This is a genomic window from Proteiniphilum saccharofermentans, assembly GCF_900095135.1.
Taxonomy (GTDB): Bacteria; Bacteroidota; Bacteroidia; order Bacteroidales; family Dysgonomonadaceae; genus Proteiniphilum; species Proteiniphilum saccharofermentans.
The window spans coordinates 288358-346028 of the sequence record NZ_LT605205.1 but is presented as its reverse complement, the minus strand read 5'-3'; the positions used below and the strand labels follow the sequence as shown (position 1 = coordinate 346028).

Genomic DNA, 57671 nt, shown 5'->3' with positions numbered 1-57671 from the left:
CAAGAAGAAAAAAGTTTCCCGCCAGTAGACCACCTGAAGAAACAACAGAAAAACAATCAGAAAGACCATGAACTGCATTAACGAGAGCGTGAGTGCCTTATCACGACTATATATCTTGATACTAAAAATCATATTGGATATAAAAAACAATCCGACAAACAATACTCCTCCCCACTCCAGAAGAGAAAATCGGGGAATTTCAGGTAGTGACAAGGATATAAACTGTAGAAGAGGCCTGGCAAAACGGGGAATATCATCAATTAGCCAATAGACGGAGACCACCGTTATATACACAAGGAAAAGTCCAAACCAGGACGAGACAAACGAGCGAAACTGGGGTCCCCGCATCGACCGTTCTCCAACCCACCATAAAGGCAATAAGAAAAGCGCATAGATCTGAAACAGGGAGGCTACCGCTATCAATATCGATGCCCGAAACGAACAAAGATATGGATCCGGTTTCTGATACGAGTCCAGAAGAGGGAAGAATGCCAGAAGGACAAAAATAACAGCAATATAATCGCCCGACATCACCAAAAAATAGGGATGAAGGCTTAATAAGAATACCGGTGCGGTAAAAGGCAGGTTTGACCGCGAACGAATAAGATTGAACCTACCGTTTAACAGGGATAGGATCCATGCGATCAAAAAAACAGCCAGCGTAGAAGCAATCAGTGAAACCTGCGGACGGGCAAAGAGATGTGCTATTGGTTCCCACGCATAATTGTCACCGGGAGAGGCAATCCAGGGTAAACCCTGCGTATAGAACAGGGCAGCCCGCATACCTATCATTCCGAAAGCGGCAAGCAGAGGAACAAAACGCCCCTCCACAAAAGCTGCACGGAATGACCTGACGACAGAATGCATGGGCACATTAGATTTTATATACTGAGATCAAAGCCTATATCTTTCCTGAAGTAGCCATTCTCAAAATGGATCTTCGCTATATTCTTATAAGATGCCCCTAAGGCTTCATCCATAGTTTTCCCGTATGAAGTAACGGAAAGCACACGTCCTCCCGACGTAACAATTTTATCCCCCACATTCTTTGTACCGGCATGGAAAACAATGCTATCCTCTACATCATTCAGTCCTTCAATGATTTTTCCATTTTCATAACTTCCTGGATATCCTCCGGAAACCATCATCACTGTCACAGCGTAACGGTCGTCTATTTCCAATACTTTCTCATCTAATGTTTCGGTAGCTACGGCAGTAAATAATTCCAGAAGATCCGACTTGATCAGAGGTACCACCACTTCCGTCTCCGGATCACCCATTCGAACATTGTACTCAATCACTTTTGGCTCCCCTTCAACATTGATCAGGCCCAGGAAAATAAATCCTTTGTAATCTATCTTTTCTTTTTGCAATCCTTCGATAGTAGGCTCCACGATCCGTCTCCTCACTTTTTCCATAAATAGGTCATCAGCAAAAGATACAGGTGACACAGCTCCCATACCTCCGGTATTCAGCCCGGTATCACCCTCACCGATCCGTTTGTAGTCTTTTGCTACCGGAAGAATTTTATACGATCGTCCATCAGTCAATACGAAAACTGAACACTCAATCCCCGACAGGAACTCTTCTATCACCACGCTTTTACTAGCCGCGCCGAATTTCCCATTGAGCATCTCCCAAAGCGACTGCTTCGCCTCATTCAGGTCGTTCAGAATCAGGACTCCTTTCCCTGCCGCCAGGCCATCCGCTTTCAATACATAGGGTGAAGGGAGCGAATCGAGAAAAGCATTCCCTTCCGTCACATTTTCAAGAGTAACTGTCTTGAAACGTGCAGTAGGGATATTATAAGTGGTCATAAATCTTTTGGCAAAATCCTTGCTCCCCTCTAATTGAGCACCTTCCCTGGAGGGACCAATCACTGCAATATGACAGATATCTTCGTCCTCATGGAAGTAGTCATAAACCCCTTCTACTAAAGGGACTTCCGGACCAACCACAATCATATCGATATCATTATCAAGTGAAAACTGTCTCATCGCACCGAAATCCGTCACATCAATGGCGACATTTGTCCCTAACGTTGCGGTACCCGCATTGCCGGGAGCAATATACAGATTATTCAGGTGTCTGCTCTTTCGAATTTTCCAGGCTAACGCATGCTCGCGTCCACCGGAACCAAGAAGAAGAACGTTCATAGAGTTATGAATTATGATTTATGAATTATAATTTACCAATTACCATTCCACCTCACTCACATTGACATTACTTGTCCCGACGTGTCGGGATTGGTACATTAAGTATGCAAAGCTACTAAAAAAATGATTTTGTACTGCGACAATGGGGGAAAATCGTCGGGAGGTTGCTATCTTTGTAACTTCAAGCAACAAATATCATCAACATGAGCATAAACCGGATATCGGCCCTTTTTGGTATTCGCTATCCTATCATCCAGGCAGGAATGGTATGGTGCAGCGGCTGGAAATTAGCGGCTGCAGTCAGCAATGCCGGAGGGCTGGGACTGATTGGGGCGGGATCAATGCATCCCGGGACATTACGAGAACATATCCAGAAGTACAAGGCAGCCACAGGACAACCGTTCGGGGTGAACGTACCATTGATGTACCCTCAAATCGAAGAGATCATGCAGATTATCCTCGAAGAGAAAGTACCGGTTGTTTTCACTTCGGCCGGCAATCCTAAAACTTGGACAGCGACACTCAAATCGGCAGGAATAAAAGTAGCGCATGTGGTGTCGAGTTCCAGGTTTGCCATTAAATGTGCGGAAGCCGGTGTCGACGCTGTCGTCGCCGAAGGATTTGAAGCCGGTGGGCATAACGGTCGCGAAGAAACTACCACTTTTGCGTTGATACCACAGGTGAGAAAGGCTATAGATCTGCCATTGATTGCTGCCGGGGGGATCGGCTCGGGCGAAGCGATGGCTGCAGCGTTTGCCCTGGGCGCGGAAGGAGTACAGGTAGGTACACGGTTCGCGTTGACCAATGAAAGTTCTGCCAGTGAAGCATTCAAACAACGGTGTATCTCCCTGAATGAAGGAGATACGGTATTATCACTCAAGAAACTGAGTCCCACACGACTGGTAAGAAATGAGTTCTACCAACAGGTACAGCAACTGGAAGATCGCGGCGCTACCCCCGAAGAATTGCGCGAACTATTAGGCAAAGGGCGTTCAAAAAGGGGTATCTTTGATGGAGACCTGACAGAAGGTGAACTGGAGATCGGACAGATCGCCTCACATATAAAAGAGATCATCCCTGCAGGGCAGGTTGTCAATGAAATGATCGGGCAATACAACCGCACTATTCATCGGCTATCTCAATTAGCAATTGATAATTGACAATTGGCACATCAGTAACATTGGCACATTCGTAAGTATGCAGTATGAACTTTTTCCATCGGAACGATTCTCTTTTTTCAGCCTGAGCAGCGGTAGTTGCGGCAACAGTTACTATCTGGGGAATTCCCGCTACGGCATCCTGATCGACGCCGGCATCGGCCCGCGTGTCATCAAGAAACGGCTTGCCCACTATGGAATCGACTTCTCATCGATCATGGCAATCCTGGTCACACACGACCACTACGACCATATCAAATCGGTAGGCTATCTGGGAGAAAAACTGCATATCCCGGTCTATGCCACCCGTGAAGTACACAAGGCGATTATAAATCATCCCCTTGTCCGCAACAGCCTTAACGGGTCAACCATATATATTGAAAAAGGAACCCCATTTCAAATTAAAGATTTCCAAATTACAGCCTTCAATGTACCCCACGATAGTGTGGATAACTCCGGCTATTTTATCCGGTTCGGCAATCACCGGTTTACTCTCGCCACCGATGTGGGTACCATTACCGACGAAGTAGCTTATTATATTTGCAAAGCCAATCATCTCGTCATTGAAAGCAATTATGATGAAGAGATGTTGAATAACGGTCGCTACCCCTACCCGCTGAAACAACGCATCACCTCCGGATCAGGGCACCTGAGCAACCGGCAGACCGCCGAATTCCTGGCCAACAACTACTCGTCCGACCTACGTAATATCTGGCTCTGCCACCTCAGCGGTGACAATAACAACCCGGAACTGGCCTACCAAACGGTAGAAACACATCTTAACCGCAAAGGGATCAAGGTGGGGGAACAGGTCTCGCTACAGGTATTACAGCGGAATATATTGTCCTCTAAAACCGATTTTTAAATCCGCACACCAATGTCCTTATCGCCTATACTTTTGTTCACATACAACCGTCCCTCCCATACACTACAGACATTGAAGGCACTACAGGATAACGCCCTTTGTAGTAAAAGTGAACTATTTATATTTTCGGATGGCTACAAGAATGAAACAGATAAAAAAGATGTGGAGGCGGTACGGGAAATCATTCGCCCTATTGAAGGATTCAAGGCAGTTCACCTTATCGAAAATACCCACAATGTTGGACTGGCAAAGAATATTATCGACGGTGTTACCAAGGTGATTGAGGAGTATGGCAAAGTGATCGTGATTGAAGATGACCTGTCAACATCCCCCTATTTTCTCACATTCATGAACGAAGCCTTGGATATGTTCGAGAACGAAAATAGAATCGGACATATACATGGATATTGCTACCCTCTTCCGGAATTGCCGGAAACCTTTTTGATAAAGTGGACAGGAAGTTGGGGCTGGGCTACCTGGAAAAGGGCATGGAAAGAATTCAACCCTGACGGAGAAGCACTATTAAACGAAATAAAAAGTCGCAATCTATCCAGATTGTTTGACTTCAATGGCAAATACCCCTATACCCGGATGTTACAAAGACAAGTAAATGGGAAAAACAATTCATGGGCCATCCGCTGGAATGCTTCCTTGTTTCTGAAAGATATGCTTTCGGTCAATGCCGGAAGATCGTTGGTAAGAAATATCGGATTCGACGGGAGTGGCATACATAGTGGCCTTCAGGACATTTACACTACTCAGCTATATACCGATAGACTAACCATCAATATTCCGGTAATAGAAGAAAATAAGGCAGCACGAAAATCAATAGAAAGATATCATAACAAGACCTATTCGTTTTGGGCAAAAGTAAGACGAAGAATCAAAAGACATTTAAAAATTTGACAGAACCTGCACATCGTCCTACACCAATTTCCGGCTGCATTGCCCTTCCATAGAAGAAAACTTGTTTCGGGAAAGAATACAATATCTTTTTTGAAGAGTTAGGGGCTCAGGCATTAAAAAAAACTCTACTCTATACAGCATATAAAACTGTTTCATTAACAGGGTGGTGTTGCCTGATATAAAGATTGTATTTGGGGTTTAGTTTATGGATATACAGTGGCAATTCCCATAAATCTGCCGGTTTATGGTATATGCAAATTGCTAATTTAGGATTGTATTTTATAATTGTATCTTGCATCCCTTCAAGAGCTGACATTTCTGCACCCTCAACATCCAATTTAATATATGTGATTTCACTACGTTCCTGTTCGGAAAAATAATTGTCTAATGCCACAAGTTTTACTAACTCTTTACCTTTACCAATGCGGGAGCCACTGCCTGAATCTTCAAAAAAAGTTTCTTCACAGGAAGAATACAACCCCAAATTATGCAAAATTACTTTATCGGATAAATTTGTTATGTTTTTTCTGATTTGCTCACAATTACGTTTAATAGGTTCAAATATGTGTATTTTATTAAAATATCCGGCAGTCTGTCCGATAAAATTCAAAGCTGTATCGCCAACAAATCCACCACCATCTATAAAAACCTCTTCTGTTGAAAGATTGATAATATCTTTGGGAAAATACTGTGACGGATCAAAACACACAGTATATCCAGAATTCAACATCAATTCTTTGGTATTATTGGTATCGTAAAACGGTTTGAGATATTTATAATTTCGCGTCATTCTGCATTTAATGGCGGCATTCAATACATCTCTCGACAAATCATCTGCCAAAACAGATTTCAAATAATCAATCTCATTTTTGTGTTTTTTACATTCTAATTGATATGGAATCCCATAACGAAAATACTTATATCCTAGTTTTTTCCCGATTTCTTCAAGCAATTTTTTCATTGAACAAATATTATTTTAAATTAATTCTATGTCCGGTGGTTTGTGATTAAACTCTCGGAGTTTTTATATTTATTTGATTTTCAATATTCATTTGATACTTTTTTCTTTTTTCTTGCCGCAAACCATTGTTCAATTTCTCCTGTCATCTCCAATCTGAATAACTTACATAACCCAATATAGAATAACACAATCAACACCGGATTTATAACAACAAAAAGAATATCGCTCCCAATATTACGAGTGGAAAAATAGGAAACTCCCGTACTGATTACAGCCATAAAGAAATAGGGAAATGTATCCTTCACAAAATCAAGAAGTGAATATTGAATAACTTTTCCCGAAAAAACCACCGACAAAATTAACGTCACAATCATATATACAACCCAACTGATAGCCAACCCCATAATACCTTTCGAAAAAAAGAGAAGAATTAACAGGAGCAATAGAACTCCTTTTACAACTTCAAGCCCCAGAAAAAAAGCAGATCGTTCTTTTGCGATGAATAACTCGTTAAAAATAATGGTAAAAGGCAGTAGCATTCCGGCCAATGTCAATATCTGAAAATAAGGCACTGAAGCCAACCACTTCTCCTTAAACAAGATATAAAAAGCGGGCTCGGCAATCAGTATCATTAAGAAAGCTATTGGGAATGAGAGAAAAGCAATCGATTTGATCAGCTTTCTCACTACCCTCTTCAAGCGCTCCGTCTGATCGTTGATCTCCGACAAGATTACCATGCCTACCGACCGGAAAGTGTTGGAAAGCGTCAGAAAAGGTATTTCCTGGTATTTCTTTGCCTGATTGAAGAATGCCACCTGGTTCATCGGGTAGAACACGGCAATAAGGCTTGGATAGATGTTATTCACCGTGGTGGAAATCATCGACGACAACAGTAATTTATAACTGAATCCGAAAAAGGATCTTAACCGGCCAAGACTGAATTCCGCAACCGGCCTCCATGGTGAATACAGCCACATAAATATCGTCCTGAAAAATGCATATAAAACGATTTGGGCAACCAATGCCCAAACACCATGTCCGGTAAGAGCCAGAACAATGGCAACCACATCTGCTATAAACAAAGCCAGTATATTGGCTTTCGTAAGTCTTTTAAAATCGGCATTTTTAGTCAGAACCACTAAAGGTATCAACCCGAAAGCATTGAAGATAAGAGCCAGGAACAAGCCTCTCGTAACCGGAATCAGCGCCGGAGCATTGAACAGGCCGGCAATCAACGGGCTAAGAAAGAAAAGGAGCAGATATATAAAAACACCCAATACTACGTTAAAATAAAAAATGGAGCTGTATTCGGCCGGAGAAACCTCTTTCCGGTTCAACAATGATCTACCGAAACCGCTGTCGACAAGAATAGTGGAGAACGCTGTAAATACAGCCAGCGACCCGATCAATCCGTAAGCATCCGGCACCACGATATTCATCAGCACCAGCATACTCACAAAGTTGAGTATCTGCTGCCCGAACTTATCAATAAAGCTCCAGAAAAGCGAACGGGTTGTTTTTTTCTTCAGTGCGGAATCAGCCATTTACGATATAGATTAATAAACAGGGTAGTCCAATTACATTCAGACGATCTCAAATCATCCTGCAAAAATACGCAACTTTTTGTTACGGGAAGTATCGGTTTTACTAAACATCATTGGATATTATCCATAGAGTAGATCTTTTTTGGCTATCTCGGTAAATATATCCAAGAGGATAATTATAAATTCACTATTTTTGTAATCTTACGTTTGAATATCCGGAAATGAAAGTACTTTTTATCAGTACATACGATATACAGGGAGGAGCGGCCATAGCCGCAACCCGTTTATTACATGCAGTGCGCCATGCAGGATGCGATGCCTCGATGGTAGTGCGTGCCAAACTGGGAAGTGACACGGCAGTATTTACTGCGGGAAGCAAAAAGAGGAATACGTTCCGGTTCTATTGGGAACGTGGTGTTATTTATCTTTACAATCGCCTGTCAAGAGAAAACCTGTTCGATGTCTCAATCGCCAATACGGGAGTATCGATTACAAAACTTCCCGAATTCAAAGAGGCTGACGTTATCCATCTACATTGGATAAACCAGGGGATGCTCTCCATCAAAGAGATAGGAAAAATCCTTTCCTCCGGGAAAAAAGTGGTATGGACAATGCACGATATGTGGCCGTTTACCGGCATCTGCCACCATGCCGGCGCCTGTGACGCCTATACTTTCGGGTGCGGGCATTGTCCTTATCTGAGGACACCCTCCCGAAACGACCTCTCACATATTATTTTCAAACGGAAGCATTCTGCCTACTTAACCGGCAATATCACTTTTACAGCATGTAGCCACTGGTTACGGGAGTTGGCCGGGCAGAGCCCCCTTACATGGGGACAGAGGGTCACTTCTATCCCCAATCCTATCGATACCGGCACCTACTGTCCAATGGATAAAAGCGAAATACGTAAAAAACTGAATTTGCCACTTGATAAAAAGATTATCCTGTTCGCGGCAGTGAAGGTAGCCGACAAGCGCAAAGGGATGGACTATCTGGTGGAGGCAGCCGGATTGATGGCACACCATTCGGAAAACCTGCTTTTTCTTATTGCAGGAGGCGGGGGGGAAGAGATAGAAAAACAACTTGCCCTGCCGGCAAGGAGTATGGGATATATTTCTCCCCGACAGATGCCGGAACTCTATAATGCCGTCGACCTGTTCGTCACTCCCTCCCTCTATGAGAACTTGCCCAATACCATTATGGAGGCAATGGCCTGCGGCACGCCTTGTGTAGGTTTTCATATCGGGGGAATTCCGGAAATGATCGATCACCGGAAGAACGGATACGTGGCTGAATACAGAAACGCACGGGATTTGGCAAACGGACTGATCTGGACATTGTTTGAGGCCGATTTCGAAACGCTCTCCATCAACGCCCGGGGGAAAGTGACAGAGGAATACTCACAGGAGAAAGTCGCACAACAATACAAGGAAATTTACGAGTATGAAGGAGAATAACAGTATAACCGATAAAGAATACTGGGACAACTATTGGAAGAATTACCAATACGACAAGATACCAAAAAAAGTGGTGTTCGAAAGGTTCATGCCGAAGCTGACAAGGGGAATAAACTTTATCGAGATTGGCGGCTTTCCGGGGGTAAATGCTGCCTATTTCTACCGTCGAGGCATCCGGAACGTAACCATACTCGATTACCACATCAACAAAGAGATTGTCCGCAATTTTGAGAAAATCAATGATTTGCCGGAAGGAACCATCCAATGCATCGACAACGATTTCTTTGCATTTTCATCAGAAAAAAAATATGATGTGGTTTTTTCGTCCGGTTTTATCGAACATTTCGAAGATACACGGGATGCAATTGCCCGACATATTGATCTACTTTCAGAAAAAGGGCAGTTGTTGATAATCATCCCCAACTTCCTGGGTCTGAACGGAGAACTCCAGCGACGGTTCGACAGGGAAAACCTGGACTCCCACAATCTGCAATCGATGAAAATACCCTACCTGAAAGAGATCATGCAGTCATTCAATCTTTATGATGTTTCTGTAGATTATCTCGGAAAACCAATGGTCTGGCTCGAACCAAAGCCGGAAAATCAAAAGAGGAGAAAATGGGTTAAGATGTTGAGCTATGCCCTCAAACTATTCCCTGTAAAAGGGAAATTATTATCTTCGTACATTGCTATATACGCCCGAAAATAATGAAACTATCCGTCATCACCGTCACCTGGAACGCCGAGAAAACGGTTGAACGCACACTGAAAAGCGTGCAGGAACAGACATATCCCCATCTGGAGCATTTGATTGTAGATGGAGCATCGGTCGACGGAACATTAAGGATAATACAGGAATATTCAGAGGGAGATTTGAACATACAAAAGGAGGGGAGTATTCTAAACCGGACAACTGTACAAAAGAGGTTAAGATGGATCAGTGAACCCGACCAGGGCCTGTACAACGCCATGAACAAAGCCATCGGGATGGCCTCGGGCGATTATCTTTGCTTCCTGAATGCGGGCGATACCTTCTATGCACCGGATACAGTGGAAAGAATGATGCAGTCATTCGACAGGAACAAGCCACCGGATATCCTCTATGGAGAGACAGCCATTGTGGATGATAAAGGCAGCTTTCTCCATATGCGCCGACTGAAAGCACCCGGCAGGCTCACATGGAAGAGTTTTAAACAGGGAATGCTGGTCTGTCATCAGGCTTTTATTGTGAAACGGGAATTGACGGAGCCTTATGACCTCTCTTACCGCTTCTCTTCCGATTTCGACTGGTGTATCCGCATGATGAAAAAAGCCATCTCTATCCACAATACCCGTCTCACACTGGTCAACTACCTGAACGAAGGGATGACCACGGCCAATCACAAAGCTTCTTTGAAAGAACGTTACCGTATTATGGCAAAATATTACGGACATATCTCCACCCTTTTCCATCACGTCTGGTTTGTGATTCGTGCAGTGCTAAAATAGACAATTTTATTCTTTATGCAACGACGAAAACTAAAGATAGAAGAACTCAGCCGCATCTCCGTCGAGGAATTTCGGGAAGCAGAGAAGATACCACTGGCTGTCGTGCTCGACAATGTACGGAGCCGGCATAACATAGGGTCGGTATTCCGTACCGGGGACGCCTTCCGGATAAAAGAGATTTTACTCTGTGGCATCACCGGCACACCACCCGACGCGGAAATTCACAAAACAGCTCTTGGTGCTGAAGATTCGGTACAATGGCGTTACTTCGAGGAGCCTCTTTCGGCTGTAGAAGTATTGAAAGCAGAGGGATATATCGTCTTCTCCATTGAGCAGGCTGAAAACAGCATCTCGCTGGAGAATATTGAATTGGATAAAGAAAAAAAATATGCGGTGATCTTCGGTCATGAAGTGCATGGTGTCGCACAAGAGGTAATTGATGCATCGGACGGATGCATTGAGATCCCCCAATACGGCACCAAACATTCCCTCAACGTATCAGTGACTGCAGGAATTGTGATATGGGATTTCTTTCAGCGACTAAGGATATAGCAGAAAGTGGAAACAATAGCGGCCCCACTTAGAGGAATTGTTTTAACTCTACACCCTCACCATCAAATTCCGCATAGGAAAAAAGAGTGATCCAGTCGCCCAGCATGATCACGCGGCTCTGCTCAGCGATGGGAAGGTTGAGTAAAACGTGACGGTGTCCAAATATAAAGTAGTTGATATCAGGAATCACTTTCAACTTATTTTTCGCAAAACGGACCAAATGCTCCCGGTCTTCCCCCAGATAAGGTACTACACCCCCACTCTCACGGCTGCTGTTCGACCAGGTGTGTGCCAACGGGATGGTCCATCTGGGATGAATGCCTGAAAAACATTTCTGAAGGAATTTACTGTGAAATAGTTTCCGGAGAAGATGAAACGAACGGGAGTCGTCACCCAACCCATCACCATGGGCAAGAAAAAACTTCTTCCCTTTCAACTCGGTGATATAGGGTTCCAGATGAAGGATTAATCCACACTCTTTAGAGAGGTAGTCGGTCAGCCATAGGTCATGATTCCCTGTAAAGAAATGGATTTCTATTCCCGAATCGGTCATCTCGCCCAGCTTACCCAGCAAACGTGTAAAACCCTTTGGTACCACATACCGGTATTCATACCAGTAGTCAAAGATATCTCCCATCAGAAAAATTACAGCAGCATCATCCCTCACGCTATCGAGCCAGCGGCATAGTTTTCGTTCCGTCTCAATGGAGTCGCCATGCGATTTGGATCCTAGATGGGCATCGGCAAGAAAATAGATTTTATCTCTCACAGTCAATTATTCAACAATCCCTTTAACCTGTCCTACATCATTCCCAGTTCCAACAATGCTTCTTCGCTCATCATCGACCGGTCCCATGGGGGATCGAAAGTAAGATTCAGATCTACTTTATTCACTTCGGGGATCGATTCCACCTTCAACTGCACATCCATCAGGATATAATCGGCTGCGGGACAACTGGGAGAGGTAAAGGTCATCTCAATGGCCACATTATTCTCTTCATCGATATCCACATCATAAATCATTCCCAGGTCATAAATATTCACAGGGATTTCGGGGTCATACACCGTACGGAGCATCACCACTATTTTATCTTGTAAAGCTTGTAATTCTTCGTTCATAATCTCATTTTTTTTATTAAACCGATTGCCCGGCATATTGTTTAGTTGCTTCAGATAATTCCTTCATCCGCAAAACTGAAATAGTTTTCTCCACAGACGATAATATGGTCGAGCAGAGAGATATCCATCCACTGGGCAGCCTCTTTTAATTTTTTGGTTAGATGCGTATCCTGGGGGCTTGGCCGGCATTGTCCTGAGGGATGATTGTGTCCAAGAATAATCCCGGATGCATACCGGCTGAGCGCCTCCCTCAGCACCAACCGTATATCTACTACCGTTCCCGAGATGCCGCCACGGCTCACCTGAATAGAACTCAACACCTTATTCGACCGGTCGGTCAGCAATGCCCATGTCTCCTCATGGTTCAAGTCGGAAAGCAGAGGATAGAAATGCTCATAGGCAACCCTCGACGAAGTGATTTTCTTCTTTCGGGGCGTTTCAACGGTCTTTCTCCGTCGTCCCAACTCAAGTGCGGCTATTAAAGTAACCGCTTTGGCCTGACCAATTCCCCGGAAATTATTCATCAGATCTGACACACTCATCCGCGCCAACTGGTTCAAGTCATTACCGGCTTCCGACAAAATATGCTGTGCCAGCTCCACAGCACTTTGTTTATCGTTGCCCGAGCCGATAAGGATTGCCAGAAGTTCCGAATCGGAAAGTACTGAAACTCCTTTCAGCAGTAATTTTTCACGGGGACGGTCTTCCTCCGCCCATTGCTTGATACTTAACTTGCTCATAACGGCTAATTTCCGGAGTAAACAGAGCAAATATACAAAGAAAATCCCGATTAGTTCCTCACTATTAACTTTTAGTTTTTAGTTTATCTCACAAACACCCAGGTATCCTCTTTCGAAAGGGCCGGATAGAAAAAATATCCCTCATAATCGAAACCCTTCACCTCCTCCGGATCAATCAACCTGTTTTTAATGATAAAACGGGACATCAAACCGCGTGCTTTCTTGGAATGCACCACAATCTGCTTCAATGTGTCATTTTCCTGCTGCAGAAACTGGATATCAATGATTTTCGTCCCTTTCGGCAACTTGTTTTTCCTGACTACCTTGGCGTACTCTTTGGATGCTACATTGATGATGGTTTTATCTCCTTTCCGGAGTTTTTTAGAGAGATGATCATTGACCGTATCTCCCCAGAAATCGTAGAGTGTCTTATATCCTTGCGGCACAATTTTCCGCTGCATCTCGAGCCGGTAAGGTTTAATTGCATCCAGCGGACGGACAATACCGTATAATCCGGAGATGATATTGAGATGCCGCTGCGCGAAATCGAAATCTTCCGCAGAAAAATCATGGGCATTCAAACCCTTATAAGCAATACCGTTATACGCGAGTGCGGCCGATTGTTTCGGAGTAGACCGGAGATCAAACGTCTGGAAATATTCATATACTTCATGCGCCATTTTGGCGTTGATCTCCATTTCCGTTGCAATCTCCCTTTCCGACAGTCGCCGGCATACAGCTATCAATTCTTTGGTTCTTTCCGGGAATAACGGTTTTGAGGGTTTTATGCCTCCCGTTTTACCGGAAAAGTCCATCAATTTGGCAGGTGAAAGAATGATTTGCATATTATTCAGATTATCAAACAATATATATTATACCCAAAATTACAAACAGCTTTGTTACAAACAATGTTGTTACAGCATAAAAGCCAGTACAGAAAATCATTTCAAGAATTATCAACCTTTCACAGCCCTGTTCAAAAACGCATTAAGGGGATATTGTATTTTGCAGAGTTCCACAAGCCGGTGGATCACCCCTTCTTGTTGGAAAAACTCATTTTCAAGAGGATAATGGGTAATAAAGTGTTTATTTTTCAATAGTTCGATTTCCTTGAAATCTTTCGGATAACCCTTTGGAGGATTTTTAAGCCTATCTTCAGCAGACAGTTCGGGGAAAGTTTTTTTGAACTTCCGATTATCAAGAATACTCCGTATCTCCTCAGGCTGATGATAAATTTCGTTTCTGATGGATTCCAAAGCAGCCGGGTCGGGACTATAAATACCACCGGCAAAGAATGATTCGTCCGGTTGAATATGGATATAGTAGCCTGCAAACCGGGTTTTCTTTCCCCCGTTTGCTATAAAGGCACTGAGATGGGTTTTATAAGGTGTTTTATCGTGAGAGAAACGGGTATCGCGATAAATACGAAAAACAGACTCATTGGCCGTAACCGATCCGATATCCGGATCGAGTTGAGCAAGCGGCACAATGAGCCTGTTAATAAAGTTTTCAAAATCGGCCCGGATTTGATCATACTCGAATTTATGCTCATGGAACCAGTTGCGGTCGTTATTTATCTGCAACCGGGCAAGAAAATCGAATGTATAGCAGAAATCCATAAGCCTGAAGCTATATACAACTACCCTCTGATACGCTCAACGTATGAACCATCACGGGTATCTACCTTGATCTTTTCTCCTGTATTAATAAAGAGAGGCACACGTACTTCTGCTCCTGTTTCCACAGTAGCGGGTTTCAGCGTGTTAGTAGCGGTATCGCCTTTGATGCCCGGCTCGGTATAAGTCACCTCAAGCACCACATGTGCAGGCATCTCCGCCGTAAGGATAGTCCCACTTTCGGCATGGATCTGTACTTCCACCACATCGCCTTCTTTCAGGAATTTCACCCCTTCGATCTGCTCTTCGGGAATAGGTATCTGTTCAAAAGTTTCAGTATTCATGAAATTATATCCCATATCATCGCGGTAAAGATACTGGAAAGGACGACGTTCAATACGTACCTCATCTACTTTTACTCCCGAGTTGAATGTTTTTTCGAGGATACGGCCCGTAGTCACATTCCTCAGTTTAGTACGGACAAAAGCAGCACCTTTACCCGGCTTCACATGAAGAAACTCCACGATGAAATAGTACTGGCCCTCCAGATCGATGCACATTCCGTTCCTGAAATCAGCAGTTGTTGCCATAAAATATTAATTGTTATGATTTTATATTGATTTAGAGCGCAAAAATAGTCATTTCAGCCGACATATACAAGCGATTGTGCGGACTGCCCTATTTACACCATATCCATTGCATCGAGTACCATCTTCACGATAAAGAGCACGAAAATCACCCACATGGTGATCGATATGTGCTTCAACTTCCCGCTCAATGTTTTCAGGATGACAAAAGAGAGCATACCGAAGACAATTCCCTGGGCAATACTAAAAGCGAACGGCATCATCACGATGGTGAGGAATGCGGGTAACGCCTCAGTCATATCCTCGAAATTGATCTTCACTACGGAAGTGATCATAAATAATCCGACCAGGATCAATGCAGGAGCTGTAGCCGAAGCCGGAACCATCAGGAAGAGGGGCGCAAAGAACAGCGCCAGGGCGAACATGGCCGCAGTGGAAAGGGCGGTCAATCCGGTACGGCCTCCCACAGCTACTCCTGAGGCACTTTCCACATAAGAGGTCACCGTGCTGGTTCCCAATATAGCGCCGAAGGTGGTACCCAATGCATCGGCAAAGAGCGCACGTTTCAATTGGGGGAAGTCACCGTTCTCATCGGTAATACCTATTTTCGAGGTCACCCCCAACAGAGTGCCTATGGTATCAAACATGTTCACGAAAAGGAAGGTGAATACCACAATCAGCATATCAAATGTAAAAATATTTGTCCATTCAAATTGCACAAAAATGGGTGAGATATCGGGTGGAAGAGCTATCAGGCTACCTTCCGGCATAGGCACTTCTCCCAAAGTAATGGCGAAGATGGTGGCTGTAGCAATACCGATCAGGAAAGCACCATGCACCTTTTTGTAAAAGAGTACCGCAGTGAGGATAAGTCCTAACAAAGCTACCCATACGTGAGGATTAGACATGGCACCCAGGGTGACCATCGTATTTTCATCTTTCACGATCAACCCCGCATTCTGCAAGCCTAGAAGCGTAATAAAGAGGCCAATACCCACAGGAATGGCATTTTTAATGGTGTTAGGGATACTTTTCACGATCAGTTCACGGATATTGAAGAAGGTGAGAAGCACGAAGATGATCCCCTGAATGAAAACAGCCGTCAACGCCATTTGCCAGGAATAACCCAGTCCTATCACTACAGAAAAAGCGAAAAAGGAGTTCAACCCCATACCGGGTGCCTGTGCAATCGGCAAATTAGGGATAAATGCCATAAAGAGTGTACCCAGTAGAGTAGCAAATGCCGTCGCGGTAAAAAGGGCTTCCCTGTCCATCCCGGTTGCTCCCAGAATATTTGGATTTACTACCAGGATATAAGACATGGTAAGGAAAGTAATGACTCCCGCCACGAGTTCCGTGCGTACAGTGGTTTTATTTTGTTTCAGTTTGAATAATTTTTCCAGCATGATTTTATGGGATTTAGATTAAAAATTCCACTTGGTCGCTATCGTAGGGATAGCATAAAAGCTATTTGCCCCGATAACGAAATTATAACTCACCTCCACCTCGCTTCCAATAGCAAATTGGGGTGTAATATTGTACCATATCTGGGGTTCACTCAACAGAACCATCTTCTTGCCCTTTTCGTCCCCTTCTCCGGTACGGTTCTTGTTTTCACTCCAGATATCCAGGAAACCGGCCAGTGAAAGCTTACCTCCGGCAAGGGTAGAGTTCCATGTAAGTGTCCACTGCGCATCATGGCTTAACTCCTGGAAAGCATTCAGTTTATAAGCCACGTAAGTACTCATGAAAAAATTACCCAGTTGGAACGGATAACCAAATCCACCCAGATAAGAACTTGGAATGGAAAAACCAACGCCATCCGACCCTCTTACTAATCCCAATCCACCATTGTATTCAATATGGGGCAGTAAAGGAAAATCACCAATCTTAAATTCGCGGGCTATCTCAGCATAAGCAAGTCCGGGATTACGTTTATCGAAATTGAAATCGAAATCCACGAACATGAAAGTACTTCCCCACTGGTCGGGTTTAAACATCTCAAAGGTAGCGGTAAGATAATTGACAGGAGCACCTATCTTATCTCCATACAATGAATGACGGGGATCGAAGTGCAGTTGCAGGTTCTGCGCTTGAATAGTCCCTGCCGCACATAAAATAACAAGGGATAGAACAATGTTTCGTACCATAAAGACTTTTTGTTTTAATAATTCAAGTGAATCCAAAGAAGCCGCAAAAATATTAAAAATATACAAAACAGCCTCATAAATGTGACTCTTTTTCAAGATTTGACTCCGTCGATTTTCCATTTTCAATTCTCTATTTCCAATTCATTTCAGTCCACTCATCCACTTAGCCGCCTAACCACTCAGGCACCTTTCCGCTTTTCCTCTTTTCCACATTCCCACTTTACTTTTACATATTATTCTATTATAATTTGTATTTTTGCCTCTCTTAAAAAAACATCATTCATTATGAGCGAAGAAAAGGAAAAGAGGTTGATAATCTACAACACACTCAGTAGGACAAAAGAACCATTTGAACCGCTGCATCCCCCTCTTGTGGGTATGTATGTTTGCGGACCTACTGTCTACAGCGATATACATCTCGGGAATTGCCGCACTTTCATCTCTTTTGATATGATATACAGGTATCTGCTCCATCTCGGATACAAGGTACGCTATGTGCGTAACATCACCGATGCCGGCCATTTGGAGGGCGACCGGGATGAGGGTGATGATAAATTTGCCAAAAGGGCCAAACTGGAGCAGTTGGAACCGATGGAGATAGTACAGAAATACACTATTGGCTTCCATGACGTAATGGCACTCTTCAACACACTTCCTCCCAGCATAGAGCCGGCTGCCACCGGGCATATAATAGAGCAGATAGAGATGATCAAAAAGATCATGGCCGCGGGGTTCGCTTATGAGGTAAACGGTTCTGTCTATTTCGATGTGGAGAAATACAGCAAAGAGCATGATTACGGCCAACTCACTAACCGAAAGATGGAAGACCTGCTGGAAGGGACACGGGAACTGGGCGGACAGGACGAGAAGCGGGGCAGGCTCGACTTTGCCCTTTGGATCAAGGCAAAACCGGAGACCCTGATGCAGTGGCCCTCCCCCTGGGGATGGGGATTCCCCGGCTGGCATATAGAGTGTTCGGCAATGAGTACAAAGTATCTGGGCACTACTTTCGATATACATGGGGGAGGGATGGATCTCCAGGCAACCCACCACACCAACGAGATCGCCCAATCAGAAGCTTGTAACCACACCGCACCCGCCAAATACTGGTTGCACACCAATATGCTCACTGTGAACGGTGCCCGCATGTCCAAAACAGCCGGGAACGGCTTCTTACCCAAAGAACTGTTCACAGGAGACCATCCCTTATTGGAAAGAGGATACTCTCCAATGACAGTACGCTTCTTCATGGCGCAATCACACTACAGAAGCACGCTCGATTTCTCCAACGAAGCACTGCAAGCAGCAGAAAAAGGATACAAAAAACTGATGGAAAGCCTGTCGGTATTAGAGAAATTATCTCCGTCCGCTTCCTCTTCGGTAGATATCGCTGCACTGGAGGAAAAATGTTATGCCGCCATGAACGATGATTTTAACAGTCCTGTACTGATCGCAAATCTGTTTGAAGGGGTACGTATCATCAATTCGGCTAACGACAAAAAAGAAACCCTCACCACGGCCGACCTGGAGGCTTTGAGAAAACTAATGCATACCTTTATTTTCGAGGTATTGGGACTGCTTGACGAGTCAAAAAGCATGGGCGGCAGTGACGTGATAGAGGGATTGATGAATTTAATTATCGACATCCGTAAAACGGCACGGGAAAACAAAGACTGGAGTACATCAGATAAAATCCGCGATGAACTGAAAGCGATTGGTGTAGAGATAAAAGACACCAAAGAGGGGGTAGAATGGAGAATTTAAAAGACCATCATCAGAATTAACGAAAACAACTATATTATGTCTGATAAACGAGCAACATTTGTATCAAAAATCGGAGTAATCGCCGCAGCCGCAGGATCAGCCGTAGGTTTAGGTAATATCTGGCGTTTTCCCAGCCAGACGGCTGATGGTGGAGGGGCCATTTTTATCCTGGTATACATTGGTTGTATCTTGTTTTTCGGCATACCGCTTATGGTAAGCGAATTCATGGTCGGCAGGGCCTCCCGGGCCAATACCGCCGGTGCTTATCACAAACTGGCTCCCGGTACCCAATGGAAATGGGTCGGCAGGCTGGGTGTACTCACCGGATTTGTCATCATGGGATTTTATATGGTAGTGTGCGGCTGGACACTTGTCTATATCTTCCAATCGGTCTCGGGATATCTCTTTGGGGTGGATAATCTTTCGGCCAACTTCATAGAATTGCAAAGTAATCCTGCCAAACAAATCATCTGGATGATTATCTTTACACTTCTCACTGCATTCTTTATCCTTTCCGGCGTGAAGAAAGGGATTGAGCAATCTGCCAAGATTTTAATGCCATTACTCTTCCTGTTACTTATTATACTGGCCATCCGTTCGGTTACCCTTGACGGTGCTATAGCAGGACTCAATTTCCTTTTCAAGCCCGACCTGGCGCATGTAAAATCGACCGTCTTCCTCGATGCCATGGGACAGGCTTTCTTCTCCCTCTCCCTCGGCATGGGTTGTATGATCACTTACGGATCCTACTTCAATGATAAGACTCCACTTGTAAAAACAGCGGTACAGGTTTCCGTTCTCGACTCACTGGTGGCTATTCTCGCCGGTGTGGTCATCTTTCCCGCGGCATTCGCTTTGACAACCAATCCCGGCACCATTGTCGACGAACTGGTAGCCGGCGGTCCGGGATTACTCTTTATCACATTACCCGAATTGTTCAACCAGATGGCGGGTTCTATGATTTGGAGCACCCTTTTCTTTTGCCTGTTGGCACTCGCAGCCCTTACATCCACTATTTCCCTGATGGAGGTAGTCACGGTATATATCCACGAAGAATATCACATTTCACGTAGAAAAAGTACACTATTGGTCACTGCAGGTGTAATCATTTTAGGCATCTTCGCCTCGTTCTCCTCATCATTTTTCAATTTCCTCGATGTTGCTTCTGCCAAATTCATGCTGCCGATAGGCGGTTTCTTCATTTCTCTTTTCGTAGGATGGCATCTCAACCGCAGACTTGTATATGCACAACTCACCAATGAAAGGACGCTCAAATTTGGCATAGGATTTCTCAGAACCTATATATTCCTGTTACGCTATGTAGTCCCTACTGCCATGCTGGCTATTTTTATCTACGGATTGGCCGCATAACGCGGTAGTTGAAAGAGAAAAAAGTTTAAATCAATTAAAACAAAGTAAAAGCGGAAATAAACCGCTCAACCTTCGGTTTAAAGTATTATTTTTGTATCAATATTTCACCCGCAAATGCCGTTACAATATAAAATATACCCACCTGATGCCCTGCGCACAACCGTGCAGCTTCCCGCATCCAAGAGTATGAGCAATAGGGCACTTATTCTGAATGCCTTGAGTTTGAGTCCTTACCCGATCAGGAATCTGTCGGACTGTGAAGATACACAAGTGCTCATAGACGCATTCAATTCCAAATCCAACCAGTTCGATATAAAGGCTGCCGGTACCGCCATGCGTTTTCTGACAGCTTTTCTGGCAGGAATGGAAGGCGAATGGATCATCAAAGGCTCGAAGCGGATGCATGAAAGGCCCATTTATCCGCTGGTGGAGACACTTATAGCCTTAGGAGCCGAAATTGATTATTTGGAAAAAGAGGGATATCCACCCTTGAAAATAAAAGGTAAAAGGCTAAAAGGAGGCGAAGTCTACCTGTCGGGCAATATCAGCTCGCAATTTATATCTGCCTTACTGATGATAGCGCCCGGAATGGAAAACGGACTGGTGATGCATATCGAAAATGAAATCGTATCGAAGCCCTATATACACCTCACTATCAGCATGATGGAGAAATGCGGGGTACAGACTAAGTGGGACGGTAACGACATCGTCGTGAAACCGCAGGTGTACAACCCTGTAGAGTTTGTGGTGGAACCGGACTGGACTGCCGCCTCTTACTGGTATGAGATGGCATCCCTTATCCCCGGGGCGGAAGTAACGTTAAAAGGTTTAGGTAGAAACAGCCTTCAGGGCGATTCCAACGTGACCAACCTGTTCAGCGATTTGGGGGTTACAACAGAATTCGTCCCGGAAGGCATTATCATCCGAAATACAAAAAAGGGAACCAAAAAATTTTTCCACGATTTTGTAAATGAGCCGGATCTGGCACAAACTTTTGCCGCCACTTGTTGTTTTAAAGGCATACCGTTTCTTTTCTCCGGGATTCAAAGCCTGAAGATAAAGGAAACTGACAGGGTGGCCGCACTGATCAACGAATTGAAGAAGTCGGGCTACCTGCTTAAGGAGAATGAAATCGGGATGCTGGAGTGGGACGGAGAACGGTGTCTGCCGGAAAAAGAACCGGCCATCGACACTTATGACGATCACCGGATGGCCATGTCACTGGCTCCCGGAGCCATTGTGTCCGGATCACTCATTATCAATGATCCTAAAGTAGTATCCAAATCCTACCCTGATTTTTGGAACGACCTGAAACAGGCGGGATTTACAATTGAAGAAAGGTAATTATTATGCAAAGTTTACTCCTTTTCACAGGCATTATACTCTTTTTCGTTGTGGCACTCACAATCTCCAACTACCTGCAACGCAGGAAAGGGAACAATAAGGAGCGTGAGGCAACTCCCCCTTCCATAAATCTGGGAGATAGCGGCTGTTGCGGTGCACATGAAACATGTGAGCGGGATAGCCTGATAGCTGCTTTTGCAGAGAAACCGGAATATTTCGACGATGAAGAGCTCGACCGGTATGCTCACCGCGATTCTGACGGCTATGCAGCCAATGAAATAGATGAATTCCGGGAAGTCTTTTATTCCGTACTCGACGAAGAAAAGCCACGCTGGATCAGGAGTCTCCAAATGAGGGATATTTCCCTTCCTGACCAGTTGAAAGACGAAGTGCTGATGTTCGTCAATGAATTGAGGGCACAAAAAATGCACGCCTGCTGACCGGATGAATATCATTGAACTCCTGGATTATGCTTTCTTTCGCAATGCTCTGCTAGGCAGTTTTTTTGCAAGTATTGCCTGTGGTATCATAGGCACTTACGTAGTCACCAAAAGATTGGTATTCATCAGCGGCGGTATAACCCACGCCTCGTTAGGAGGATTGGGGATAGGGTTCTATTTCAGCCTCTCTCCCATTTTGTCGGCTATGGTTTTCTCCATATTCTCGGCATTCGGCATCCAATGGTTATCACAGAAACAGGGTGTACGTGAAGATTCGGCCATTGCCGTCTTCTGGTCATTGGGGATGGCCATCGGGATAGTGCTCACCTTCCTCACACCCGGCTATGCGCCCAACCTGTCGGAGTACCTTTTCGGGAATATCCTTACCATCACTCGTAGTGATATTACCGCCCTGCTCGTCCTATCGTTGATCCTCCTGCTTTTCTTTATCCTGTTCTATCATGCTATTGTTTCCGTATCGTTCGATACCGAATTTGCACAAACCCGACGCTTACCCACACAGTTTATCGAATATGCGATGATGCTTTTCATTGCCGTTACCATCGTATTAAGCATCCGGTTGGTGGGAATCGTACTGCTGATGTCCCTGATCACAGTGCCGCAGATGACAGCCAACCTCTTCACGGTGAACTATTCAAAAATAATTTCTCTCTCAATCCTGTTAAGCTTTACAGGTTGTGTAACAGGATTGTTACTCTCCTATTATCTGAATGTACCTTCCGGCGCATTTATCATTTTTGTGCTTATCATGATGTTTTTTATTGCCAAGGCAATAAAAGTTGTTACCGGTAAAACATTAAAGACTGCGCCACAAGAGATACCGTAGAGACAAAAACTCTGTTTATTCCAATAGGGTTGGTATTCCATTTAGTTTCAAACACACGATAGGACAATAAAATTCTATTTTTCGAGTTAATTAAAAGAGATAATTACCCGGAAAGGAGATCACCAGTGTTGTCAACAGAAAGAATAAGGAGGAAAGAAAAAACAGGGCATATACTATGGATATTGGCCTGTATCACTCTTTTTACGGGATGTACCACCAGAAGAAATACGACAGCCACACGTGCCTATCATGAACTCACCACACGCTACAATATCTATTTCAATGCCGAAGAGGCTTACCACGAGATTTTAAAAGGGAGAGCGGAGAATTTTCATGAAAACTATGGGGAATTGCTTCCCTTCTACCCTTCACTCCCTAATGCAGAAAAATCGTCCTCCGGAGGGACTTTCGATCCCGTGATCGAAAAAACCGAAAAAGCCATCCGTGAACACTCCATCACGACAAAGCCGCGTCGCGATCCTGCTAAAGCCCACTCTCAGGAATACCGGCAATGGCTACGGCAGGAGGAATTCAATCCATTCCTGAAAAATGTATGGATGCTACGGGGAAAAGCCCTTTTGCAGAATGGTGATTATGACGAGGCGCTGACGGTCTTCTCCGGAATGCTGCGCCAATTTGGTCACGATCCCGACATAGTGAATGAAACGGAGATATGGATGTTACGGACATATACGGAGATGGAGAGAACATATGATGCGGAAAAAACAGCTTATGCATTAAGGAATAAGAAATTGCCTATGCATTTAGAGAGACTGTTTACCGAACATTATACCTACTTCCTGATCCGGAAAAAAGAGTTTCCGGAAGCGATCCCTCAATTACAAAAAACCATAGCACAGGAATCCGATTATCTCAGGAGAAAAAGATTGCAATTCCTACTTGGCCAAATCTATGCAGTGACCGGAGAAAAGGACAAAGCCCTCCAAGCCTTTGAAGAGGTGAAAGGACTTCGCACCCCCTCCGAACTTATATCAAACGCTACTCTCTGGCAATCGGCCATAGTAAATGACTCACTGGCACAGATTTTTCGCTCCTCTGAACCGGATAATAAGACGACACAAGAAATAATGACTACGGTTATGGTTGCAACCGATTCAATTGCCGGAAATATACAGCACAGCCAAAATACTCACGGGCGGTTGTCAGAAGGAAGAACTTTAGCGGAAAATGCCGCTTTACACAGGCAATGGCGATTCCGAAACGGATTATGGCAATCACGTCCAATCGGCTCCGCTGAGAGTAAGAACGGGCAAGTCATCCCTTTCAGTCCTGATAAAAACGGGCTACATTATCTTTTGCTTACCTTCACACCTGGTTCTATCGATAAAAACCAACTTCTCTTCACAATAGCCGATTTCAATTTTTCTCATTTCAAACTCCGCAGGTTCAACTTCTCCTATATATATCTGCCGGGGGTAGAAGCACTTCAGATCGAACCTTTCCGGTCTTTTGAAGAGGTATCCCGATACACAGAGATAATACTTTCCGACTCTCGTTTCCTATCTGCCGTTATGGAAACTATTCCCGTCATCATTTCCGAAGAGAACACGAGACTCATACAATCAGGGAAAAAATTGGATGAATACAATACTTTCTATAAGAAAAATATGGCAACGGCTGCTGTGTCTTTCCAATCAATAATAAAAGATGAAAAGGTAGAAATTGAAGAAAAAAGGGATAAAGAATCGGAAAAGATTGTATCTTTGGAGACATCTCCGGTCACTATTCCGGAACAAAAAGAGATATCCTCTCAACCGCAACCGGTGTATCAGACTGAACGGATAACATCCGGGGAGAAAACTGTCAGGACAGAACCAGCCCGTCAGATTGAACGGGAAACACCCGAATCGCTGAAACGAAAACTCGAAGAAAATGCTGCCAAAGCATTACAACAACAGCAGGGAACAGCACCCCGCAAAAACAGGGAACAATTGATAAAAGAGCGGGAACGGCAACGTGAAGCCAGGGTCCGGCAAAGAGAACAGGAATTAAAAGAGAGACAGCGGAAGCGCGAAGCAGCGCTGAAACAACGCGAGAGGGAAAGGGCTCAAAAAATAAGAAAGTAACAATGAGGGAAATAGTTTTCGCCACCAACAACCAACATAAACTCGACGAGATCCGGAAAATTACAGGAGGACGGTTACGTATCCTCAGCCTCGCCGATATCGACTGTCATGAAGAGATCGAAGAAACAGGCAGTACCCTGGAGGAAAACGCACTGATCAAAGCCGGATTTGTCAGGGAGAAATATGGTTACGACTGCTTTGCCGACGATACCGGGCTGGAAGTGGGAGCACTGGATGGTGCACCCGGTGTCTACTCGTCACGGTACGCGGGAAATGGTTGCAACCCGGCAGACAATATGGATAAATTACTTTTGGCTTTAAAGGGGGCAGAAAATCGGTCAGCACAATTCCGTACCGTGATTGCATTAGTCATCAACGGAAAAGAGCATCTTTTTGATGGAGTGATCAAAGGGAAGATCATCGAAGAAAAACGGGGTACGACCGGTTTCGGATACGATCCCATTTTCATGCCTGACGGGTATGATAAAACCTTTGCTGAATTGGGCAACGAAGTAAAGAACAGTATTAGCCACCGCGCATTGGCTATGGAGAAACTGGTCGGTTTTCTGTTGAAAAATTGAATTGGCTTCATCATCAAATTGTCACTACTTGTCCCGACTTGTCGGGATCGTTAAATCATCAAATTGTCAAATTTTTCACTTTTAACTTTTCACTTTTAACTTAACAACCTATGTCAACCAACATTCGTACAGGCATTATCGGCTACGGACTTTCCGGCCGGGTATTTCATGCTCCTTTTATCGATGTAGTAGAAGGATTTGAGCTCACGAAGATCAGCACATCCGATCCCGAGAAAGAAGCGCTTATTGAAGAACGATACCCTATTACCGCAGTGGTTCCCGACGGGAAAGGGATCATCGACGACCCCGAGATTGACCTCGTTATTGTTACTTCACCCAATACCGACCATTTCCGCTGGGCACGGGAAGCTCTGCTGGCAGGTAAGCATGTAGTGGTAGAGAAACCCTTCACTGTAGATGTAGAGGAAGCCGCCGAACTGATCGAGATCTCCAGACGGCAGCAAAAAATCCTCACTGTCTATCACAACCGTCGTTTCACAAGTGATACCAAAACAGTGAAAAAACTGCTCGATAGTGGTCTCCTCGGTGAAATTGTTGATTACGAAACTCACTTCGACCGCTACCGTACCGAACCCCGCCCGAGAGGTGCATGGCGGGAAGAACCACTACCCGGATCAGGGATTTTCTATGATCTAGGTTCGCACCTTATAGATCAGGCACTCTGGTTTTTCGGTATGCCGGAAGCGGTAACGGCCAAGATCAATTCACAACGCCCCTGGGCAAAAGCCGACGACCATTTCGATGTACGCCTCCACTACCCCACCTTTACAGCCACACTGAAATCGGGAATGATCTGCCGTATTCCCGGAGCTACCTATATGCTTCACGGTACCAATGGCTCGTTTGTGAAATATGGGCTTGACGTGCAGGAGGCAACACTCGACGGAGGCGCCAAACCCGAAGGAAAAGACTGGGGACGCGAACCCGAAAACATCTGGGGTACTATCAATGCCGAGTATAAAGGAGTAAAGATCCAGGGAAAACTGGAAAGTGAACATGGAGATTACCGTGATTATTTCATCAACCTGCGTGACGCTATCAACGGAAAAGTACCTCTTGCCGTCAAGCCTGAAGAAGCCCTCAATGTGATGCGGATCATTGAACTCGCTTTCCAAAGTAGCCGCGAAAAAAGAACTATAACGATTGTATGACAAATCGAACAGAGATTTAACTTTTGTTAGGTAACATTGAAGGATAGTTTTTCATCTATTATAAAAATTACCGCTGCGGCAATTTGTCCGGCGGTAATTTTTATCTTACGAGCCTCTTCAAAATTCATTTTTAACATTCTCCCATTTTTACTATTTTTGTAATTGGGTTCATTGTTGGTTACGAATGAGAGTTTTAGAAAAAAGGTTTTCCGGATATTTCTGCACTTATTACCGTCAGCTTTGTCTGTACGCCTTGCATTTTATGGGTAACGCCGAGGAAGCCGAGGATGTGGTTCAGGAAACATTCGTGAGTCTCTGGAATAAAAGGGAACAGATAGAATCGATCAGGTCGGTGAAATCATACCTCTATACAGCCGTCCGGAATAACTGCCTGACACGTATCCGTGATGCGAAGCCTACTACTTCACTCGATATACTCCCCGACGAACAGTTTGCTGAAGAAGATCAGATGAAACGTGCCGAAATGGAAGCCCGTATCTGGAAAATGATAGACGAACTACCGGAGCGCCGTCGCGAGATCTTCCTGATGGCAAAACGCGACGGAATAAGCTACAAAGAGATTGCCGAACAAACCGGATTATCGGTAAAAACCGTGGAGAACCACGTATTTCGCGCCATGCAATCGCTCCGGAACAAAGACTTCAATGCGTATCTTTTCTTTTTTGCGTAAAATTCTTCACTTTCGAGTGAGGGATTTTTAGCTTTCGTGCATCATATAATAAGAATACTACTTTAATATTTATTTACCCGAATTCCTGACTAAAAAAGGCATGAGGGAAACAAAAAATTAAGATTATGAAAACAAAAAAGTATCTCTTATTAACTAGTACCCTTTGTATTGGGTTAGCATTTGCATTTGTTATTACAAGTTGCAATAGAGATGAAGCTATTGTGGAACAAGCCGGTAATGAAGGGCTTGTGGAGATTATGGGTGTTAGTGTAGAATTGAAAAATAATACATTAACACTGAATAGCGAGAGTGAATTGCAAGACTTAGTATTTAAGTTGAAAGCCTATCAATCTGTTTCAACAAGACAGGGTAGTGATGAAGTTTTCAATAATGACGTAAATAAGACATTATGTATTGATGGTTTTAAATCGCTTTATGATATTTTTGTAGATGCGATGAGAGATGCAGAGTCATACTATGATAGAGAAGGCGGCTACGAGGAATTTAAGAAAAAATATGCTTCTCTTTATTTCCCTGAATATGGGGATGACTATTCTGCTTACCTTCCCGTAAGCGATCCAGCTTTATCTAAATTCCTTAATAGTGATGGAGAAATAATTATAGATGGAGAAACAGTCAACATGAAAAACATTTCTACTTATGAACAGTTAAGAGAGCTTGGTCTAACACCACCAGAGGAAGTCGTGATTATATCAGACGAGGGTTCCCCTTCAAATACTCGAGCAGGAGATGTTTTCTTCCCTGGTGCACCATTTCAGTTGTTACCAGACAAAACATTTCAAATGAACAATAGGCGCATATGGGTTACCCTGGATGATGTGACTGTAGATAATAATGCTAGAACGAAAGCTGGTTTTGATATCTGTTTCAGGAAAAAAGGATTTCTTGGAGCGTGGTATAACCATTGGGCGCTTACAAAAACTTATGCCCATATTGGTCCTCAGGGACTGAGGGTTGTCGACAATAAAACGATAGACGGTTATTCCTCGCATGATCACTCATTTTTCTTAGTAAACGGCACGGAAATATCCACCCCAACTACTACACCAGGCTATTATCAGAAAGATGTTTATGGAGAGGCCCAGATTTATTACGATGCTTTGAGAGCATATACTTTTATAGTGCCATTGCATTATAGATTTTTCAGATGGTGGTAATTACAAAAGTAAAAATTAAGGTATGTTTTATTGATATATTAATAATGAAGAATAAATTATGAGGGAAACAATTTTACTAAGTTTATCTGTTTTATTCCTATTTTCTTCCCCCGCCATAATGGCACAGGACAAAAAAATAGGATTGCAACTGGAAGCAGGATATGGAATAATAAGCAACAAAGACAATGCCAGTGCGTATCAATTTTTTCTTTCACCTTATTATCGAGTTAATGACAATTTCTCAATGGGGATTGGAGCAGGTCTTATGCAACACAAAAGTACTTTTCCGGAAAGGAGTTATCCGGTATATGTTCATTCTAAATATAGATTGAATACGAACTCGAATTTAAAGCCATTTTTTAATTTAAAAATTGGATATGGCTTTGGCTCAACAGATATGGGAATAGCCGGCATAGATGTCAATGACCTTCAGTACTCCGGTGAAATTAAGTACAGTGCTGATTTTTTCATTTCGCCGTCAATAGGAATAAGCTATGATGTAGTAAAGCAACGTTCTCTTTTTCTTGCTATTTCGTATGATTTGTTGAAAGTGAAGACTAAGAATATGATTCGTCAAGAAAATGCCGTCGTAGATTTAAAACAGTATACTGAAAAAAACAGTTCAATAATTGGATTGAGAGTGGGATACGAGTTTTAGAATTATTATCACCCCTGAATCTTGTACGACAAGTATCATTAAAAAATAGTATTAATTTTGTTGACCAAGATTCGGGGGTAATTTATCTCTAAATATAAGATCGTTATGCGACGGTTAGAAATCGATAAAACAGAAGAATCCGTACGTTTTGTAGCCCGGTACTATCAACCCGGCAGATTCGATAGCCATAAAGCTTGGCTTCAAATGGGGGAACGTTTAGGCATCACTCCGAAACGGCGGTCACCTATTATGATGTGGCGTGTTGCGGCAGTAGCAATAGTTGTTATCACGGCAGGAATTTTGTATCTCACCGCCGAAAGGGGTGATACGCTCATTGCCGGATACGATCACACTGAATTCACACTTCCGGACAACTCCCGTATTGAGATGCAGGAAGGGGCAAAACTAAAATATGACAGACATTTCGATAAAACCGAACGACGGGTTTCGATGCATGGAGAAATAACGTTCGTTGTTGCCCACAATGAGGCAAAACCATTCATCGTTTCCACACCTACGGCGCAAATAGAAGTACTCGGCACGGAATTTACCGTCACAGCCGATGACGACGATACCCGCCTCAGCGTAGCATCGGGGAAAGTACGGTTCACGCCCGGCAATCCGGTCATCCCCCTTCTGTGTACTGCCGGTATGACCGTGCATTACAGTGCCAGGACCGAAACCGTAAATGTCACTTCCCCCGGCAGCAGGATGGAAATCAACGGTAAGACCCGATCGCTCACTTTCAACAATACAGGACTGAAAGAAATAGTGATGGTGCTGTCACACTTCTATAAGGTACAAATTGAACTACCCGAAAGCGAGTCGGACTTGACATTCAGCTCCTCTTTTACACAAGAAAGCATTATCGAAATTATTAACATCATCAATTTCACACTCGATACGCATATTATACTTGTGGAATAGGGTTCCGGTTCCATATACCTTGATGTAAGAATTTAATAATATGAAACGCTACACTATCTTTCTTTTATTGATTATTTGGTTGAAAACACCGCTTTTCGCCCAGCAAAGGATTACCCTGGATGTACAGAACCAGCCGGTTACCGAGGCGCTTCGGCAAATCGAAAAACAGTCGGGCTACACTTTTTCGTACAGTCCTTCTCTATTGAAAGACTTCCCTAAGGTCACCATCCGGATCACAGATGAACCTCTCGAAGAAGCACTGCAGGCACTTTTCGGAAAGACCAATATCCGTTTTGTCATACAGGGGAAATATATTATCCTGAAAAAACGCCCGAAAGAGGTCACTGTCAGCGGATTTATTTACGACCGGGAATCGCACGAATCGCTGATTGCCGCCAATATTTATGATATGGTTTCGGGACAGGGAGCCGTCAGCAATAATTTCGGATTTTACAGCCTCTCTGTTCCGTCAGGCGAGATAGAGCTCCGTCCAAGTTACGTGGGATATACCTCCGAAAGCTATCCCTTTACGGTAACGAAAGACACGGCGATCCATTTTTTTCTGCAACCGTCCCCACTACTGAAAGAAGTGGTGGTGGACGGCAACCTGAAGAATCCGGTACAACACGTAGAGACAGGTAAGATAAGCCTTAATTCTGCGACACTGAAAGCGATCCCGGCATTTATGGGGGAAAGCGATGTGATCAAGGCTTTACAACAGATGCCCGGAGTGGCGGTGGGTACCGACGGTATGGCCGGATTGTATGTACGGGGAGGAAATGCCGATGAGAACCTCTACCTTGTGGACGGGAATCCCCTCTACCACGTTCACCACCTGCTGGGACTTTTTTCCACGTTCAACCCCGAAGCGGTGAAAACGATGGATTTCTACAAGGGCAGTTTTCCCGCCCGGTACGGAGGCCGCCTCTCATCAGTAGTGGATGTGCGGATGAACGACGGTGACATGAAAAAACTATCCGGAACCTCTTCCATCGGAATCATTTCATCCCATTTGAATCTTCAGGGACCTATCATTAAAGATAAAACGTCGTTCTCGTTCTCGCTCCGCCGCACCTATCTTGACCTGCTTGCCCGTCCGGCAATGTATTTCATCAACAGGAAAAATAAAAGGGAAAATCAGGATAACTATGACAAGGTAGATTTTGCCTATTATTTTTATGATCTCAATGCCAAGATCAATTATAAATTTTCGGATAAAAGCCGCATCTATCTGAGTCTGTACGACGGAAAAGATAAAATTTTCTTCAATAGCAGCGAAATCTCCAAATATTACAACTATAACCCTGTTTATGCTTCCGGCGTAAATGACCCTGACAATGACATCCAATATGAGTATCACAGAAATTCCGATGAAACTTCAAAAATCGACATAGGTTGGGGAACCCGCATGGCCTCCCTCTACTGGGCGTATGCCGTCAACAACAAACTGTTTTCAAATGCCACGCTGGTGTATAGCCGCTATCGGTCGGATATTTCGCTCTCCTATGAAAACAAAGCATCTTATTCCTCAAAAAATCCGGAAACCCAGGAAGAAGAATCGGGTAATACCTATCAATTCTTTAAACCGGTATACAGGTCCGGTATCAAAGATATGGGGTATCGGCTCGATTTTGATTATGCATACAACAATAATCACCTGATCCGCTTCGGGACAGCGTTGCTCCAGCACAATTTCCGTCCGGAGGAAAGCAGGATCTTCCAGATAGAAGAAAATGGGGAAAGAAGCAGGAACGACACCATCACGTATGCCGACGATCGGGTCAGGGTGCAGGAACTATCCTTGTATGCCGAGGATGAGATGGATTTTGGGAAGCGGCTAAAAGTAAACGCTGGCGTGCATTTGTCGGGATTTTTTGTGCAGGGAAAATCCTACCTGAGCGCCCAGCCCCGTCTGTCGGCCCGTTATCTTTTGTCGGAAGACCTCTCCCTGAAAGCCTCCTACGGAAGGATGAACCAGTACGTGCACCTGTTGCAAAGCAGCTACATAAGTTCTCCCAACGATTTATGGGTGCCGATCACTAAAAATGTGAAGCCGTTGTCGTCTTATCAGTTTTCGGCCGGGGTCTATGGGAAATACCGCGGTTTTGACCTTTCGGCGGAAACATACTATAAAAGATCGACCAACCAGGTAGAATATAAAGACGGTGCCAGCCTACTTGCCAGCAACACAAACTGGGAAGACCGCATTGCCCAAGGGATCGGAACATCTTATGGGCTGGAATTAATGGCAAAAAGAAGTTTTGGGAACACATCGGGATGGGTTGGCTACACACTGTCGTGGACAAAACGGCAGTTTCCCAACGGGGAGATCAACCAGGGAAAGGTCTATCCAGCGAAGTACGATAATCGTCATAAGATCAATACCGTACTTTTACATCAATTCAACCGTAAGTTCGACCTGAATATTTCATGGATCTACGCCACCGGAAACTGGACCACCCTCCCGATAGAAGAATATATTGATATGGACGGCAGTAAAAAGCAATACGTTCATCAGCGGAACAATTACAAGATGCCCAATTACCAGCGGCTCGACCTGAGTTTCAACTACTATCGCCACAAGAAGAACGGCAGGATGGGTATCTGGAATTTTAGTATCTACAACGTATATGTGCATCATAACTCATTTCTGGTATTGCCTGCCGAAAACTTTGCCCATAACCCCGACACCGCGGACGGCTCCCCGCAAAAGAGTTACCCGGCATACCAGAGTTATTGCATGTTCCCCATTATCCCTTCGTTTTCTTATACTTATAAATTCTGATGAAACCCAACAACAGATATTTTACCATTTTGCTGGCCGGCATGCTACTCGCCCTATCCGCATGCGAGAAAGAGATCAGACTCAACCTAGGTGATCACGTGCCCAAGATCGTGATGAACGGGATCATCTCACCCGATTCGCTCATCGAGATAAGTGTCAGCAAGAGTTTTTTATATACCGATACGCTTTCGGACAGAAGCCTGTTGAAAAATGCCGCGTTAACCTTATTCATCAATGGCGAAGAACGGGAAACGATGCGGATGGTACGGGTAGATACCGTAAGCGGCCACGACAGGCTCTTCGAGTACTCCGCACTGGTAAGTGTATACCGTTCCACTGTATATCCCCAGGCAGGGGACCGGGTGCGCGTAGAAGCATCCGCCGGAGGGCTTCAACCCGCTTGGGCGGAAACCACCGTACCAGTGCCGCCGCAGATCCACCGGATTGACACAACGATCTTCTTCACGTCCAAACAGATCATCAACAACGGCTACTCTTCGGGAGAAGGCTTATACCAAAACATGCGTATCAAGATGGCGGTTACTGCCGGCTCTTCCGGTGCTGACCAGCGTTTCCGGCTTCGACTCAGGTTGATGGCCGAAAAGATCGGGGAGTATCCCGACCTGCCGGACCGTTACCTCTATATATACACAAACGATGATCCGGTGTTCGAGGAAGCTTACCGGAACAGCCTCCTAGAGGATCTGATATCGGAAGGCACTTCCATCGAAGGGATGAGGCATTTCGATTCGGCACTTTTCTCCAGTAAGTTATTTCGTGATAACAGCCATACACTCGATTTTTCAATCACTGATTATTACTATCTCCATACCACTTACGAGGAAAAAGAAGTCGATTCCGGATGGGGTTACCCGATCTATGTGCCTATCAAAACAGAGGTATTCAATCCCCCTATTGAAGTGTTGTTTACGGCCATATCGCCGGAATTGTATCACTATTACCTGACAGGAGATTACGATCCCACCAGCGATGAAGAGTCGTTCAAACTGATTTCCGAACCGGAGATCACGTTCAGCAACGTGCACAACGGCATCGGAGTTGTCGGCGCGGTATCGGCCGCGAAAGCGCAAATCAATATACCCCCGCTCCCCGGAGGAAAGAATGCGGATCCGGGGTATTGACCCGGATATTATATATGCGTGGAAGAGTAGGTATTATCCGCTCCCAATCTTTCACCGAAAGGGAGATTGTGATTCCGGAATATAATCTCCGTTGAGTTTTACTTATAAAAAAAGATACTTGCTCCCGCGATACTGATCACTGCGCCGATTACCTGACGGGCGGTGATCTTCTCTTTAAACATAAAGGCAGTGGGTATAATGATGAAAATAGGTACTAGTGCCATCAACGTGGAGGCAATCCCCGTTTCGGTATGCTGTACGGCGTAGAGCGACAAAGCCACACCGATAAAAGGGCCGAAAATAGTTCCCACAGTGATTGACCTCATGGATGTCCCATCATTCACCGTACGGAAGACCCTTCTCCACCGATTCAGGAAAGTAACCAAAAGGACAAAAGAGAAAAAACCGAATATCGCACGGATTTGGGTAGCAGCCACGGCGTCGTAATCGCCCATCCCTTTTTTACTGAGGATCAATCCTAAGGCTTGCCCTGCTGCCCCTCCCAGTGCATAAAGAAAACCGCGCAAGGGTACATTCAGTTTCAACCCTTTCCCTGCTACAGCGATCATGATCCCCGAGACACTTACTACGATACCCAGAATGCTTTTCGCCGAAAGGATCTCATCCAGAAAGAACCATCCGACCACGGCCGTGATCATGGGGGCAAGGCTCATCACAAGCTGGGATGTACGGGAACCGATAATAGTATAGGATTTGAAGAGGAAGAGGTCACCCAGGAAAAAACCGATAATGCCGGAAATGCCGAGCCATACCCAATTGTAGAGCGTAGCATCCTTTGGAAAAAACATGCCGCGGGTAAAAAGAGTAGTAATCCCAAGGAAGAGTATCCCAAGGAAAAGACGAAGGATGTTCACCGACAAAGAACCTACCCGTCGGCCCGCCTTTTCGAAAAAGATAGCACTCAGCGTCCAGCATACAGCCGTCAACAATGAGGCCATTTCACCAATGTGCGATTGGAAAAGCATAGAGAGATTGGCCGATCTCCTCTTTTCGGGATAAACGGCTCACAAAGGTAAATGAAACGGAAATAACTGCAAAATCACTTAACGGATTGTTTCCACTAATCTTGCTACGGCTTCGTCGATTGTTTTGTCACTGCCCAACAGTGAAATGAATTTGCTTCCGATGATCGCTCCCGAGGCTTCACGACAGGCGGCATTGAATGTATCCTTGTTGGAGATACCAAATCCTATCAGGCGGGGATTTTTGAGTTGCATCGCGTTCACACGACGGAAATAGGCCAGGCTCTCATCCCCGAAACTATTTTTGGCGCCTGTCACCGAAGCAGTCGAGACCATATAGATAAAGCCGGAAGTATGCTCATCTATCAACCTGATCCGTTCTTCCGATGTTTCGGGAGTGATCAGCATAATAATATGCAACCCGTATTTTTCAGCTATCGGCTTATAGGCATCCATATATTCGGCAAACGGCAGATCGGGAATGATGAGTCCGTCAATGCCGCACTTCACCGCTTCCGCACAATAATTATCGAATCCGAACTGGATGATCGGGTTCAGATATCCCATCAGTACCAGCGGGATCGACATCTTTTCACGAATCCCGGCCAGCTGTCCGAAAAGACGTTTCACACTCATGCCGTTTTCCAATGCCCGGGCTCCGGATGCCTGGATCACCGGCCCGTCGGCCATGGGATCACTGAACGGCACACCGATCTCTATCAAATCCACACCTTGTTTTTCCAGCGCTTTGATCACCTTTACGGTATCATCGAATTGAGGATATCCGGCCGTAAAGTAAACCGACAGGATACCGCTCTTTTTTTCTTCAAACAATCGATCTATTCTGTTCATTATCTGATTTTCTATTTGATTTTATCTTTTTCTTTGCAACTCCTAAAAAGCATTGACTTCGCTTTATCCCTTTACAGCCCACCAAACTTAAAAGAAGTATGTTTCCGGCTTTATTACTCAGTGAATTATTATCCTATCAACTAACGAAATGCACTTATAAATTTCTGTAATAACTGTGTATTTTTGACGGCAGGCGAGGTTTCAAATCCGCTGTTCAGATCAATACCAACACATTTCGGATGTGAGAATCGTTTTACTTCCTCCACATCTTCCGGCGAAATACCTCCGCTTAACAGAAAAGGCGTACCTCCCTGGTAATCCGAAAGTATCTCCCATCCAAATTTTCTTCCTGAACCGCCATAAAGATCCGTATGCGTATCAAAAAGGAAATAGTCACAACAGTCTTCATACCGTTCCGTCAATTCAGAAGGGAAAGGTTTCTCCGTGGTGATACCGAATGCCTTGATAACGAGAAAATCTTTTTCTTGGAGCGCTTTGCAAAGCTCGGGAGACTCGTCCCCATGTAATTGAAGGATATCCAATCTGTTTTTTTCAGCCAACGTAAGGAGCCGATCAGTATCTTCATTCACAAAGATACCGACCTTTTTTACGCTCTCCGGCAGGTAGGCCAACGTCTTCCCCACATAGCGCGGCGATTTCGGATAGAAAATAAATCCCATCCAATCCGCACCCAACTGTTCCACCTCACGCACGTTCGCTTCCTCTCGCATGCCGCATACTTTGATTATCATATTGTTATTCAATTACTAATTACCAATTACTAACTAGCCAAATCATCACATTAGTCATTACTTCCCGATTTATCGGGATTAGCATATTTAACTACGTTTCACTCCGTTGAACGTTGTTTGTCATATTCGCCTCATTGGTCCTGCCGAATAACTTGTTCGATAAACTCCTTCAGACTTTGCCCGGGATTACCGCTTTTCATAAAATACTCCCCGATCAGGAATCCCCGATAACCTGTCTCCCGTAATTCCCTCACAATCCGCGTATCCGATATACCGCTTTCCGAAATCCATACTGCCTCCCTGGGCAAAAGATCAGCCATCCTGAACGACTTCTGCAAATCGGTCACAAAACTTCCCAGGTTACGGTTGTTGATACCGACAAGTCTGTTGAGCGGCCCGATATGGTCGACTTCCCCCTCATCATGCAGTTCCAAAAGCACTTCCAGTTGCAGTTGATTCGCCAGTTCCGTAAATCGTCTACATTCTTCCCGTGTAATAGCCGCAGCAATCAGCAGTACTGCACTCGCTCCGGAAAGTTTAGCCTCGAACAACTGGTATTCATCCACAATAAACTCTTTCCGCATCACCGGTATCTCCACACCCCCGGTGGCTTGTCGCAGGTCGTCCATTGTTCCGCCAAAATATTTCTCATCCGTCAGTACCGACAGCGCTGAAGCGCCTGCCGATGCATATGCCTTTGCCACTTCGTTCACATCAGCTGTTTGAAACAGCCATCCTTTACTTGGTGAACGTCGTTTGAACTCAGCAATAATCCCTGACTTTGAATTTTCCAAAGCTGCTTTTAACGAGTAAAATGGGATACTACTCCTCGCCAACTCTTTTTCCAATTCAGAAAGGGGCAGTCTTTCTTTTTGCTCCGCAACTTCTTCTTTTTTGTGAGCAATAATTTCACTTAATATATCTTTCATAATTTAATATGCCAATGTACCAATTAAAATGTCCAACTCTTTTTTATCCTAACCTTCTCTAATCTCCCCGGTCTCCCAGCTTCCCAATCTTCCTGGTCATCCATTGATCTCAATAAACTTCTCCAACGCTTTCAACGCCTTTTTCCCGTACAACGAATCCCGGGCGATTCCAAGGCATTCGTCAATCGGTTTCTCTTGCTCGATTGTCTGGATACCAAAGGCGGCGTTAATCAGCACCGCATTCATTTGTGCATCCGTAGCAGTGGCATGCAACACATTCCGGAATATCTGCGAAGCCTCCTCAAGCGTATTACCACCATATAATTCTTCCTGGGCAACCCGCCGATAACCGAGTTCCTCGGGAATATAAAGTTGTTCACCTTTATTGGTAATCACCTTAAACTGACTTGTAAGAGATATCTCATCATAACCGTCCATACTATGTACGATACAGAATTTTTTCTTTTCCTCCTGATAGATATAGCCGTATAACCGTGACATACCCAGGTTATAGACCCCCAGCATCTGGAATTCGGGTTGCACGGGATTTACCAATGGGCCCAATACATTGAAGAAGGTACGTACTCCCAGGCTTTTCCTTACAGGGGCGACCGCTTTTAGAGCGGGACTGAACAGCGGAGCATGCAGATAAGCTATATGGCAATTATCGAGGCTTTCACGCAACTTTTCACTATCAGTAGTGAATTTCACACCTTGTTGTTCGATCACATTACTGGCGCCACTGATAGAAGTCGCACCGTAATTACCATGTTTCACTACGTTGTACCCTGCACCGGCAACCACAAAACAGGCGGCTGTAGAGATATTGAAAGTGTTCTTCCCATCCCCTCCCGTTCCGACGATGTCGAGTGCCCCGTAATCAGACAAATCTACTCCTACCCGCATATCGAGCAGTGCATCACGGAAACCCAGTATTTCATCCACCGAGATATTCCGCATCAGGAAAGAGGTGATAAGCGAAGCGATCTGCGTGTCGGGTACATCACCTTTTACAATTGAGAACAACACCTCTTTGGCCTCTTCGCGCGAGAGGTAGTGGTAATCGAATAGTTTATATAATATTTCTTTCATTTCTTTAGAATAAAGACTGTTTGAGATTTGGGATATCGGATTTGGGATTTGAGAATTCAACAATTCAACGGTCTAATATCGATTTATTTGTAATTTGTAATTTGTAATTTGTAATTTGTAATTTGTAATTTGTAATTTGTAATTTGTAATTTGTAATTTGTAATTTGTAATTTGTAATTTAAAAAAACATCTCAGCTTCCAATAAAATTCCTGATAATATGGATCCCTTCCGGGGTGAGTATCGATTCGGGATGGAACTGCACACCATGCAGATCAAGCTGCTTATGCTTCATCGCCATAATACTGCCCGCCTCATCCAATGCCGTGATCTCTAATTCTGAAGGAAAATTCTCTCCCGATACGATCCATGAGTGATAGCGTCCCACAAGAATCTCCTCCGGCAAGCCGTGAAAGAGATAATCACTTCCGGTGATCTTTGCCCTTGTCTGTACACCATGAAAGACAAATGGAATATTTTCCAATGTAGCACCGAAAACTACTCCGATAGCCTGATGGCCAAGACATACACCTAATATGCTCTTCGTTTCGGCATATTGTTCAATCAATGGCAGTAACAAACCTGCCTCTTCAGGGATACCTGGGCCGGGGGAAAGGATAATCTTGTCATACTGCACTACCGATGAAAGATCGATCTTGTCATTACGAACTACATCCACCTCGTTATATCCTAACGACTTTACTGCATGTAGCAGGTTGTAGGTAAACGAATCGTAGTTATCTATAATAAGTATCTTACTCATTGCAAAAAAGTTTAGGCATTATATAATGTGACTGCCATATCGATGGCTTTTTTCAGTGCTCCCAGCTTACTATTCACTTCGCGTAACTCATATTCATCACTACTTTGTGAAACAATACCCGCACCGGCCTGATACCATAACTCGTTGTTTCTGCTTACAAAAGTACGGATAGTGATAGCCTGGTTCAGATCACCATTCAGTCCGACGAAACCGATACATCCACCATAAGCGCCACGGTTGTGTGATTCAATTTCGGAGATAAGCTGCATGGCACGTATCTTGGGCGCTCCCGAGAGTGTTCCGGCCGGAAAAGTATCAAAAAAGGCTTTGATAGGATCAGCATCCTCGTTAAGCTGACCACTCACGCGTGATACTAAGTGTATTACATGCGAATAGAATTGTGGTTCCTTGAAAAAATCGACCTGCACATCGTAGGCATTCCTACTCAGATCGTTACGCGCCAGATCGACGAGCATCACATGTTCGGCATTTTCTTTCGGGTCATTCAACAGAAAATCCACCGATTTCATATCTTCCTGATAATTGCCGGTCCGCTTTGTAGTTCCCGCAATCGGATCGATACTGATACGTGATCCGTGTATCTTGCAATGTGTCTCGGGCGATGATCCGAAGATACGGAATCCGCCGAAATCAAAATAGAAAAGATAGGGCGAAGGATTGATGGAACGCAATGCCCGGTATACCTTGAAGTCGTCACCCGAAAAAGGTTGTATGAATCTCCTTGAAAGTACTATCTGGAAAATATCACCGCGAAGGCAATGCTCTACTCCGCTGCGTACATACTGCTTGTATTCCTCGTCGGTAATAGTACTCCGCTCCGCTCCTTCTGTAAAGAAGTTGTAGGTAGCAAAATTGCGCTGATTGATCAGCGACTCCACCTTGAAGAGGTTGCTTATTTCCCCCTCTTCCAATAATTCTATCAGGGTAATTTCATCGGTAAAATGGTTGAATACCAACAGGTACTTATAGAGGATATAAAGCATATCAGGGGCATCATTCCTAGCCTCTTTACTTTCACGGACAGGGATATTCTCGGTATATTTCACGCAATTGAATGTAGTATAACCGAACAGTCCGCACTGCTCCTTGTTGTCGCCCGCCACCTCAAAGCGATCAATAAAATTGCTTAGCGCATCAGAGATGGTAAAATCGTCTGACAGCGGCTTTTGCTCCTCTTTATCGTCTGGAGACAGGAATGTGCATATCCCTCTGTTCACCTCTACCCGTGCGATTGGCTTCAATGCGATATAGGATACGCTGTTCTCATTGGCGTGAAAATCGGAACTCTCCAGAAGCGCCGACTGGGGATAAGCATCTCTTACTTTGAGGTAAATACTGACCGGCGTATGCAGGTCACCCATTATCTTCTTACTATTAGTTTTGAATTTTAATTTCATAAATTTTTTAGACATAAGAGCCAAGAATCAAGACACAAGACTTTTGATTTAGGATATGCCTCATACCGATCCATTGGTAATTAATAATTAGTAATTGGTAATTAAAAACACTTCTAACTTCCAACTTCAGTACTTAAAATAAGTCTCCAGATCCTTTTCTCCCCTTCCCGAAAGTGTCAACACCACAATATCGCCGGAAGAGAATGTAACCTTTTCAAGTGCCGCCAGGGCATGGGCTGATTCCAACGCAGGGATGATCCCTTCGTTGCGGGTAAGATCAAAAGCAGCCTGGAGTGCTTCATCGTCGTTGATGGCCAACACCTGTGCACGCCCTGTCGATGCAAGATGGGCATGTATAGGCCCGACACCGGGATAATCCAGTCCGGCAGAGATTGAATAAGGTTCAGTAATCTGTCCGTCTTCGGTCTGCATCAGTAGTGTCCTGCAACCATGAAGTATACCGGTACTTCCCAGATGAATGGTCGCTGCCGATTCGCCGCTGTTAACTCCCCTTCCCCCTGCTTCCGTCAGCACAATACGTACCCTCTCATCATTGAGATAATGATAGATAGTCCCTGCCGCGTTGCTTCCTCCTCCTACACAGGCAAAGAGATAATCGGGATAATCGCGCCCCTCTTCCCGGGCAAGTTGTTCTTTTATTTCGCGACTGATGACTGACTGTAACCGGGCTACCATATCGGGATAGGGATGCGGACCTATGGTAGAACCGATGATGTAATGTGTATCACCCGGATGGGTACACCAGTCGCGTATCGCCTCATTGGTCGCATCTTTAAGCGTCATATTGCCCGAAGTTACCGGTACGACTGTCGCCCCCAGCATCTCCATCTTCTTTACATTTACTTGTTGACGTCCTACATCGGTCTTTCCCATGTAAACAGTGCAGGGCATCTGCATTAGTGCGCAGACAGTGGCGGTAGCCACTCCATGTTGTCCGGCGCCGGTCTCGGCGATAATACGTGTTTTGCCCATCTCACGGGCAATCAGTATCTGCCCTATGGTATTGTTGATCTTGTGCGCTCCTGTATGGTTGAGATCTTCCCGCTTCAGATATATTTTGCAGCCATACCGCCCGGAAAGTTGTTTCGAATGGTATAGCGGAGAGGGACGTCCCACATAATCGCGGAGCAACTGTGCATAATCCTGCCGGAAGTGTTCGCTTTCCATAATGCGGAGGTACGACTCTTTCAAATCGGTCACACATTTGTGCAGGATCTCGGGGATATACGCTCCACCGAACTCACCGTAATACCCCTTTTCGTCTATTGCATAATTTTGCATATATCAAACTGTTTAATAATTTTCAAGTTACCCGTCCGGTTGCTCTCAGAATGGAAGCACCTAACTCCATTCGCTTCACTATGAAAACCGGCTCTATTATGAAAAAAGCCTGTCGCAGGATTGCGACAGGCTTTTTATATTTCTGATTCACTATAAACGCATGATGCTCTTCCTTACGACTTTGAGAGTTGTAAGTAGCGCCACCAATATCCGTTTAGTAATGAATTGTTCATTTTCCTATGAATTTTGTTTGCAAAGAAAAGTGTTTTATGATTATAATGCAATTCTTTTTTTGTTTTTAACATAATTCATATTTTCAAACGTATCCCTCCTCTTCATTATATGAACTCAAATTACATTTTGTTAGACTCGGCAGTCTATGGTGTAAACATAACATCATTCCAATAAAGAGATATGGAATAAAATCGGGAATATTGTTACTATTTTTTATGATGATTTTACCATATAATCTACTTGGAATATAAAGGATACACCGGTACGGTAGAGTTTAGCGTACCGGATAAATGTTTTCACGGACGTGTATTGGGTATAACTCACTTGTTTACTTACGAAGGCAACACTTTTGATGAACTGGAAAAAGACTTCAAGGAATATATAGATGATTATCTGTTCGATTGCGAACAGGAGAGAGTGAAACCGCAGAAACCGTTCAGCGGGACACTGAATATCCGTATAGGATCAGAATTACATAAAAACATTGCCCTTGAAGCAAGAAAAAAGGAGAAACCCTGAATAGTTTTATAAAAAAAGCCTTACAAAAAGTGATGTTGTAATTTTCCACTTGAGGAATGAGAGCGGACTAAAGACTATTTCATTTCAGCTAAAACCAATTTAATCCAGTTCGAAAGTGAATTCGTCATGAGGTTCGGTTCTCCACGCATATTTCTGGGTAGTAGGAGAGATCGCGAACAAAGGTGAGAATGTTTTTACCTTCACGGTTTTTCCATCCGGCAGAAATTCGAAGATACGCAGCCATCCGTCGCCACCATTGCCATGCCAACCTCCACCAAGGGCCTGGGCATTAAATACCATCTGGCTGACTTTCTTTCCCGCGGCATTTTCATCTACCCTGAAAGCAATATGCCCTTCCGGATCGTTAGGCTTTCCAATATGGCCGGCAAGTACCATCTGAATATTTTTTGAAGGCTGTACCAGTTTCTGCCAGATTGCCTCCCCGTAATTCGGGTCCGGGATTTTATAATTCTCATGCACAATATGCTTATTGTTGCTATCCAAATAGGAATGCGTAAGGAGGATTACGGTATAATCTTCATATTGCTCCTTTTCAATCACGCCCTTCGCCCACTCCAATGCCTCATCACGCGGTGCAAACTCCAGCACGAGTACCAGAAATTTTCTTCCGTGCGGACCGGCAAACTCATAAGTTGCGTTGGCCAGCGTAGGTCTTCCTTCTACATTCAGACCTACCTCCCGGAGCATCTTCTGGTTCAATCGGTTCTTGTTCGGCGGGAAATACTCGTCGAAATGAGTAAAACGATTTTCCGCATTTACTATTCCGTAATCATGATTCCCGATAGTCAGGATATAAGGCAGTTGTCCGTCCAAACGACCGAAAGCCGAAGATACGGCTCCCCATTGGGATACACTGGCTTGGTTGGCTTTTTTCCCGTCGGGGTTGAACAGATCGTTCTGTTCAACCAGATCTCCGGTACACAATACCATTTCTATGTTCAATGGCTCTATATTATTCGTCACCCAAGCCAGCATCAGATCTAAAATAGGCTGATTGTAATCGAATTTCATATAGGTCTGCACATCGGGAAGAAGGACAAGGCTCCATGAATCTTCATCGCTCAGCGACGGTTTTACATAATCGTCTTGCTGAGCCGGAAGTGTATAACATAATACGGAGGCGACTAAAAGGAGTAACAATGATTTTCTACGCATGATTATTCAGTTTATTAATTAAATGAAACATTTGATAGGGAGCACACTCTATATTTTACAAATATAATGAAAGATGGGAGAAAAGCCAAAACACATCTTATATCCAGAAAATATAGCACAATTAAGCAACAATAATTTCAAAGTTTGCGGAAAACAAAGATTTCTTGTAATTTCGCTGTATATTTCAAATTCAAGATTTCAAATTCAAGATTCAAGATTTCAGGACCAAGAACCAAGACTTTGTAAGTGAAAAATGAATTTTCTTATTCTTCACTTCTTGGACTTCTCCACTTCCGACTTCTTATTCTAACTTCTAATTTCTGAGTTTTAACTTCTAACTTCTATCAATTTATGCATTTTACATCTTTCCGGAAACCCTGTTATCTTCTCTTTTTTATCTTTATAAGTACGGTGGTATTTGCCCAGAAGAAACCTCTTGACCATTCGGTATATGACGACTGGAAAAGTCTACAGAATATATCCCTGAGTGACGACGGACGTTTTGCCGCCACCATTATCAGTCCGCAGGAAGGAGACAGCGTTCTTTTTCTTCACGACCTGAACAGCAGCCGGTCGCTGACAGTGAAAGGGGTAAACAGGTTCACACTTTCACCCGATGGAAGATATACAGTAGGATTGATAAAAGCACCTTTTGCCGAAAGACGGGATGCACGCATAAAAAAGAAAAAAGCGGACGAAATGCCGGAAGACTCGCTGGTTATAATCCGTAATAATTCTTTCGATATTGAAAAAATAACCGGAGTAAAATCGTTCAAAACCTCAGAAAAGGAAATTTCACATATTGCTTACATTATTACCCAAAAAGCCGACACGACAGTCAAAAAGAATAAATCGGACAAACCGAAAGAGTTGCTCGTGGTCCGGAACATTGCCACACAGCAGGAAGATACCGTACCGAATGCAAAAGAGTATCTCTTCAGTAAGTTCGGAAACTCACTGGCAGCCATTATCGAACCCGACAAAAAAGATTCTACCGACACACCCGGCGTATTCTTCTATGATTTGAAAAAGAATATCTCAACACGTATCTCGAATGAAAATGCGGAATATAAATCACTCTCCTTTGATGAAAACGGGGAACAACTCCTCTACCTTGCTACAAGGGATACATCAAAAACCGAACAGAAAGTATTCGATGTCCGCTATTTCCGGAATGGAAACGACTCGGCTGTCATCCTTGCCGATAAAAACGCTTCAGGACTTCCCGGGAAATGGATTTTTAATGAATTCTCCGCTCCAAAATTCAGTAAAAATGGAGAACGGATTATCCTCGGTGCTGCCCTGCAACAGGTACCCAAAGACACCACCATCGTCGATTTCGAAATGGCAACGCTCGATATCTGGCACTGGCGGGAACCGCTGATACAACCCCAACAATTAGCAGAATTGAAAAACAGGCAGCGCCGGACATACACAGGAATAATCCTTCCCGGACAACCGAACCACTTTACACCTATCGCCAATGAGGAGATGCCTTTCTGTAATATTTCGGATGAAGGGAACGGCCGGTTTGCCCTGCTCTGGTCAAATGAACCTTATCAACTCGAAACCCAATGGGATATATCTTCCAAAAATGACACATGGGTATGGAATTTCCAAACAGGGCAACGAAAAATTGTCGCCACACCTCTTTCCGGCAGGCCGATGATCTCACCGCAAGGCAATTTTATTTACTGGTGGGACGCCGCCGAACAGCAATGGTTTGTCCATGATAACCACGATGGAGCCATCAGAAATATTACCGGAAATATCCCTGTCAACTTCTGGGATGAGAAGAACGATATCCCTTTTACTCCCGGCTCTTACGGGATTGCCGCCTGGGGAGAGAATGACGGGTATATCTTTGTCAACGATGCTTTCGATATCTGGAAAATCGATCCCAAAGGAAAGAAAAAACCGGAGAATATCACCCGCCATGCGGGCCGGAACGATTCCATCACTTTCCGGTATATAAACACCGATCCTGAGAAACGCTTCATCGAACCCGGCGACCTGCTCTTACTCTCCGCTTTCGACCGGGTAACCAAACAGTCCGGTTATTACACCCTCGCGCAAAAAGGGTCCAATCCGCTAAAGAAAAGGGTAATGGACAGATTCACTTTCTCATCCGTCACCAAAGCGAAAGATAAGGATGTGTACGCGTTCCAGAAAAGCAATTTCCATACTTCACCCGACTTGCATGTGACTGAAAACCTGTGGCAATCAACCGGAAAACTGACTGATATCAATCCACAAATGCGTGATTACAACTGGGGTACAGCCGAACTCTTCTCATGGACCTCATTTACCGGTGTTCCTCATCAGGGTATTCTCTACAAACCTGAAAATTTCGATCCGACGAAGCAATATCCGGTGATGATCTATTTTTATGAACAGCATTCCGATAACTTGTACAACTATTTTACCCCGGCTCCCAGTCGGTCCACGATCAATATCCCCTTCTTCGTGAGTCGCGGCTATATTGTCTTTACACCCGATATCCACTACACAACAGGGCAACCGGGTATGGATGCCTACAATTCTGTAGTGGCAGGAGCAGAGGCACTTGCCGAAAACAACTGGGTAGACAGGGAGAATATGGCCATACAGGGGCAGAGTTGGGGAGGATACCAGGTCGCCTATCTGGTGACAAGGACCGATATGTTCAAAGCAGCCGGTGCAGGCGCCCCGGTAGCGAATATGACCAGCGCTTACGGAGGGATACGCTGGGAATCGGGAAGGAGCCGCCAATTCCAGTACGAACAGACGCAATCCCGCATCGGGGTTCCCATGATCGATTCATTACATCTCTATATCGAAAATTCTCCCGTTTTTTATGCTGATAAAGTCAATACCCCTTTGTTGATTATGCACAACGATAAAGACGGAGCGGTTCCATGGTATCAGGGAATCGAATATTTTATGGCGCTACGCCGGTTGGGAAAACCCGTCTGGATGCTGCAATACAACAACGAAGCCCACAACCTCAGGGAACGGCGCAATGCGAAAGACCTTTCCATCCGCCTGCAACAGTTCTTCGATCATTATTTGAAAGGAGAGCCGGTCCCTGTCTGGATGACAAAAGGTGTTCCCGCCACGGAGAAGGGTAAAACGTGGGGGTATGAGGTTGATTAGTTGATTAGTTGATGTGATGATTTGTTGATTTGTTGATTGAGGGATGGGGAGACGAGGAGAACGAGGAGACTGAGAGACTGGGGAGATTGGGGGATTGGGAGAATTGGGAGAGGCGTCAATTAAAAAATATTGATAACTGCTGAAAAAGATGTTTGATGAAGTAAAGGAACTGCATGCGCTAAAAGGCGGATCCGACAAAGCTTTCGAGACTATCTACAGACGATATTCCGGAAAGCTTTACAACTTCATCATGACTATTTCACGCGGGGATACTTACATGGCGGAAGAGATCGTACAATCCACCTTCATCAAATTATGGGAAGTGCGGGAACAGATCGAACCGGAAAGATCAATCCTTTCATATCTCTCAACCATCGCGAAAAATATGCTGATGAATAAATACCAGCGCCAAACAGTAGAATTTCTCTATCAGCAACTGCTATTGAAAGAACAGCCCGCCTATGATACCGCTACCGAAAAAGAAACCGACCGCAAATGGCTCGAGGATTATGTGGATGAGCTAATCGAACAATTGCCCCCGTCACGCAAAAAAATCTTTATTTTGAGCAGGAAAAAAGAGTTATCGACAAAAGAGATCGCGGAAATCATGCAGATATCCGTAAGTACCGTCGAAACACAACTTTCGCTGGCGACAAAATTCATCCGGAAACAGTTCGAAAAAAATTACGACAAACTATTCCTCTTATCGATGCTCTTCATCAATTTAACATAATTAATGATTGACGGATTAGTGGAAAACCGACTATAAACTGTATTTATAAACAGACAGACAAAAGAGATAATGAGAAAGAATCAACATATAGAGCTTTTTGAAAGATACCTGCATAACGAGGCTTCGGAAGCGGAAGAGCAACTACTTGCCGAAATGCTCCGGCATGACCGGCAGATCCATTCTATTCTGGAAGATGGTTTGAGAAATGCCGATCCCGGGATGGACGAAGAAACGTCGAACCGTATGTATGAGCACATCCGCACCTTTATCCCTGTCAAAAAGAAACCACTCTTCGCCCAACCAATATGGAGAAGATCGCTGCGGTGGGCTGCTATTTTTGTCCTACCTCTTATCTCTGCGTTCTCTGTATATTTCCTGATGAACGGCAATATCGCAGGAAACGGAACTCCTGTAACCGTTACTGCCGGCAAGGGCGAAAAAGCGGAAATAACGCTCGCCGATGGCAGCCGGGTTTGGCTCAACTCCGGATCTTCACTCACCTATAATGAAACGTTCAGCCGCAAAGAACGTAATGTATATCTCACCGGTGAAGCCTATTTTGAAGTGACAAAAGATAAAAAACACCCGTTTACCGTCAAAACGAATGAAATGGACATTCAGGCATTGGGAACGGCTTTTAATGTAAGCGCCTATGATACCGAACAGTTCTTCTCATCAGTCTTACTTGAAGGAAAGGTGAAAGTATCAGCCTACGGACAAGAATATATATTGGAAGAGAATGAACGGGCAATATACGATAAAACTAATCACACTCTCACGACCGACAAAGTCTATGCTTCCGATTTCGTGGAATGGAAAAACGGCAACCTCTATTTCCAGAACCGCTCGTTTGAAGAAATAGCCAATACCCTTGCCCGTGTGTTCAACGTAGAAATTGGTTTCGTATCAGAAGAATTACGTCCCATACGATTCTCCGGCACATTGGGAGGAAGCAGTATCCGCAATACTTTGGATATCCTCTCGTTAACCTCCCCCATGCGTTACGAGATGAACGGAACTGTTATTGAACTATATTACGAGAAGTAATAATGCCCATGGGTGCCCCGCAAAATATCTATAGTTCTCTGCTTTAGTTGTAATAACACGACTTTCAAAATTTAAGTTGAATATAATTACCAGAATTTTTATCGTTAAAAAAACCTAACAAACGCTAATCGGTTAGCGGTTTTATTTCACTCTTTTGTATTCTAAGTAGCAGGGTAAAGAATTGGTCATCCATTTTTATCCGGCTACCTAAAACAATATTTATTAAATCTATTTATTTATGGGGAAAAGACGATTTTTGAAGAAACATCCTTTTGCAAAGCTCTCCATGCTTTTGCTCTTATGGATAGTAGCAGGTCAGCTATTCGCACAAATTACCGTGAATGTGCAAAATAGACCACTACGCGAGGCATTAAAAGAGGTTGAAAAAGTAAGTAGTTACAAATTTTTTTACAATGAATCCCTTGCCGGGCTGGAAAAACGGATCAACCTTCAGCTCACCAATTCAAGCATCGATGCCGCTATGCAACAATTACTATCGGACACCGATATCGAATACAGGCAAGATGAAAACAATATCATTGTATTGGTAAAAAAGGGTGACGGAAGCAGCCAGGACCTGCCATCCGTCACAACACAGCAAAACAGGGTGACTGTAAGAGGAAAGATTCTGGATGAGATCGGTGAGCCAATTATCGGTGCCAATATCATTGAGGAGGGTGTCTCCGGTAACGGGACTGTCAGTGACTATGACGGAGGTTTCTCGTTGAATGTCACACGTAATGCCAAGCTGAAAATCAGCTATCTCGGATATAGCGATGTTATCCTCAACACAAGCGACAGAACCACTTTCGATGTGGTGATGCAGGAAAATACAGCCATGCTCAGCGAAGTGGTGGTCACCGCACTCGGTATCAAACGGGAGGAGAAAGCATTGGGATATTCTGTCCAGTCGGTTGCCGGAGACGGTTTACAGACGGTAAAGGGTGTCGATGTGGGAACTTCGTTAACCGGTAAGGTAGCCGGCCTGCTTGTCCGCAACAGCACCGAATTTGCGGAAGCTCCCTCTATCCAGATCCGTGGGGAAGAGCCACTCCTCGTTATTGACGGTGTACCCTACGCCAATATGACATTACGTGACGTGCCTTCGGACGACATAGAGAGCCTCAGCGTATTAAAAGGAGCTACCGCCTCTGCCCTATATGGTTATAGAGGGTCAAGCGGAGCTATCATGGTAACCACTAAAAAAGGATTATCCGCCACCGGCCTTTCTGTCCAGGTCAATTCAGGCACAATGTTCGCTGCAGGCCATTTGGCTATTCCCGAGTTACAATCCAGTTTCGGCCGTGTCGTTCGGACCAATGCAGAGGGAAAAGCGGAATATGTCCGTACCGGCGACGGTTCGTGGGGCGCACCTTTAGACGGACGGGAGGTCATCCAATGGGATCCCGTATCGAAAACAATGAGACCGATGCCCTATCTTCCTATCGGAAAGGATAACTTCAGGAATTTCCTTGAAACAGGGTATATCCTGAATAACAACGTCAGCATCGCGCAACAGGGTGAATACGGAAGTTTCCGCACATCTGCCACATGGATCAACAATAAGGGACAATATCCTAATTCAATCTATAACAAACTGACATTCGGTTTGGGCGGTGACATGAAAATCGACAAGTTCCTCCTGGCAGCATCGATGACCTACAATAAGCAGTCCACACCCAACACCGGATTCAGCGGATATACGGGTTATGATCCCATGTACTCGCTCCTCATTTGGTCTGCTCCCGATTGGGACTTAAGGCAATACAAAGACTATTGGCTCATTCCCAATGAGGTACAAAACAACAGTTACACGGCCGGCAATAACAATCCCTATTTCGACAGATACGAAAGGACGCGCAGCAGCAACAGGGACATCTTTAACGGGTCTGTTTCCATCGACTACAACTTTAACGATTGGCTCAAAGCAACAGCACGGACCGGGTTCGATATATACAGCGATAAAAAGGAAATAACCGTTTCAAAAGGGTCATTTCAGGGTGCGGGGAGTGCGACAGTGTTAAACGGTGGAACCGAGATTTGGGGAGAGTCCCAGAGAGGATCATTCAATACCGGTCTCGGAAGAGGATATAGTATGAATAACGACCTGTTGATATCGGCCGATAAATCGTTCGGTGATTTCCGCCTTGAAAGTTTTATCGGGGGAACCATCTATTACAGACAGGATGACGGTATTGAAGCCCGCACCCAGGGAGGGTTGACCATCCCCGCTTTCTATTCGTTGAAAGCATCCGTCAATCCGGCGGCTGTGAGATCTGTCATTTACAGGCAACAGGTAAACAGTTTATACGGAAGAGTAGGTTTCTCATGGAAGAGTATGGTGTATGCAGAAGCAACATTGCGTAACGACTGGAGTTCGACACTCTCCGAATCGACCCGTTCATACCTCTATCCTTCGGTTTCGGGTAGCTTCATCGCTTCGGAACTGCTGGCTGATTACAACTGGCTTTCATTATGGAAATTAAGGGGATCGTGGACTTCATCCAAAACACCGGCCGGAATATATGCCATCAATTCAGTCTACTCCATCACATCCAATGCGTGGGGTGATTTAAGTTCCGCCGCCTTCCCGACATCGATAAAAGGAACAGATGTACGTCCCGAATCGGCGTCTACATTTGAAGTGGGGACCGCCATCAACGTCTTCCATAACAGGGCTTCGCTCGACATCTCTTACTATCAGAAGAGAATGTATGATTTCCTCCGGTCGGCAGCCATCAGTCCTGCTTCGGGTTATACATCCAATTTTATCAATATTGACGAAGAGATTACCCGGAAAGGTGTGGAGATCGCGGCCAATGTGACTCCCGTAAAAACAAAAGACCTTCAATGGGATGTAGCACTGAACTGGTCTAAATATGCCCGATATTATACACAGATCGACTCGGTGCATTCCACCGACAAACCGTGGGTGGCCGTAGGAAAAAGGGCGGATCATTATATATTGAACGACTACCAGAGAGATCCGCAAGGAAACATCATCCACAACAACGGTTTACCGTTATATAACTCCTTCACATCACTGTATGGCTATGCCGATCCCGATTGGATTTGGGGCATAGGAACCTCTCTCCGGTACAAGGATTTCACCCTCGGAATCGCACTTGACGGACGTGTGGGCGGAATCGCGCAGACTACCACTGAAATGTATATGTGGAGGGCCGGTTCACATCCCAATTCTGTGGTACCGGAAAGGTTCCTCGATGCAAACAATCCCGGGACCGGTAATTATACCGGACAGGGAGTAAAGGTCGTATCCGGGGAAGCGACTTATGATACCTACGGAAATATCACCAGCGATACAAGGGTCTATGCTCCCAATGATGTGGCGGTAACTTATCAAAGTTACCTGAACGCCTACCATAAGGGTACGGCGTGGGGCGGCTCCCCCTCTCCGGTGGATGCCTATTCGACCACCTTCTTCAAGTTAAGGGAAATCTCTTTGACATACGACTTACCAAGAAATGTAAGCAGTAAGTTCAGGGCAAAAAGTGCGTCCATATCGGCTATCGGGCAAAATGTATTTCTGTGGGCCAAGCAGTTCAAATACTCCGATCCCGATGGCGGTTATGAGAACTTCAGCGATCCCTCGATCCGTTACTTAGGATTCAACTTAAAAGTGGTATTTTAATAAGCAATAAACCATATTTTAAAGAAACAGTATATGAAACGATTTAATAAATATATAACCCGCACGGGAGTTTCTATTTTGTCATTATTACTGCTTTTGGGCTGTAACAATTTTGACGAAATAAATACTAATCCCGATGACACGACCACGGTCAGTGCTTCGCTATTGGCCACCAACGTGATATTGCGTTATACCAGGTTTTCCGGAAGAGACGCCAAAGTAATGATTGGAGATAACGCGCTTCCCAAATACGTGGGATACGCCAATGAAGGGCAAATGGATCAGCAGTACAACAAAATCGGAGGAGGTGATTTTGGCCCGATGACCATACTGCCCAATATTGAAAAGATGATTGAATATGCAGAAGGAGGTATCATGGAGGATTCCTACAAGGGCCTCGGCGCTTTCGCCAAAGCATATACCTTCTACCGGCTTACCATGAAAATGGGAGATATCCCTTATAGTGACGCCGGACAAGGGGCACAAGGTATTTACAAAGTAAAATATGATCCGCAGGAGCAGGTATTGAAAGGCGTGTTGGACGAACTCCGGGCGGCAGATCAATATTTTGCGAATGGAACCACTTTTCAGGGAGATCCCACTCCTTACAACGGTAATCCGGTCAAATGGAGGAAAGCGGTCAACTCTTTTGCACTTAAAGTATTGATGTCTGTAAGCGACAAGGAGTCCATAGGCGGTATCAATGTGAGTTCCCGGTTCGCAGAAATTGTTTCAGCGGGAAATCTTATGGATGCTTCCACCGGATTTTACGGGCTTGCCTACTCTTCCCAAAACAGGCATCCTCTTTCCGGTACGAACGATCTTTTTACCAGCCGGACTATCCTCAGCTCCCTGATGATAGACAACCTGAAGCTACTGAATGACAGAAGGATGTATTATTTCGCCGAGCCGGCAGGAGCACTTATTGCAGATGGATATGGAGCATCCGATCCGGCAGCATACAGGGGTGTTGACGTAGAGATCGCGTATGCCCAAATGAATGCAGGGCACAGCGCCAACCTCTACTCACTGATCAATAAAAGATACCTGCAAGAAGAAGCTTCCGAACCATTGAGGCTTATCACTTTTGCCGAACAGGAGTTGATCCTGGCAGAAGCCGTGCTGAAAGGATGGATATCCGGAGATGCCAAAACCTATTATGAATCGGGAGTGAAAGCTGCATTAACCGATGTAATGACACAAGCCAACGGCAACGCTGCGCATGGCATGCCAATCACGCAGGAATATATCGACGCCTATTTCACCGGTGAAGCGGCGTTCAAAACCACGCTCGATGATCAACTGAAACAGATATGGATGCAGCGTTATATCCTGCAATTCATGCAAGATCCGAAGAGCAGCTATTTTGAATACCGCCGCAATGAATACCCGGAATTCCCCGTCAATCCGGAGACCAGCCTGAATGAGAACAACAAAAATGGCATTCCCATGCGTTGGCTCTACCCGGCAAGTGAAGCAAGTCATAACAGGGAAAATCTGGAAGAGGCATTGAACCGTCAATACGACGGATATGATGAAATAAACAAAATTATGTGGATTTTGAAATAAACATTTAACTTTGATCGCTTGTTTTTAGAATTGTTCCGGAGTAAGTTCAGGAATAATTCCGAAACAAGCGATTTTTTCAGCATTATATGATAACCATTATACGATTTTAATGACAAACAAATTACTTTCATTTATCCTTTTGGCTCCCCTTTTTATTGCCTGCGCCAATAAAAAAGCCGATACGCCCGATTACCAAACCATCACCACCCCTACCGGGACATGGGAATTGGTCTGGAATGAAGAATTCGATTACACGGGACTACCCGACTCCGCGAAATGGAGCTACGACACCGAAGGCAACAAATGGGATTGGGGCAACAACGAGTTGCAGCACTATACTGCCTACGATTCCCTCAATGCCTACGTGCATGATGGCCTGCTGACCATCACAGCCCGCATCGACAGCATGGGCGGTAAACGCTACACCTCTGCACGTCTTATCACCAAAGGGAAAGGAGACTGGCTTTACGGCCGTTTCGAGATCAGGGCAAAACTCCCCACCGGAGTGGGTACATGGCCTGCCATCTGGATGCTTCCCACCGACAACGTGTATGGCGGATGGCCCGACAGCGGTGAAATAGACATTATGGAAAATGTGGGCTATGACCCCGATACTATTGTCAGTACGGCACATACCAAAAGTTACAACCATGTGCTGGGGACTCAAACAAGCGGATACATAGAGGTTCCCACCTGTCATTCCGCTTTTCACACCTATATCCTTGAATGGGAAGAGGACGAGTACCGTGTCTATGTAGATGACCAGCCGCAACATTACACCTTCAGGAATGAAGGCACCGGATTTGCCGAATGGCCTTTCGACCGGCAGTTTCATCTCCTGCTGAATCTTGCAATCGGAGGTAATTGGGGCGGACGGATGGGAGTCGACGACTCTCTCTTCCCCCACCATTTTCAGATTGACTATGTAAGAGTATATCAAAAAGTCATTCCATGATATTGGAGGCAGTTAAAACCCTCTTTGCCGCATAGCTTCGAAAGTAAGCACGGCAGTCGATACCGAGACATTAAGCGAATCGATTTTCCCACGCATGGGGATCTTGATTCGCTTTGTTGCATTTTTGAGCCAGAAATCGGATAAACCCTCGGCTTCAGTGCCCATCACGATGGCCGAAGGGTGTGTAAAGTCTGTTTGCTGATAGAACTCGGCGGCCTGCAGTTCCGCTGCAAATGAACGAATCTTGTTAGCCTGCAGCCATGCAAACGCCTCTTCGGAAGAGCAAATGGCCGTCTGTACGGTAAAAATCCCTCCCACGCTCGAACGCACCACATTGGGATTATAGAGGTCGGTCTGCGGGTCGCACACGATCACCGCATCCACCGCGGCAGCGTCGGCAGTGCGGAGGATAGCACCCAGGTTACCCGGTTTCTCCACCGATTCAAGGAGTATAAGGAAAGGGTTGTGGGAAAGTATCAGGTCGCCCAGCCCATGCTGTTTCAGTTTGGCCAGCGCCACTATGCCGTCGGAATTCTCACGGTAGGCAATCTTGGCAAAAACCGGCAGTGATATATCGAACACAATCTCTCCGGAAAGGGAATTGAGCAGGTCGGGGTATTTCGTCTTTTCGAACATCTCCCGGCAAACATACACTGCTTCGGGCCGGTAACCGCTCTGCAATGCCAGCGACAGTTCCCGTGCTCCTTCGATCATGAAAAGCTGCTGTTCTTTCCTTTCCTTACTTTTCGATAGCTTTACAATATTCTTTATTGCCGGATTCTGTAAGCTTGTAATCATCCCCTGTCCCCCACACTGTCATTTTATCGCGCGAAGCGCATCATCATCAAAGAGTCTCCTTTTTCAACAGGAAAGTATCAATCACCTCTCGAAACGATTTTTTGGGAAGAGCACCCATGCCTATCTGCGGATCCTGATCCATTGGAATAAACAGGAACATTGGAATACTTCTCGCACCGAACATACCCGCCAGTTCTCTCTCCTTGTCGACATTGATCTTATAGACATAGATCTCATCACCATACTCCGCCGCCAGTTCTGTCAGTATCGGTGATACTATTCTGCAGGGACCACACCAGTCGGCATAAAAATCGACTATCGCCGGCTTATCACCCTTATAACTCCACGCCTCCGGATTACTTTCGTAATCGAACACCTTCTCCAGGAAAGTCGCTTTTGTCAACTCTATCGGTTTGACCGTTTCCTTCTCTTTCGGTTCACTTGCGGAGACAGAAACTATCACCATCAACGCTGCAAAAAGTATTGTTATTTTCTTCATTTTTGTTCTATTCCTTATGATTTAATCTTATTTTATACCCACTAACCACCCAGGCACTTACGCACCTTTCCACCTATCATATCAACAACAACGTATGGACTAAAGTTTTACTACAACGTTTAAAACTGTGTCCGGTCTTTATACCTGGCCGCGTTTTTGCTCGGTACGCCGAATTCTTTGGCCGAAACTTCATCCAACGCTACTTTCCATATCTTTACATTCCTGACGGCAGGGGCGGAATAGCTGAATTCCCTGTCGGAGTACTGACGCATAATGGTATTCAACGCCTTCACCTTTTCATCATAATCCTCTTCAAAAACCACCTTCCCGTAACAGATCACACTCTCCGCACGCATCCGGTAGCTACAGGCCACTTCTTCGTCCTGCCACACCAGACCGGGGTCGGTACAAAAAGTAATGCAGACCTGCGGATTCTTCTCTAAAATGGAGATGGAACGCCCTTCCTGTGCGGAATGCAGATATATCATCCCCTCCTCATACCCGAAATTCATCGGTAACACATAAGATTGTCCGTTCTCATCCGCCATTCCCACGTAACAGAGCCGGCATGCACGGATCACTTTTTCAATGTGTTCCTCTTTCTCTAAAGGATAAGTTCTCATATAGCTTATAATTCTTTATTCGATGTGGACGGCCCATCTACAGTAAGCACTCCGCTCTCATCGATTTTCATCTCATCGATGAAGACAACTCTTTCATTACCCGTCTTTTGGGTACGTCCGTGGTATACGCAATACATCTTCTCACCATCTTTCGACCAGACCACCATATTATGGCCGGTACCGGTCACTTCACCGCCGGTTGCGGTATTCTTCTCAAGTACCGGATTATTTTCCGCCTTGGTAAACGGCCCCAACGGATGGTCAGCTACAGCGTATCCTACCGCATAATTCTCTCCTCCGAAAAAGTTGGCAGAGTACATCATATAGATTTGACCGTTATGCTCAAAAGCGAAC

General features: G+C 44.8%; 53 protein-coding genes (2 of these 53 only partly in view). 28 read left to right on the top strand and 25 right to left on the bottom strand.

Annotated features, from left to right (window positions below; all coding sequences use genetic code 11):
- Positions 1-867: the 5' portion of a hypothetical protein gene (locus tag PSM36_RS01245; protein WP_076928443.1), read on the bottom strand. Its footprint begins 153 nt before the window's first position; 867 of the gene's 1020 nt are visible here — the first part of the coding sequence; the start codon lies at positions 865-867; its stop codon lies off the left edge, out of view.
- Between the two features lie 14 nt (positions 868-881).
- A complete protein-coding gene (gene purD, locus PSM36_RS01240) occupies positions 882-2156 on the bottom strand; it encodes a phosphoribosylamine--glycine ligase (RefSeq protein WP_076928442.1) in 1275 nt (424 codons plus the stop codon).
- A gap of 209 nt (positions 2157-2365) precedes the next feature.
- Here purD and PSM36_RS01235 point away from each other — a divergent pair, with 209 nt between their 5' ends.
- Genes PSM36_RS01235 through PSM36_RS01225 form a run of 3 tightly spaced genes read left to right on the top strand, consistent with a single transcriptional unit; the run spans position 2366 to position 5084 of the window.
- A complete protein-coding gene (locus tag PSM36_RS01235; protein WP_394333048.1) occupies positions 2366-3316 on the top strand; it encodes an NAD(P)H-dependent flavin oxidoreductase in 951 nt (316 codons plus the stop codon).
- Between the two features lie 37 nt (positions 3317-3353).
- Complete coding sequence (locus tag PSM36_RS01230; protein ID WP_076928440.1) at positions 3354-4178, top strand: MBL fold metallo-hydrolase; 825 nt, start codon at positions 3354-3356, stop codon at positions 4176-4178.
- Positions 4179-4190: 12 nt separating this feature from the next.
- On the top strand, positions 4191-5084 hold the full coding sequence (locus tag PSM36_RS01225) for a glycosyltransferase family protein (protein WP_076928439.1): 894 nt from the start codon (positions 4191-4193) through the stop codon (positions 5082-5084).
- A gap of 130 nt (positions 5085-5214) precedes the next feature.
- On the opposite strand, the gene PSM36_RS01220 is transcribed toward PSM36_RS01225, so the two are convergent.
- Positions 5215-6045 carry an FkbM family methyltransferase gene (locus PSM36_RS01220; RefSeq protein WP_076928438.1) on the bottom strand — a complete coding sequence of 277 codons (831 nt, stop codon included), beginning with the start codon at positions 6043-6045 and terminating at the stop codon, positions 5215-5217.
- Positions 6046-6125: 80 nt separating this feature from the next.
- Entirely contained in the window at positions 6126-7589 is a 1464-nt protein-coding gene (locus PSM36_RS01215; RefSeq protein WP_076928437.1) for a lipopolysaccharide biosynthesis protein, read from the bottom strand.
- 221 nt (positions 7590-7810) lie between these two features.
- On the opposite strand from PSM36_RS01215, the gene PSM36_RS01210 reads away from it, so the two are divergent.
- The 4 genes from PSM36_RS01210 to PSM36_RS01195 are packed head-to-tail and all read left to right on the top strand — an operon-like array spanning position 7811 to position 11089.
- Positions 7811-9049: a glycosyltransferase family 4 protein gene (locus PSM36_RS01210; RefSeq protein ID WP_076928436.1), complete on the top strand. Its 1239-nt coding sequence runs from the start codon at positions 7811-7813 to the stop codon at positions 9047-9049.
- Positions 9036-9758, top strand: a complete 723-nt coding sequence (locus PSM36_RS01205) for a class I SAM-dependent methyltransferase (protein WP_076928435.1) — start codon at positions 9036-9038, stop codon at positions 9756-9758. Before PSM36_RS01210 ends, PSM36_RS01205 begins: the two co-directional genes overlap by 14 nt.
- On the top strand, positions 9758-10537 hold the full coding sequence (locus PSM36_RS01200) for a glycosyltransferase family 2 protein (RefSeq protein ID WP_076928434.1): 780 nt from the start codon (positions 9758-9760) through the stop codon (positions 10535-10537). Before PSM36_RS01205 ends, PSM36_RS01200 begins: the two co-directional genes overlap by 1 nt.
- 15 nt (positions 10538-10552) lie before the next feature.
- Positions 10553-11089: an RNA methyltransferase gene (locus tag PSM36_RS01195; RefSeq protein WP_076928433.1), complete on the top strand. Its 537-nt coding sequence runs from the start codon at positions 10553-10555 to the stop codon at positions 11087-11089.
- A gap of 28 nt (positions 11090-11117) precedes the next feature.
- Here PSM36_RS01195 and PSM36_RS01190 read toward each other — a convergent pair whose 3' ends face one another.
- The 8 genes from PSM36_RS01190 to PSM36_RS01155 form a co-directional block, all read right to left on the bottom strand.
- Positions 11118-11864 (bottom strand): UDP-2,3-diacylglucosamine diphosphatase, encoded by a 747-nt coding sequence (locus tag PSM36_RS01190; protein ID WP_076928432.1) that lies wholly within the window; start codon positions 11862-11864, stop codon positions 11118-11120.
- Positions 11865-11890: 26 nt separating this feature from the next.
- Positions 11891-12208 (bottom strand): metal-sulfur cluster assembly factor, encoded by a 318-nt coding sequence (locus PSM36_RS01185; protein WP_076931966.1) that lies wholly within the window; start codon positions 12206-12208, stop codon positions 11891-11893.
- Between the two features lie 50 nt (positions 12209-12258).
- A complete protein-coding gene (gene radC, locus PSM36_RS01180) occupies positions 12259-12948 on the bottom strand; it encodes a RadC family protein (RefSeq protein ID WP_076928431.1) in 690 nt (229 codons plus the stop codon).
- Positions 12949-13031: 83 nt separating this feature from the next.
- Positions 13032-13793 (bottom strand): YaaA family protein, encoded by a 762-nt coding sequence (locus PSM36_RS01175; protein ID WP_076928430.1) that lies wholly within the window; start codon positions 13791-13793, stop codon positions 13032-13034.
- Between the two features lie 111 nt (positions 13794-13904).
- A complete protein-coding gene (locus PSM36_RS01170; protein ID WP_076928429.1) occupies positions 13905-14567 on the bottom strand; it encodes a DUF2461 domain-containing protein in 663 nt (220 codons plus the stop codon).
- A 20-nt stretch (positions 14568-14587) separates the two neighbouring features.
- Complete coding sequence (gene efp / locus PSM36_RS01165) at positions 14588-15154, bottom strand: elongation factor P (RefSeq protein WP_076928428.1); 567 nt, start codon at positions 15152-15154, stop codon at positions 14588-14590.
- A 92-nt stretch (positions 15155-15246) separates the two neighbouring features.
- On the bottom strand, positions 15247-16557 hold the full coding sequence (locus PSM36_RS01160; RefSeq protein WP_076928427.1) for an NCS2 family permease: 1311 nt from the start codon (positions 16555-16557) through the stop codon (positions 15247-15249).
- Positions 16558-16575: 18 nt separating this feature from the next.
- On the bottom strand, positions 16576-17301 hold the full coding sequence (locus PSM36_RS01155) for a DUF5020 family protein (RefSeq protein WP_076931965.1): 726 nt from the start codon (positions 17299-17301) through the stop codon (positions 16576-16578).
- Positions 17302-17586: 285 nt separating this feature from the next.
- Here PSM36_RS01155 and cysS point away from each other — a divergent pair, with 285 nt between their 5' ends.
- The 14 genes from cysS (at position 17587) to PSM36_RS01085 (ending at position 34288) form a co-directional block, all read left to right on the top strand.
- The gene (cysS, locus tag PSM36_RS01150; RefSeq protein ID WP_019539415.1) at positions 17587-19065 is read left to right on the top strand and encodes a cysteine--tRNA ligase; all 1479 of its coding nucleotides are present in this window, start codon (positions 17587-17589) and stop codon (positions 19063-19065) included.
- Positions 19066-19098: 33 nt separating this feature from the next.
- Complete coding sequence (locus PSM36_RS01145) at positions 19099-20436, top strand: sodium-dependent transporter (RefSeq protein ID WP_087880400.1); 1338 nt, start codon at positions 19099-19101, stop codon at positions 20434-20436.
- A 114-nt stretch (positions 20437-20550) separates the two neighbouring features.
- On the top strand, positions 20551-21780 hold the full coding sequence (locus tag PSM36_RS01140; RefSeq protein WP_076928426.1) for a 3-phosphoshikimate 1-carboxyvinyltransferase: 1230 nt from the start codon (positions 20551-20553) through the stop codon (positions 21778-21780).
- Positions 21781-21785: 5 nt separating this feature from the next.
- Positions 21786-22220, top strand: coding sequence for a hypothetical protein (locus PSM36_RS01135; RefSeq protein ID WP_019539418.1), 435 nt, complete (start codon positions 21786-21788; stop codon positions 22218-22220).
- Positions 22221-22233: 13 nt separating this feature from the next.
- Positions 22234-23067 (top strand): metal ABC transporter permease, encoded by an 834-nt coding sequence (locus PSM36_RS01130; RefSeq protein ID WP_076931964.1) that lies wholly within the window; start codon positions 22234-22236, stop codon positions 23065-23067.
- 125 nt (positions 23068-23192) lie between these two features.
- Positions 23193-25154: a tetratricopeptide repeat protein gene (locus PSM36_RS01125; protein WP_154670939.1), complete on the top strand. Its 1962-nt coding sequence runs from the start codon at positions 23193-23195 to the stop codon at positions 25152-25154.
- Positions 25155-25156: 2 nt separating this feature from the next.
- Positions 25157-25735, top strand: a complete 579-nt coding sequence (locus PSM36_RS01120) for a non-canonical purine NTP diphosphatase (protein ID WP_076928424.1) — start codon at positions 25157-25159, stop codon at positions 25733-25735.
- A gap of 110 nt (positions 25736-25845) precedes the next feature.
- Positions 25846-26907, top strand: a complete 1062-nt coding sequence (locus PSM36_RS01115; RefSeq protein WP_076928423.1) for an oxidoreductase — start codon at positions 25846-25848, stop codon at positions 26905-26907.
- A gap of 184 nt (positions 26908-27091) precedes the next feature.
- Positions 27092-27598: an RNA polymerase sigma-70 factor gene (locus PSM36_RS01110; protein ID WP_076928422.1), complete on the top strand. Its 507-nt coding sequence runs from the start codon at positions 27092-27094 to the stop codon at positions 27596-27598.
- A gap of 125 nt (positions 27599-27723) precedes the next feature.
- Complete coding sequence (locus PSM36_RS01105) at positions 27724-28776, top strand: DUF4848 domain-containing protein (RefSeq protein ID WP_076928421.1); 1053 nt, start codon at positions 27724-27726, stop codon at positions 28774-28776.
- 58 nt (positions 28777-28834) lie between these two features.
- Positions 28835-29434 (top strand): outer membrane beta-barrel protein, encoded by a 600-nt coding sequence (locus tag PSM36_RS01100; protein WP_019539431.1) that lies wholly within the window; start codon positions 28835-28837, stop codon positions 29432-29434.
- 105 nt (positions 29435-29539) lie between these two features.
- The gene (locus tag PSM36_RS01095; protein WP_076928420.1) at positions 29540-30361 is read left to right on the top strand and encodes a FecR family protein; all 822 of its coding nucleotides are present in this window, start codon (positions 29540-29542) and stop codon (positions 30359-30361) included.
- A 40-nt stretch (positions 30362-30401) separates the two neighbouring features.
- On the top strand, positions 30402-33146 hold the full coding sequence (locus tag PSM36_RS01090) for a TonB-dependent receptor (protein ID WP_076928419.1): 2745 nt from the start codon (positions 30402-30404) through the stop codon (positions 33144-33146).
- On the top strand, positions 33146-34288 hold the full coding sequence (locus PSM36_RS01085; RefSeq protein ID WP_076928418.1) for a DUF4249 domain-containing protein: 1143 nt from the start codon (positions 33146-33148) through the stop codon (positions 34286-34288). Before PSM36_RS01090 ends, PSM36_RS01085 begins: the two co-directional genes overlap by 1 nt.
- Positions 34289-34386: 98 nt before the next feature.
- Here PSM36_RS01085 and PSM36_RS01080 read toward each other — a convergent pair whose 3' ends face one another.
- From PSM36_RS01080 to trpB, 8 genes are all read right to left on the bottom strand, one after another.
- Complete coding sequence (locus PSM36_RS01080) at positions 34387-35247, bottom strand: DMT family transporter (protein WP_232001495.1); 861 nt, start codon at positions 35245-35247, stop codon at positions 34387-34389.
- A gap of 105 nt (positions 35248-35352) precedes the next feature.
- A complete protein-coding gene (trpA, locus tag PSM36_RS01075) occupies positions 35353-36123 on the bottom strand; it encodes a tryptophan synthase subunit alpha (protein ID WP_076928416.1) in 771 nt (256 codons plus the stop codon).
- 140 nt (positions 36124-36263) lie between these two features.
- Positions 36264-36875, bottom strand: a complete 612-nt coding sequence (locus PSM36_RS01070) for a phosphoribosylanthranilate isomerase (RefSeq protein ID WP_076928415.1) — start codon at positions 36873-36875, stop codon at positions 36264-36266.
- A gap of 131 nt (positions 36876-37006) precedes the next feature.
- Complete coding sequence (gene trpC / locus PSM36_RS01065) at positions 37007-37804, bottom strand: indole-3-glycerol phosphate synthase TrpC (RefSeq protein WP_019539438.1); 798 nt, start codon at positions 37802-37804, stop codon at positions 37007-37009.
- 96 nt (positions 37805-37900) lie between these two features.
- Positions 37901-38896 carry an anthranilate phosphoribosyltransferase gene (gene trpD / locus PSM36_RS01060; protein WP_076928414.1) on the bottom strand — a complete coding sequence of 332 codons (996 nt, stop codon included), beginning with the start codon at positions 38894-38896 and terminating at the stop codon, positions 37901-37903.
- A gap of 191 nt (positions 38897-39087) precedes the next feature.
- On the bottom strand, positions 39088-39657 hold the full coding sequence (locus PSM36_RS01055) for an anthranilate synthase component II (RefSeq protein WP_076928413.1): 570 nt from the start codon (positions 39655-39657) through the stop codon (positions 39088-39090).
- An 11-nt stretch (positions 39658-39668) separates the two neighbouring features.
- Positions 39669-41075, bottom strand: coding sequence for an anthranilate synthase component I family protein (locus tag PSM36_RS01050; RefSeq protein WP_076928412.1), 1407 nt, complete (start codon positions 41073-41075; stop codon positions 39669-39671).
- A gap of 126 nt (positions 41076-41201) precedes the next feature.
- Positions 41202-42377, bottom strand: coding sequence for a tryptophan synthase subunit beta (gene trpB, locus PSM36_RS01045; protein ID WP_076928411.1), 1176 nt, complete (start codon positions 42375-42377; stop codon positions 41202-41204).
- Positions 42378-42851: 474 nt separating this feature from the next.
- Between trpB and PSM36_RS01040 the strand changes: the two genes are divergently transcribed.
- Complete coding sequence (locus PSM36_RS01040) at positions 42852-43130, top strand: type II toxin-antitoxin system HicB family antitoxin (RefSeq protein WP_232001494.1); 279 nt, start codon at positions 42852-42854, stop codon at positions 43128-43130.
- Positions 43131-43229: 99 nt separating this feature from the next.
- Here PSM36_RS01040 and PSM36_RS01035 read toward each other — a convergent pair whose 3' ends face one another.
- Complete coding sequence (locus tag PSM36_RS01035; RefSeq protein WP_076928410.1) at positions 43230-44306, bottom strand: metallophosphoesterase; 1077 nt, start codon at positions 44304-44306, stop codon at positions 43230-43232.
- 351 nt (positions 44307-44657) lie between these two features.
- On the opposite strand from PSM36_RS01035, the gene PSM36_RS01030 reads away from it, so the two are divergent.
- From PSM36_RS01030 to PSM36_RS01005, 6 genes are all read left to right on the top strand, one after another.
- The gene (locus tag PSM36_RS01030; RefSeq protein ID WP_076928409.1) at positions 44658-47441 is read left to right on the top strand and encodes an alpha/beta hydrolase family protein; all 2784 of its coding nucleotides are present in this window, start codon (positions 44658-44660) and stop codon (positions 47439-47441) included.
- A 148-nt stretch (positions 47442-47589) separates the two neighbouring features.
- On the top strand, positions 47590-48174 hold the full coding sequence (locus tag PSM36_RS01025; RefSeq protein WP_076928408.1) for an RNA polymerase sigma-70 factor: 585 nt from the start codon (positions 47590-47592) through the stop codon (positions 48172-48174).
- Between the two features lie 69 nt (positions 48175-48243).
- Positions 48244-49221 carry a FecR family protein gene (locus PSM36_RS01020; RefSeq protein ID WP_076928407.1) on the top strand — a complete coding sequence of 326 codons (978 nt, stop codon included), beginning with the start codon at positions 48244-48246 and terminating at the stop codon, positions 49219-49221.
- A 238-nt stretch (positions 49222-49459) separates the two neighbouring features.
- On the top strand, positions 49460-52873 hold the full coding sequence (locus PSM36_RS01015) for a SusC/RagA family TonB-linked outer membrane protein (RefSeq protein WP_083710872.1): 3414 nt from the start codon (positions 49460-49462) through the stop codon (positions 52871-52873).
- Between the two features lie 33 nt (positions 52874-52906).
- A complete protein-coding gene (locus PSM36_RS01010) occupies positions 52907-54442 on the top strand; it encodes a SusD/RagB family nutrient-binding outer membrane lipoprotein (protein ID WP_076928406.1) in 1536 nt (511 codons plus the stop codon).
- A 109-nt stretch (positions 54443-54551) separates the two neighbouring features.
- A complete protein-coding gene (locus PSM36_RS01005; protein WP_076928405.1) occupies positions 54552-55397 on the top strand; it encodes a glycoside hydrolase family 16 protein in 846 nt (281 codons plus the stop codon).
- Positions 55398-55409: 12 nt separating this feature from the next.
- Here PSM36_RS01005 and PSM36_RS01000 read toward each other — a convergent pair whose 3' ends face one another.
- The 4 genes from PSM36_RS01000 to PSM36_RS00985 form a co-directional block, all read right to left on the bottom strand.
- Positions 55410-56195 (bottom strand): TrmH family RNA methyltransferase, encoded by a 786-nt coding sequence (locus tag PSM36_RS01000; RefSeq protein WP_076928404.1) that lies wholly within the window; start codon positions 56193-56195, stop codon positions 55410-55412.
- Between the two features lie 46 nt (positions 56196-56241).
- Positions 56242-56694 carry a thioredoxin family protein gene (locus PSM36_RS00995; protein WP_076928403.1) on the bottom strand — a complete coding sequence of 151 codons (453 nt, stop codon included), beginning with the start codon at positions 56692-56694 and terminating at the stop codon, positions 56242-56244.
- Positions 56695-56813: 119 nt separating this feature from the next.
- A complete protein-coding gene (locus tag PSM36_RS00990; protein WP_076928402.1) occupies positions 56814-57317 on the bottom strand; it encodes a pyridoxamine 5'-phosphate oxidase family protein in 504 nt (167 codons plus the stop codon).
- A 5-nt stretch (positions 57318-57322) separates the two neighbouring features.
- Positions 57323-57671, bottom strand: the 3' end of a protein-coding gene (locus tag PSM36_RS00985) for a glycoside hydrolase family 43 protein (RefSeq protein ID WP_076928401.1). Its footprint extends 776 nt past the window's final position; 349 of the gene's 1125 nt are visible here — the last part of the coding sequence; its start codon lies beyond the right edge, outside the window — the gene reads right to left on this strand; it ends in the stop codon at positions 57323-57325.

Bases quoted from the DNA above. Each gene is read 5' to 3' on its own strand.
- purD (WP_076928442.1), bottom strand. From the start codon at position 2,156: ATGAACGTTCTTCTTCTTGGTTCCGGTGGACGCGAGCATGCGTTAGCC.
- PSM36_RS01205 (WP_076928435.1), top strand. From the start codon at position 9,036: ATGAAGGAGAATAACAGTATAACCGATAAAGAATACTGGGACAACTAT.
- PSM36_RS01170 (WP_076928429.1), bottom strand. From the start codon at position 14,567: ATGGATTTCTGCTATACATTCGATTTTCTTGCCCGGTTGCAGATAAAT.
- trpA (WP_076928416.1), bottom strand. From the start codon at position 36,123: ATGAACAGAATAGATCGATTGTTTGAAGAAAAAAAGAGCGGTATCCTG.
- PSM36_RS01200 (WP_076928434.1), top strand. From the start codon at position 9,758: ATGAAACTATCCGTCATCACCGTCACCTGGAACGCCGAGAAAACGGTT.
- PSM36_RS01030 (WP_076928409.1), top strand. From the start codon at position 44,658: ATGCATTTTACATCTTTCCGGAAACCCTGTTATCTTCTCTTTTTTATC.
- PSM36_RS01035 (WP_076928410.1), bottom strand. From the start codon at position 44,306: ATGCGTAGAAAATCATTGTTACTCCTTTTAGTCGCCTCCGTATTATGT.
- PSM36_RS01140 (WP_076928426.1), top strand. From the start codon at position 20,551: ATGCCGTTACAATATAAAATATACCCACCTGATGCCCTGCGCACAACC.
- PSM36_RS01225 (WP_076928439.1), top strand. From the start codon at position 4,191: ATGTCCTTATCGCCTATACTTTTGTTCACATACAACCGTCCCTCCCAT.
- trpD (WP_076928414.1), bottom strand. From the start codon at position 38,896: ATGAAAGAAATATTATATAAACTATTCGATTACCACTACCTCTCGCGC.
- PSM36_RS00995 (WP_076928403.1), bottom strand. From the start codon at position 56,694: ATGAAGAAAATAACAATACTTTTTGCAGCGTTGATGGTGATAGTTTCT.
- PSM36_RS01020 (WP_076928407.1), top strand. From the start codon at position 48,244: ATGAGAAAGAATCAACATATAGAGCTTTTTGAAAGATACCTGCATAAC.
- PSM36_RS01100 (WP_019539431.1), top strand. From the start codon at position 28,835: ATGAGGGAAACAATTTTACTAAGTTTATCTGTTTTATTCCTATTTTCT.
- PSM36_RS01010 (WP_076928406.1), top strand. From the start codon at position 52,907: ATGAAACGATTTAATAAATATATAACCCGCACGGGAGTTTCTATTTTG.
- PSM36_RS01120 (WP_076928424.1), top strand. From the start codon at position 25,157: ATGAGGGAAATAGTTTTCGCCACCAACAACCAACATAAACTCGACGAG.
- PSM36_RS01115 (WP_076928423.1), top strand. From the start codon at position 25,846: ATGTCAACCAACATTCGTACAGGCATTATCGGCTACGGACTTTCCGGC.
- PSM36_RS01080 (WP_232001495.1), bottom strand. From the start codon at position 35,247: ATGGCCTCATTGTTGACGGCTGTATGCTGGACGCTGAGTGCTATCTTT.
- PSM36_RS00990 (WP_076928402.1), bottom strand. From the start codon at position 57,317: ATGAGAACTTATCCTTTAGAGAAAGAGGAACACATTGAAAAAGTGATC.
- PSM36_RS01160 (WP_076928427.1), bottom strand. From the start codon at position 16,557: ATGCTGGAAAAATTATTCAAACTGAAACAAAATAAAACCACTGTACGC.
- radC (WP_076928431.1), bottom strand. From the start codon at position 12,948: ATGAGCAAGTTAAGTATCAAGCAATGGGCGGAGGAAGACCGTCCCCGT.
- PSM36_RS01230 (WP_076928440.1), top strand. From the start codon at position 3,354: ATGCAGTATGAACTTTTTCCATCGGAACGATTCTCTTTTTTCAGCCTG.
- PSM36_RS01155 (WP_076931965.1), bottom strand. From the start codon at position 17,301: ATGGTACGAAACATTGTTCTATCCCTTGTTATTTTATGTGCGGCAGGG.
- cysS (WP_019539415.1), top strand. From the start codon at position 17,587: ATGAGCGAAGAAAAGGAAAAGAGGTTGATAATCTACAACACACTCAGT.
- efp (WP_076928428.1), bottom strand. From the start codon at position 15,154: ATGGCAACAACTGCTGATTTCAGGAACGGAATGTGCATCGATCTGGAG.
- PSM36_RS01050 (WP_076928412.1), bottom strand. From the start codon at position 41,075: ATGAAATTAAAATTCAAAACTAATAGTAAGAAGATAATGGGTGACCTG.
- PSM36_RS01110 (WP_076928422.1), top strand. From the start codon at position 27,092: ATGAGAGTTTTAGAAAAAAGGTTTTCCGGATATTTCTGCACTTATTAC.
- PSM36_RS01185 (WP_076931966.1), bottom strand. From the start codon at position 12,208: ATGAACGAAGAATTACAAGCTTTACAAGATAAAATAGTGGTGATGCTC.
- PSM36_RS01015 (WP_083710872.1), top strand. From the start codon at position 49,460: ATGGGGAAAAGACGATTTTTGAAGAAACATCCTTTTGCAAAGCTCTCC.
- PSM36_RS01095 (WP_076928420.1), top strand. From the start codon at position 29,540: ATGCGACGGTTAGAAATCGATAAAACAGAAGAATCCGTACGTTTTGTA.
- PSM36_RS01070 (WP_076928415.1), bottom strand. From the start codon at position 36,875: ATGATAATCAAAGTATGCGGCATGCGAGAGGAAGCGAACGTGCGTGAG.
- PSM36_RS01215 (WP_076928437.1), bottom strand. From the start codon at position 7,589: ATGGCTGATTCCGCACTGAAGAAAAAAACAACCCGTTCGCTTTTCTGG.
- trpC (WP_019539438.1), bottom strand. From the start codon at position 37,804: ATGAAAGATATATTAAGTGAAATTATTGCTCACAAAAAAGAAGAAGTT.
- PSM36_RS01135 (WP_019539418.1), top strand. From the start codon at position 21,786: ATGCAAAGTTTACTCCTTTTCACAGGCATTATACTCTTTTTCGTTGTG.
- PSM36_RS01175 (WP_076928430.1), bottom strand. From the start codon at position 13,793: ATGCAAATCATTCTTTCACCTGCCAAATTGATGGACTTTTCCGGTAAA.
- PSM36_RS01085 (WP_076928418.1), top strand. From the start codon at position 33,146: ATGAAACCCAACAACAGATATTTTACCATTTTGCTGGCCGGCATGCTA.
- PSM36_RS01195 (WP_076928433.1), top strand. From the start codon at position 10,553: ATGCAACGACGAAAACTAAAGATAGAAGAACTCAGCCGCATCTCCGTC.
- PSM36_RS01105 (WP_076928421.1), top strand. From the start codon at position 27,724: ATGAAAACAAAAAAGTATCTCTTATTAACTAGTACCCTTTGTATTGGG.
- PSM36_RS01055 (WP_076928413.1), bottom strand. From the start codon at position 39,657: ATGAGTAAGATACTTATTATAGATAACTACGATTCGTTTACCTACAAC.
- PSM36_RS01025 (WP_076928408.1), top strand. From the start codon at position 47,590: ATGTTTGATGAAGTAAAGGAACTGCATGCGCTAAAAGGCGGATCCGAC.
- PSM36_RS01090 (WP_076928419.1), top strand. From the start codon at position 30,402: ATGAAACGCTACACTATCTTTCTTTTATTGATTATTTGGTTGAAAACA.
- PSM36_RS01005 (WP_076928405.1), top strand. From the start codon at position 54,552: ATGACAAACAAATTACTTTCATTTATCCTTTTGGCTCCCCTTTTTATT.
- trpB (WP_076928411.1), bottom strand. From the start codon at position 42,377: ATGCAAAATTATGCAATAGACGAAAAGGGGTATTACGGTGAGTTCGGT.
- PSM36_RS01220 (WP_076928438.1), bottom strand. From the start codon at position 6,045: ATGAAAAAATTGCTTGAAGAAATCGGGAAAAAACTAGGATATAAGTAT.
- PSM36_RS01000 (WP_076928404.1), bottom strand. From the start codon at position 56,195: ATGATTACAAGCTTACAGAATCCGGCAATAAAGAATATTGTAAAGCTA.
- PSM36_RS01210 (WP_076928436.1), top strand. From the start codon at position 7,811: ATGAAAGTACTTTTTATCAGTACATACGATATACAGGGAGGAGCGGCC.